This is a genomic window from Shewanella sp. MSW, assembly GCF_007636515.1.
GTDB classification, from domain to species: domain Bacteria; phylum Pseudomonadota; class Gammaproteobacteria; order Enterobacterales; family Shewanellaceae; genus Shewanella; species Shewanella indica.
The window spans coordinates 57,672-115,342 of record NZ_LVDR01000014.1 but is presented as its reverse complement, the minus strand read 5'-3'; the positions used below and the strand labels follow the sequence as shown (position 1 = coordinate 115,342).

The 57,671-nt window shown below is 46.4% G+C and carries 52 protein-coding genes and 3 pseudogenes (2 of these 55 cut by a window edge); 52 read left to right on the top strand and 3 right to left on the bottom strand.

Features of this window, described 5'->3' with window-relative positions; translation table 11 throughout:
* The 30 genes from AYI96_RS15220 to AYI96_RS15075 all read left to right on the top strand — a co-directional run.
* A protein-coding gene (locus tag AYI96_RS15220) for a sensor histidine kinase (protein ID WP_144361911.1) crosses the window boundary here: on the top strand, positions 1-677 show its 3' portion. It extends 388 nt beyond the left edge of the window; only the last 677 of its 1,065 coding nucleotides appear in the window; the start codon falls outside the window, past its left edge; it ends in the stop codon at positions 675-677.
* Positions 674-2,005, top strand: a complete 1,332-nt coding sequence (locus AYI96_RS15215) for a sigma-54-dependent transcriptional regulator (RefSeq protein WP_144361910.1) — start codon at positions 674-676, stop codon at positions 2,003-2,005. The genes AYI96_RS15220 and AYI96_RS15215 overlap by 4 nt, the downstream gene beginning before the upstream one ends.
* Positions 2,006-2,183: 178 nt before the next feature.
* Positions 2,184-2,516 (top strand): flagellar hook-basal body complex protein FliE, encoded by a 333-nt coding sequence (fliE, locus tag AYI96_RS15210; RefSeq protein ID WP_144361909.1) that lies wholly within the window; start codon positions 2,184-2,186, stop codon positions 2,514-2,516.
* Between the two features lie 41 nt (positions 2,517-2,557).
* Positions 2,558-4,267: a flagellar basal-body MS-ring/collar protein FliF gene (fliF, locus tag AYI96_RS15205; protein ID WP_101056065.1), complete on the top strand. Its 1,710-nt coding sequence runs from the start codon at positions 2,558-2,560 to the stop codon at positions 4,265-4,267.
* Positions 4,260-5,303, top strand: coding sequence for a flagellar motor switch protein FliG (gene fliG / locus AYI96_RS15200; RefSeq protein WP_025011061.1), 1,044 nt, complete (start codon positions 4,260-4,262; stop codon positions 5,301-5,303). Before fliF ends, fliG begins: the two co-directional genes overlap by 8 nt.
* A 12-nt stretch (positions 5,304-5,315) precedes the next feature.
* Positions 5,316-6,293 carry a flagellar assembly protein FliH gene (fliH, locus tag AYI96_RS15195; protein ID WP_144361908.1) on the top strand — a complete coding sequence of 326 codons (978 nt, stop codon included), beginning with the start codon at positions 5,316-5,318 and terminating at the stop codon, positions 6,291-6,293.
* Positions 6,262-7,602, top strand: coding sequence for a flagellar protein export ATPase FliI (gene fliI / locus AYI96_RS15190; RefSeq protein WP_028779131.1), 1,341 nt, complete (start codon positions 6,262-6,264; stop codon positions 7,600-7,602). Before fliH ends, fliI begins: the two co-directional genes overlap by 32 nt.
* 124 nt (positions 7,603-7,726) lie before the next feature.
* Positions 7,727-8,176, top strand: a complete 450-nt coding sequence (fliJ, locus tag AYI96_RS15185) for a flagellar export protein FliJ (RefSeq protein WP_039035641.1) — start codon at positions 7,727-7,729, stop codon at positions 8,174-8,176.
* A gap of 148 nt (positions 8,177-8,324) precedes the next feature.
* Positions 8,325-9,857, top strand: a complete 1,533-nt coding sequence (locus AYI96_RS15180; RefSeq protein ID WP_101096083.1) for a flagellar hook-length control protein FliK — start codon at positions 8,325-8,327, stop codon at positions 9,855-9,857.
* 66 nt (positions 9,858-9,923) lie between these two features.
* Positions 9,924-10,448, top strand: a complete 525-nt coding sequence (fliL, locus tag AYI96_RS15175; RefSeq protein WP_039035642.1) for a flagellar basal body-associated protein FliL — start codon at positions 9,924-9,926, stop codon at positions 10,446-10,448.
* Between the two features lie 26 nt (positions 10,449-10,474).
* Positions 10,475-11,503 carry a flagellar motor switch protein FliM gene (gene fliM / locus AYI96_RS15170; RefSeq protein ID WP_039035643.1) on the top strand — a complete coding sequence of 343 codons (1,029 nt, stop codon included), beginning with the start codon at positions 10,475-10,477 and terminating at the stop codon, positions 11,501-11,503.
* 11 nt (positions 11,504-11,514) lie between these two features.
* The gene (gene fliN, locus AYI96_RS15165; RefSeq protein WP_039035644.1) at positions 11,515-11,895 is read left to right on the top strand and encodes a flagellar motor switch protein FliN; all 381 of its coding nucleotides are present in this window, start codon (positions 11,515-11,517) and stop codon (positions 11,893-11,895) included.
* A gap of 10 nt (positions 11,896-11,905) precedes the next feature.
* Positions 11,906-12,262, top strand: coding sequence for a flagellar biosynthetic protein FliO (gene fliO / locus AYI96_RS15160; RefSeq protein WP_101056072.1), 357 nt, complete (start codon positions 11,906-11,908; stop codon positions 12,260-12,262).
* Entirely contained in the window at positions 12,259-13,005 is a 747-nt protein-coding gene (gene fliP, locus AYI96_RS15155; protein ID WP_039035646.1) for a flagellar type III secretion system pore protein FliP, read from the top strand. Before fliO ends, fliP begins: the two co-directional genes overlap by 4 nt.
* 9 nt (positions 13,006-13,014) lie before the next feature.
* Positions 13,015-13,284, top strand: coding sequence for a flagellar biosynthesis protein FliQ (gene fliQ, locus AYI96_RS15150; protein ID WP_039035647.1), 270 nt, complete (start codon positions 13,015-13,017; stop codon positions 13,282-13,284).
* Between the two features lie 3 nt (positions 13,285-13,287).
* The gene (fliR, locus tag AYI96_RS15145; RefSeq protein WP_101096084.1) at positions 13,288-14,085 is read left to right on the top strand and encodes a flagellar biosynthetic protein FliR; all 798 of its coding nucleotides are present in this window, start codon (positions 13,288-13,290) and stop codon (positions 14,083-14,085) included.
* Positions 14,085-15,221, top strand: a complete 1,137-nt coding sequence (gene flhB, locus AYI96_RS15140; RefSeq protein WP_039035649.1) for a flagellar biosynthesis protein FlhB — start codon at positions 14,085-14,087, stop codon at positions 15,219-15,221. Before fliR ends, flhB begins: the two co-directional genes overlap by 1 nt.
* Before the next feature lie 62 nt (positions 15,222-15,283).
* The gene (gene flhA, locus AYI96_RS15135; RefSeq protein ID WP_039035650.1) at positions 15,284-17,389 is read left to right on the top strand and encodes a flagellar biosynthesis protein FlhA; all 2,106 of its coding nucleotides are present in this window, start codon (positions 15,284-15,286) and stop codon (positions 17,387-17,389) included.
* Between the two features lie 6 nt (positions 17,390-17,395).
* Complete coding sequence (gene flhF, locus AYI96_RS15130) at positions 17,396-18,772, top strand: flagellar biosynthesis protein FlhF (protein ID WP_144361907.1); 1,377 nt, start codon at positions 17,396-17,398, stop codon at positions 18,770-18,772.
* A gap of 4 nt (positions 18,773-18,776) precedes the next feature.
* Positions 18,777-19,658, top strand: a complete 882-nt coding sequence (locus AYI96_RS15125) for a MinD/ParA family protein (RefSeq protein WP_039035673.1) — start codon at positions 18,777-18,779, stop codon at positions 19,656-19,658.
* The gene (locus AYI96_RS15120) at positions 19,651-20,370 is read left to right on the top strand and encodes an RNA polymerase sigma factor FliA (protein ID WP_039035652.1); all 720 of its coding nucleotides are present in this window, start codon (positions 19,651-19,653) and stop codon (positions 20,368-20,370) included. The genes AYI96_RS15125 and AYI96_RS15120 overlap by 8 nt, the downstream gene beginning before the upstream one ends.
* A gap of 47 nt (positions 20,371-20,417) precedes the next feature.
* Positions 20,418-20,801 carry a chemotaxis response regulator CheY gene (gene cheY, locus AYI96_RS15115; protein WP_025011074.1) on the top strand — a complete coding sequence of 128 codons (384 nt, stop codon included), beginning with the start codon at positions 20,418-20,420 and terminating at the stop codon, positions 20,799-20,801.
* A 13-nt stretch (positions 20,802-20,814) separates the two neighbouring features.
* Positions 20,815-21,552 (top strand): protein phosphatase CheZ, encoded by a 738-nt coding sequence (locus AYI96_RS15110; RefSeq protein ID WP_039035653.1) that lies wholly within the window; start codon positions 20,815-20,817, stop codon positions 21,550-21,552.
* A gap of 15 nt (positions 21,553-21,567) precedes the next feature.
* Positions 21,568-23,859, top strand: coding sequence for a chemotaxis protein CheA (locus AYI96_RS15105; protein WP_144361906.1), 2,292 nt, complete (start codon positions 21,568-21,570; stop codon positions 23,857-23,859).
* A 20-nt stretch (positions 23,860-23,879) separates the two neighbouring features.
* Positions 23,880-25,028, top strand: a complete 1,149-nt coding sequence (locus AYI96_RS15100; protein WP_144361905.1) for a chemotaxis response regulator protein-glutamate methylesterase — start codon at positions 23,880-23,882, stop codon at positions 25,026-25,028.
* Positions 25,021-25,506, top strand: coding sequence for a membrane anchored protein in chemotaxis locus (locus tag AYI96_RS15095; RefSeq protein ID WP_144361904.1), 486 nt, complete (start codon positions 25,021-25,023; stop codon positions 25,504-25,506). The genes AYI96_RS15100 and AYI96_RS15095 overlap by 8 nt, the downstream gene beginning before the upstream one ends.
* A 76-nt stretch (positions 25,507-25,582) precedes the next feature.
* Positions 25,583-26,374 carry a ParA family protein gene (locus tag AYI96_RS15090; protein ID WP_039035657.1) on the top strand — a complete coding sequence of 264 codons (792 nt, stop codon included), beginning with the start codon at positions 25,583-25,585 and terminating at the stop codon, positions 26,372-26,374.
* Positions 26,358-27,293, top strand: coding sequence for a chemotaxis protein CheW (locus AYI96_RS15085; RefSeq protein ID WP_144361903.1), 936 nt, complete (start codon positions 26,358-26,360; stop codon positions 27,291-27,293). Before AYI96_RS15090 ends, AYI96_RS15085 begins: the two co-directional genes overlap by 17 nt.
* Before the next feature lie 7 nt (positions 27,294-27,300).
* Positions 27,301-27,795: a chemotaxis protein CheW gene (locus tag AYI96_RS15080; protein ID WP_101056083.1), complete on the top strand. Its 495-nt coding sequence runs from the start codon at positions 27,301-27,303 to the stop codon at positions 27,793-27,795.
* Between the two features lie 33 nt (positions 27,796-27,828).
* Positions 27,829-28,239, top strand: coding sequence for a DUF2802 domain-containing protein (locus tag AYI96_RS15075; protein ID WP_101056102.1), 411 nt, complete (start codon positions 27,829-27,831; stop codon positions 28,237-28,239).
* A gap of 113 nt (positions 28,240-28,352) precedes the next feature.
* Here AYI96_RS15075 and AYI96_RS15070 read toward each other — a convergent pair whose 3' ends face one another.
* Positions 28,353-28,676 carry an EscU/YscU/HrcU family type III secretion system export apparatus switch protein gene (locus tag AYI96_RS15070; protein WP_144361902.1) on the bottom strand — a complete coding sequence of 108 codons (324 nt, stop codon included), beginning with the start codon at positions 28,674-28,676 and terminating at the stop codon, positions 28,353-28,355.
* Positions 28,677-28,685: 9 nt separating this feature from the next.
* A complete protein-coding gene (locus AYI96_RS15065) occupies positions 28,686-30,398 on the bottom strand; it encodes a hypothetical protein (protein WP_144361901.1) in 1,713 nt (570 codons plus the stop codon).
* A gap of 303 nt (positions 30,399-30,701) precedes the next feature.
* Here AYI96_RS15065 and AYI96_RS15060 point away from each other — a divergent pair, with 303 nt between their 5' ends.
* Entirely contained in the window at positions 30,702-31,472 is a 771-nt protein-coding gene (locus tag AYI96_RS15060) for a VacJ family lipoprotein (protein ID WP_101056086.1), read from the top strand.
* Between the two features lie 77 nt (positions 31,473-31,549).
* On the top strand, positions 31,550-32,656 hold the full coding sequence (locus AYI96_RS15055) for a response regulator (protein WP_101056087.1): 1,107 nt from the start codon (positions 31,550-31,552) through the stop codon (positions 32,654-32,656).
* A 99-nt stretch (positions 32,657-32,755) separates the two neighbouring features.
* On the opposite strand, the gene AYI96_RS15050 is transcribed toward AYI96_RS15055, so the two are convergent.
* Positions 32,756-34,267, bottom strand: a complete 1,512-nt coding sequence (locus AYI96_RS15050) for a peptide MFS transporter (protein WP_101056088.1) — start codon at positions 34,265-34,267, stop codon at positions 32,756-32,758.
* 432 nt (positions 34,268-34,699) lie between these two features.
* Between AYI96_RS15050 and rfaH the strand changes: the two genes are divergently transcribed.
* From rfaH to AYI96_RS14955, 20 genes and pseudogenes are all read left to right on the top strand, one after another.
* Positions 34,700-35,197, top strand: a complete 498-nt coding sequence (rfaH, locus tag AYI96_RS15045) for a transcription/translation regulatory transformer protein RfaH (protein WP_144361900.1) — start codon at positions 34,700-34,702, stop codon at positions 35,195-35,197.
* 815 nt (positions 35,198-36,012) lie between these two features.
* Entirely contained in the window at positions 36,013-38,751 is a 2,739-nt protein-coding gene (locus tag AYI96_RS15040; protein ID WP_144361899.1) for an SLBB domain-containing protein, read from the top strand.
* Between the two features lie 83 nt (positions 38,752-38,834).
* Positions 38,835-39,812: a Wzz/FepE/Etk N-terminal domain-containing protein gene (locus tag AYI96_RS15035; protein WP_144361898.1), complete on the top strand. Its 978-nt coding sequence runs from the start codon at positions 38,835-38,837 to the stop codon at positions 39,810-39,812.
* Between the two features lie 215 nt (positions 39,813-40,027).
* Positions 40,028-41,152 (top strand): non-hydrolyzing UDP-N-acetylglucosamine 2-epimerase, encoded by a 1,125-nt coding sequence (wecB, locus tag AYI96_RS15030; protein ID WP_144361897.1) that lies wholly within the window; start codon positions 40,028-40,030, stop codon positions 41,150-41,152.
* 16 nt (positions 41,153-41,168) lie between these two features.
* Positions 41,169-42,437 (top strand): UDP-N-acetyl-D-mannosamine dehydrogenase, encoded by a 1,269-nt coding sequence (wecC, locus tag AYI96_RS15025; RefSeq protein ID WP_144361896.1) that lies wholly within the window; start codon positions 41,169-41,171, stop codon positions 42,435-42,437.
* A gap of 105 nt (positions 42,438-42,542) precedes the next feature.
* Entirely contained in the window at positions 42,543-43,805 is a 1,263-nt protein-coding gene (locus AYI96_RS15020) for a glycosyltransferase (RefSeq protein ID WP_144361895.1), read from the top strand.
* Between the two features lie 255 nt (positions 43,806-44,060).
* Entirely contained in the window at positions 44,061-45,098 is a 1,038-nt protein-coding gene (locus AYI96_RS15015; protein ID WP_144361894.1) for a polysaccharide biosynthesis protein, read from the top strand.
* A 2-nt stretch (positions 45,099-45,100) separates the two neighbouring features.
* Positions 45,101-45,982 (top strand): dTDP-4-dehydrorhamnose reductase family protein, encoded by an 882-nt coding sequence (locus tag AYI96_RS15010; RefSeq protein ID WP_144361893.1) that lies wholly within the window; start codon positions 45,101-45,103, stop codon positions 45,980-45,982.
* Complete coding sequence (gene wecB, locus AYI96_RS15005; RefSeq protein WP_144361892.1) at positions 45,970-47,097, top strand: non-hydrolyzing UDP-N-acetylglucosamine 2-epimerase; 1,128 nt, start codon at positions 45,970-45,972, stop codon at positions 47,095-47,097. The genes AYI96_RS15010 and wecB (AYI96_RS15005) overlap by 13 nt, the downstream gene beginning before the upstream one ends.
* Before the next feature lie 209 nt (positions 47,098-47,306).
* Positions 47,307-47,519, top strand: a pseudogene (locus AYI96_RS20595) (transposase); the annotation flags it as partial.
* 76 nt (positions 47,520-47,595) lie between these two features.
* Positions 47,596-48,331, top strand: a pseudogene (locus AYI96_RS15000) (IS5 family transposase).
* 61 nt (positions 48,332-48,392) lie between these two features.
* Positions 48,393-49,035: pseudogene (locus AYI96_RS14995) on the top strand (transposase); the annotation flags it as partial.
* 77 nt (positions 49,036-49,112) lie between these two features.
* Positions 49,113-50,354 (top strand): lipopolysaccharide biosynthesis protein, encoded by a 1,242-nt coding sequence (locus AYI96_RS14990; protein WP_144361891.1) that lies wholly within the window; start codon positions 49,113-49,115, stop codon positions 50,352-50,354.
* A gap of 52 nt (positions 50,355-50,406) precedes the next feature.
* Positions 50,407-51,573, top strand: coding sequence for an O-antigen ligase family protein (locus AYI96_RS14985; RefSeq protein ID WP_144361890.1), 1,167 nt, complete (start codon positions 50,407-50,409; stop codon positions 51,571-51,573).
* The gene (locus tag AYI96_RS14980; RefSeq protein ID WP_144361889.1) at positions 51,560-52,594 is read left to right on the top strand and encodes a glycosyltransferase family 4 protein; all 1,035 of its coding nucleotides are present in this window, start codon (positions 51,560-51,562) and stop codon (positions 52,592-52,594) included. The genes AYI96_RS14985 and AYI96_RS14980 overlap by 14 nt, the downstream gene beginning before the upstream one ends.
* A gap of 44 nt (positions 52,595-52,638) precedes the next feature.
* Positions 52,639-53,082 (top strand): serine O-acetyltransferase, encoded by a 444-nt coding sequence (locus tag AYI96_RS14975; RefSeq protein WP_144361888.1) that lies wholly within the window; start codon positions 52,639-52,641, stop codon positions 53,080-53,082.
* Positions 53,083-53,087: 5 nt separating this feature from the next.
* Positions 53,088-54,113, top strand: a complete 1,026-nt coding sequence (locus tag AYI96_RS14970) for a glycosyltransferase family 4 protein (RefSeq protein WP_144361887.1) — start codon at positions 53,088-53,090, stop codon at positions 54,111-54,113.
* Positions 54,103-55,422: a hypothetical protein gene (locus AYI96_RS14965; protein ID WP_144361886.1), complete on the top strand. Its 1,320-nt coding sequence runs from the start codon at positions 54,103-54,105 to the stop codon at positions 55,420-55,422. The genes AYI96_RS14970 and AYI96_RS14965 overlap by 11 nt, the downstream gene beginning before the upstream one ends.
* A 98-nt stretch (positions 55,423-55,520) precedes the next feature.
* Positions 55,521-57,158, top strand: a complete 1,638-nt coding sequence (locus AYI96_RS14960) for a heparinase II/III family protein (RefSeq protein WP_144361885.1) — start codon at positions 55,521-55,523, stop codon at positions 57,156-57,158.
* A 35-nt stretch (positions 57,159-57,193) separates the two neighbouring features.
* On the top strand, positions 57,194-57,671 hold the 5' portion of the coding sequence (locus AYI96_RS14955; protein WP_144361884.1) for a glycosyltransferase family 4 protein. 683 nt of this gene lie beyond the right edge of the window; the window shows 478 of its 1,161 coding nt (coding positions 1-478); its start codon is at positions 57,194-57,196; its stop codon lies off the right edge, out of view.

The following is a 57,671-nucleotide window of genomic DNA, read 5'->3' as shown; positions in this document are numbered from 1 at the left end:
ACCTTGAACGCCTGTCTGCTCTGGGAAAAATGGTTGCCACGCTGGCGCACCAAATACGCACTCCGCTTTCTGCCGCTTTACTTTATGCCGCTAATTTGGGCAGCCCAAGGCTGGATACCGGCTCCAGAGAGCGTTTTCAGGGCAAACTGCTCGACAGACTTTCCGAGTTGGAACAGCAGGTCAATGATATGTTGTTGATTGCCAAAGGTAAGCAAGAGGAAGCCTGCGACAGAGTGCCTTTCTCGACAGTGCTGGAAAAAGTGATGGCCAACTGCGAGCCAATTGCCGCCAAGCAAAACGCCGAATTGAGTCTGCAACTTGAAGGTGACCGTGAGATGCAGGTCAATCTTCATGGATTGAGCTCTGCCATCAATAATCTGGTGATCAATAGCCTGGAAGCCGGTGCCACAAACGTCATTCTGCGCCTGAGCTGTGACCAGGCACTGCGCCTTGATGTGATAGATAACGGCAAGGGGCTTGATAGCAAGATGCAAAAACAGGTGTTGGAGCCTTTCTTTACCACCAAGCGTCAGGGCACAGGACTTGGGCTGGCGGTGGTGCAGTCAGTCGTGCGCAGCCACGGCGGCAAATTGGATCTCAGCTGTGAGTTGGACACCGGTTGTACCGTTACGCTGAGCTTCCCACTGATGACAGCTTCTCAAGGGGGGGCGGTATGAGCGAAGCAAAAATTCTTTTGGTGGAAGATGACGCCGCACTCCGGGAAGCGCTGCTCGATACCTTGCTGCTGGCCTGTTACGAGTGTGTTGACGTCGCCAGCGCCGAAGAAGCGATAACGGCTTTGAAAGGTAATCGTTTTGACATGGTGATAAGCGATGTACAGATGGAGGGTATCGGCGGTATGGGGCTGCTGGATTATCTGCGTCAGCAACATCCGCAGTTGCCAGTCCTGTTGATGACGGCCTATGCCACTATTGATAATGCCGTCAGTGCTATCAAGTTGGGAGCGGTAGATTATCTCGCCAAGCCGTTTGCTCCTCAGGTGCTGCTTAATCAGGTGAGTCGTTATTTACGCCCCAAGGTGGTTAGTGGCAGCCCCGTAGTGGCTGATGAAAAGAGCTTGGCCTTGCTGGCATTGGCGCAGCGGGTAGCCGCTTCTGACGCCTCTGTGATGATAAGTGGCCCCAGCGGCTCGGGCAAAGAGGTGTTGGCTCGCTACATTCATCAGCACAGCCAAAGACCTGACGGGCCTTTTGTGGCGATTAACTGCGCTGCCATCCCGGAAAATATGCTGGAAGCCACCTTGTTTGGCTACGAGAAAGGCGCCTTTACCGGGGCTTATCAGGCTTGCCCCGGCAAGTTTGAACAAGCTCATGGTGGCACACTGCTGCTCGATGAGATTTCCGAGATGGAGCTGTCTTTGCAGGCCAAGCTGCTGCGGGTGCTGCAGGAGCGTGAGGTTGAACGCCTGGGGGGCCGCAAGACCATTAAGCTCGATGTCCGGGTACTGGCAACTTCCAACCGGGATCTGAAAGATATGGTGGCCAAGGGCGAGTTTCGCGAAGATCTTTATTACAGGATCAATGTGTTCCCGCTTGCCTGGCCGGCATTGAATCAAAGACCGGCGGATATCATTCCGCTGGCCAAGCATCTGTTGGCACGCCATGCCGAAAATGCGGCAATTAACCCGGTTCCAGCTCTTAGCGATGCTGCCGTGCGGCGTTTGTTGGCCCACCGCTGGCCGGGGAATGTCCGTGAGCTGGATAACGTGATCCAGCGTGCACTGATCTTGAATCAAGGGCAGATAGAAGCCGGCGATATCATTATCGATTTGCAGGATGTTGCGCTGCGAGATACCACAGCCCAGGAAACGCCTGAGGCGCTCGGTGATGAGCTCAAGGCTCAGGAGCATGTGATTATTCTCGAGACTCTGGCCCAGTGTCAGGGCAGTCGCAAGCTGGTAGCCGAGAAATTGGGGATCAGTGCCCGCACTCTCAGATACAAGATGGCGCGTATGCGTGAGATGGGCATAGAGGTGCCCGCCTGAGTCATCTCCCAAAGCGGCCGTCAGGCCGCTTTCCAATCCTTTTGTCTTTCCTCTGGCTCTGCTTGAATTCAGGGCCTTTAGCTCTCTCAATTTTGATTATTCCACTTTTGGCAAACTAATTGCATAGAGTCCGGTAACCCAGGTTTTTCGTCAATTCGCTGACGACAGGAGTGAGAAGATGCAAATAGGTGCCAATTCTTTATTGCAGGAAATGCAATCACTTAAAGGTGAAATTGCCCCAACGGGATTTCAGTCTTCGCCTGTACGTCAGGTGGGCAATACCTCAGGAACTGATTTCGGCCAATTACTGGCCCAGGCCGTAGGCAATGTCAGTGAGTTGCAAAGCACATCATCCAATCTGGCCACCCGGCTGGAGATGGGCGACACCACTGTGTCTCTGTCTGACACTGTTATTGCCCGCGAGAAAGCCAGCGTTGCCTTCGAGGCCACAGTGCAGGTGCGCAACAAGCTGGTTGAAGCCTACAAAGAGATTATGAGCATGCCTGTTTAAGGCCTGCTTGCATCACAGATCCCGGATAACAGGAACGCACAGTGAGCACAGAATTAGTAGCAGGATCCAATGTTTCCGCCGCTGGAACTACGCTGGATGGGGCCCAACAGGAAAATAAGTCGGGTGTATTGGGCTCCCTCGGGGGAGTGGATATGCTGCGGCAGATCACCATGATCCTGGCATTGGCTATCTGTCTGGCACTGGCGGTATTTGTGATGATTTGGGCTCAGGAGCCTGAATATCGGCCACTGGGCAAGATGGATACCCAGGAGATGGTACAGGTTCTCGATGTACTGGATAAGAACCGGGTGCCGTACAAGATTGAAGTCGATGTGATTACTGTGCCTGAAGACAAGTACCAGGACGTGAAGATGATGCTGAGCCGCGCCGGTATAGATTCCAGCGCCGATGCCAAGGATTATCTGAGCCAGGATTCCGGCTTTGGTGTCAGTCAGCGGATGGAACAAGCCCGGCTGAAGCAGAGTCAGGAGATGAATCTGGCGCGGGCGATTGAAGAGCTCAATAGTGTCAGCCGTGCCAAGGTGATCCTGGCGCTGCCAAAGGAAAATGTATTCGCCCGCAATCGCGCCAAACCCAGTGCCACAGTGGTGGTCAGTACTCGCAGGGGCGGTTTGGGCCAGGAAGAGGTTGATGCAATAGTAGATATTGTTGCCTCTGCAGTTCATGACATGGATCCCAGCCGGGTGACTGTGACAGACTCCAACGGCCGCTTGCTGAACTCAGGCAGTCAGGATGGGGTATCTGCCCGCGCCAGACGCGAGCTTGAGCTGGTGCAGCAAAAAGAAAACGAATACCGCAACAAGATAGATTCGATTCTGATGCCGATCCTCGGCCCGGAAAATTTCACTTCCCAGGTGGATGTCAGCATGGACTTCACCGCCGTCGAGCAAACAGCCAAGCGTTTCAACCCGGATCTGCCATCACTTCGCAGTGAAATGACAGTGGAAAACAACAGCGTTGGTGGCAGCAGTGGCGGCATCCCCGGAGCCCTTTCCAATCAGCCGCCGATGGAGTCCAATATTCCTGAAAACGCTGCCGATGCCGCAGAAAGCAGCAGTGTTACTTCAGGCAACAGCCATAGGGAAGCGACCCGTAATTTTGAGCTGGATACCACCATCAGCCATACCCGTCAGCAGATAGGTGTGGTACGCCGGGTCAGTGTCTCAGTGGCGGTCGACTACAAGGCAGGTGCTGCCGGTGAAAATGGTCAGGTCGCCAGAGTGCCTCGCACAGGTGAAGAGATGGCCAATATCCGTCGCTTGCTGGAAGGCGCCGTTGGCTTCAACAGCCAAAGGGGCGACATGATAGAAGTGGTGACTGTGCCCTTTATGGATCAACTGGTTGAAGATTTGCCTGAGCCACCTCTGTGGGAGCAGCCCTGGTTCTGGCGGGCGATGAAACTCGGCATAGGTGCCTTGGTGATTTTGGTGCTTATCCTGTTCGTGGTGCGTCCCATGCTCAAACGCCTCATCTATCCCGATGGCCAGAATATGCCGGATGAACCTGCGCTGGGGCATGAGCTGGCAGATATTGAAGATCAGTACGCTGCCGACACCCTGGGCATGCTCAACCGCCCTGAAAGTGAATACAGCTATGCCGATGACGGTTCGATACTGATACCGGATCTGCACAAAGATGATGATATGATTAAGGCCATACGTGCTCTGGTGGCCAATGAACCTGAACTGTCCACCCAAGTGGTGAAGAACTGGTTGCAAGAAGATGCCTGAAAAAAAAGCGGATAAACCAGCCGAGAGCGGCTTCGACGTCAAGAATCTCAACGGGATTGAGAAGACCGCCATTTTGTTGCTGAGTCTCAGTGAAGCCGATGCGGCCTCTATTCTCAAACACTTGGAACCCAAACAGGTTCAAAAGGTGGGTATGGCCATGGCGGCCATGCAGGAGTTCGGCCAGGAGAAGGTGGTTGCGGTTCACAAGCTGTTTCTGGATGATATCCAGAAATACTCCTCCATAGGCTTTAACAGCGAAGAGTTTGTGCGCAAGGCACTGACTACCGCGCTGGGTGAAGACAAGGCCGGTAACCTTATCGAGCAGATTGTCATGGGCAGTGGCGCCAAAGGCCTCGACTCGCTCAAGTGGATGGACGCCAGACAGGTGGCGACTATCATCCAGAACGAACACCCGCAGATCCAAACCATTGTTTTGTCCTATCTTGAACCGGATCAGGCGGCGGAAATCTTTGCCCAGTTCCCGGAAAACACCCGTCTCGATTTGATGATGCGTATCGCCAACCTTGAAGAGGTGCAACCTGCAGCACTGCAGGAGCTTAACGACATCATGGAGAAACAGTTTGCCGGTCAGGGTGGCGCCCAGGCCGCCAAGATGGGTGGCTTGAAGGCTGCTGCCAACATTATGAACTACCTGGATACCGGGGTGGAGAGCCAACTGATGGAAACCCTGCGCGAGTCCGACGAAGAGATGGCGCAGCAGATCCAGGACTTGATGTTCGTGTTCGAAAACCTCATCGATGTCGACGACCGTGGTATTCAGACGCTGCTGCGGGAAGTGCAGCAGGATGTACTGATGAAGGCGCTCAAGGGCGCCGATGAGCCATTGAAGGAAAAGATCCTCGGCAATATGTCCAAACGTGCTGCCGAATTGCTGCGTGACGATCTCGAGGCCATGGGGCCAATTCGTATCAGCGAAGTGGAAGTGGCCCAGAAAGAGATATTGTCCATCGCCCGTCGCTTGTCCGATGCCGGAGAGATTATGCTCGGTGGCGGCGGCAGTGAAGAATTCCTCTGACAGGCGAGTTGAATGACAGACAAAAAGGTGTCCCACAATATTTTGCCGCCGGATGAAGCAGACGAGTTTGTTCATTGGCAGTTGCCCGATGTGGGTGACGCCATGCCGCTTAAGCCGAGTAACCTGTTTGGTCACAAACCTGGACGCATAGAGCCCAAGGCTGTTGCCGAAGAAGTTATTTCGCCACCGACTTTGGCTGAAATCGAATCTATCCGCGAGCAAGCCGAGCAGGAAGGTTTTGCCGAAGGTAAGGAGCAAGGGCTGGCCAAAGGCCTGGAGGAAGGGCGTCTTCAGGGCTTGGAACAGGGCCACAGTGAAGGTTTTTCCCAGGGGCTTGAGCAAGGCCGGGAAGAAGGCCTACAGCAGGCCGCCGCCATGATAGAACGTTTCGATGCTTTGCTCGCTCAGTTCGAGGCGCCGCTGGCGCTGCTGGATACCCGGATAGAAGAATCGCTACTGACCTTGGTCGGCACTTTGGCGCGCAATCTTATTGCCCATGAATTGAAAACCCATCCGGAACATATACTGGCGGCGCTCAGGCAAGGGATAGATGCCCTGCCACTCAAGGAGCAGAAAGTGAATCTGCGCCTGCATCCCGAAGATATGGCTTTGGTCAGCGAGCTCTACGGTGAAGAACAACTGGCACGTAACCGCTGGACACTGGAAGCCGATCCCGGCCTCAACCGGGGCGATTGTGTGGTGGACAGCCAACGCTCGCAAGTGGATATGCGTCTGGAAACCCGTTTGGACGGGGTGTTTGCCAATCTTGAAGCCGAACAATCCATGTTGGCGAAAAGGGCTGCTCAGCAGCAGGCCGCAATAGACGATAGGATAAGCCCGCCTATACCGGACAGCGAGCAGGGGCAAACGCTTGCAGATGAACAAACAGCCGTTGTGAGCGACAAGGCCGAGACCGCAAGTCAAGAGGGCGAACAGCCCAGCGAAGGAGACGCTCATGATGCAGCAGCGCCGAAGCCAACTGCTGAGTGAACTCAAACACTTGGCCGAAAAGCAAGCGCCGTTTCAAGCGGTTGCCAGCGGCCAGTTGGTGCGGGTGGTTGGCCTGACGCTGGAAGCCAGTGGTTGCCGGGCGCCGGTCGGCAGTCTCTGTGCCATAGATACCATGGCGGGTAAGCTTATTGCCGAGGTGATAGGTTTTGACGATGAGCTATTGTATCTGATGCCGGTGGAAGAACTCAGGGGCGTGCTGCCCGGAGCCAAAGTGATGCCGCTTGGTGAGCAAACCGGGCTCAGCGTTGGTTTGAGTCTTCTTGGTCGGGTGCTGGACGGTAACGGCCAGCCGCTCGATGGTATGGGCGCCCTGCACACAGACGAACAAGCCTCGCGCCACAGCCCGGCAATCAACCCCTTGGCCAGACGGGCGATTACCGAACCGCTCGATGTAGGCGTCAGAGCCATCAATGCCATGCTTACCGTGGGCAAGGGCCAACGTATGGGGCTCTTTGCCGGCTCCGGTGTGGGTAAGAGTGTGCTTCTTGGCATGATGACCCGCGGCACCACGGCCGACATTATTGTGGTTGGCCTGGTGGGGGAACGTGGCCGGGAAGTAAAAGAGTTTATCGAAGAGATCCTGGGCGCAGAGGGACGGGCCCGCTCTGTGGTCATAGCTGCTCCGGCAGATACCTCTCCCTTGATGCGCCTTCGCGCCTGCGAAACCTCGACTCGGATAGCCGAGTATTTTCGCGATCTCGGCTATGATGTTCTGCTGTTGATGGATAGCCTGACCCGTTATGCCCAGGCGCAGCGGGAAATCGCTCTGGCGGTCGGTGAGCCGCCGGCAACCAAAGGCTATCCGCCTTCGGTATTTGCCAAGTTGCCCCGTTTGGTGGAGCGCGCCGGTAATGGCGGTGAAGGGCAGGGCTCGATCACTGCCTTCTATACTGTGCTTACCGAAGGGGATGATCAGCAAGATCCCATTGCCGATGCCTCGCGGGCCATTTTGGACGGTCACATAGTGCTGTCGCGGGCCTTGGCCGACTCAGGACATTATCCGGCGATAGACATTGAAGCTTCCATCAGCCGGGTGGCACCTATGGTGATAAGTGAGGCGCACCTCGAAGCGATGCGGCGCGTCAAGCAGGTGTATTCGCTCTACCAGCAAAACCGGGATCTGATCTCCATCGGTGCCTATTCCCAAGGCTCGGATCCGCGTATCGACAACGCCATACGCCTGCAACCCGCCATGAACGCCTTTTTGCGGCAGGGGATGCGCGATGCTATTAGTTTCAGTGATTGCCAGCAGATGTTGGGGCAGCTTGCAGCCCAATGTAAGGTGTAATATCACTCTGTGCATGGGTTTTGGGGCTCGACAAAAAAGTGCTGAGAATAGGGTAGCCAGAGCCTGATTGAGAGAGTCGGGTTAAGGCCCGCAAGGCAGGCAATTTTAAGGAATAGTAATACAGATGGCGAAACCCGATCCTTTGCACACAGTGTTGAAACTGGCGGTCGAAGCCGAAGAGCAGGCGGCACTGCAGCTTAAAGCCGCGCAAATGGAATGCCAGAGGCGCAAGTCTCAGCTGCAGGCGCTGCAGGAATACCGTCTCGACTATATGAAGCAACTCGATGCCCAGCAGGGGCAGAGCATTGGCGCCTCCTATTACCAGCAGTTTCATCGATTTGTTCGTCAGGTAGATGATGCCATAGGGCAACAACTTGCCGTGGTCGCCGAGGCCGATAAGCAGCGGGGCTATCGGCAGCAACATTGGCTGGAGAAGCAGCAAAAGCGTAAGGCGGTGGAGATGTTGCTGGAGAAAAAAGCCCTGCAGGCCGAAGCCAAAGCCGCCAAACAGGAGCAGAAACTCATCGATGAGTTTGCTTCCCAGCAGTTTTTTCGTCGCAAGCTGAACCACTGAGCTTCCACAGACTTTCATTCCCGGACAATTCCTTAAGAATCCATTCTATATTTTTTGTTGGCGTGAATTTTGCTTTATTTGAGACAGAGACATTAATTCTGACTCGGCCTATCTTTATCTATTGAGGGCCTAGGTGCTGGAGGAAGGCATGCAGCAGTTATCCAATATCCTGATCGGCAATGCGGGCGGCAAGGGAGTTTCCGCCACAGATGCACTACAATCTACTGATAACGAAGCTTTTTTCGCCGCTTACCAACAGGCGCAGACTAAATTTTCATTCGACTCACAAAGCGTTAAGCCGACATTTCCCGGCGGCAGTCTTGATAGTGAAAACCTCCATGCTGAACAGGCCGTTGATGTCTCGCTCATTTTGGGGCAGATAGCCATGGGCAAGAACTTGCCGTCTGAAGACGGCACTATGGTCACCGCTATGGCCACCGAAGTCGATGAGCAAAGTCTGCTAACACAGATTGCCGCTCTCACCGGGCTCAAGGAAGATGAGATCAAGGCCATGTCTCCCGAAGAGCAGATGAAGCTCTTGGAAAACCTTAAACAGAGTGGTGTCGAGCTTGGCATGGTAGTGACAGATAGTCTGGAAGGCGCAGAACTGATTACCGCTGACGAAGGCGACGAGAGTGAACAAGACAGTGCCAAACTGGCCGATACTGATCAGGAAGCGGCAAGCAAAGGCGATAGCAAAGCAGAGGATGAAACTATAGATGCTCCTTTGCTGGCTCTTGATAAGACGGTTATGGCAGATAAGGCCAAGTCTCAGCAAGGCGAGCAACAAATGGGCTGGGCGGATGCTGATAAGTCAGCGCGTAAGGCGGCGACTCAGGATGGTATGGCAGCTGTGGTTCGTGAAGCTGTGCTCAATGCCACAGAGGAAAAGAGTGACAAGATCTTGGCGCAAAGCGTAATTGCCGATAATGCCAAGACAGATACTGCCGGCAAGTTGGGTGCTGCGGTGACCGCGGCGGCAACGGCTGTTGGCGCTGACGGCAAGAGTGACAAAGCTGTCGCCAAGGATGTTCTCGCCAGCTTAGTCAAGGCTGAGGTGAAAGGTACTCAGACTGCTGCCGAGGTGCGAAGCCCTGTGAGTGACGCCATACATCAGGCGCTCAAGGGTGATGCGGCATCAACCCAGACAGATATCAGCCCATTCCAGCAACAGCTGCATCAACAAGGATTACAGCCTCCCCAGCGGGGAGAGATGGCCCAATATCAACTGTCGTTGAGGCAGGGGATGGAGCAATCACTGCAAACCGCCGATATGGTGCAACGCTTTGCCCCCGTGATGCGGCAACAGTTGATCACCATGGTCAGTAATGGTGTGCAACAGGCTGAAATTCGTCTCGACCCACCTGAGCTTGGAGCCATGATGGTCAGGGTTCAGGTGCATGGCGATCAGACCCAAGTGCAGTTCCATGTCACCCAACCGCAAACCCGGGATATGCTGGAACAGGCTATGCCCAGATTGAGAGAAATGTTGCAGGAGCAGGGAATGAACCTGGCCGATAGCCATATTTCCCAAGGTGGTCGTGAGCAAGGCGAGCAGCAAGGTGGCAATGGCGGTGGTTTTGCCCAGGAGAGCACCAACGGTGAAATTTCCGTCGAAGAAACGGTACAAAGCACAAATCACACAACAAGTTATGGCTCGGGTATAGATTATTACGCCTGAGCAGGTAACCTATAGGGATGGCATTTTTCCGCGGGCAGTGCGGTTGATTAAGGGATAGGAAAGAGGATGGCAGAGCAAGAAGAGCTTGAGCTGCAAGAGGCGCAGGCGCCTAAAAGTAGAAAGAAACTCTTTATCTTCGGTGGCATAGGTCTGGTGGTGTTGCTGCTGATTGGCGCTGGCTTGTGGTTTTTCCTGGGTGGCTCAGATGATTCTGCGAACGATGCAGCCAAGGGGGAGCAGGGTACCGAAGTCACTCAGGTCAACGACAGCAGGGAAGCCTTCTATGTCGCTATGCCCAGACCATTTCTGTTCAACCTGCCGGGGGCCAACCGTTCCAGGCTGGTGGAGATTAAGGTGCAGCTTATGGTGCGGGGCAGTGATGACGATGTCACTATCAGGAAGCATGTTCCATTGATTGAAGATGCACTGCTGACTACCTTCAGCGGTGCCGATGTCGAAAAGCTCAGCAGCCAGGCGGGTAAGGATGAGCTCAGGCAGTTGGCGCTGCTCAATGTGCAAAACACGCTGCAACCGGTAACAGGCCGAAAAGTGGTTGAGAAAGTGCTGTTTACCGGCTTTGTGATGCAGTAACAGGGACAAGAGGCGAAGGCAATATCGTGAGTGATTTATTAAGCCAAGACGAAATTGATGCGCTGCTGCATGGCGTGGACGACGTCGAAGAAGATGATTCGCAGGAGTCGACTCTTGAAGCTCAGTCCTATGACTTTTCTTCACAGGATCGTATCGTCCGTGGCCGGATGCCGACCCTGGAAATTGTCAACGAGCGCTTTGCCCGTCACCTGCGGATCAGCATGTTCAACATGATGCGCCGGGCCGCCGAAGTCTCCATTAACGGCGTACAGATGCTCAAGTTTGGTGAATATGTGCACACTCTGTTTGTGCCAACCAGCTTGAATATGGTGCGCTTTAGTCCGCTCAAGGGCACGGCACTGATCACCATGGAAGCCAGATTGGTGTTCATTCTGGTGGACAACTTCTTCGGTGGTGATGGCCGTTTCCACGCCAAGATTGAAGGACGGGAGTTCACCCCGACAGAGCGGCGCATAGTGCAACTGCTGTTGAAGATTATTTTTGAAGATTACAAAGATGCCTGGGCGCCTGTGATGGATGTCGAATTCGACTATCTGGACTCAGAGGTTAACCCGGCGATGGCCAATATCGTTAGCCCGACCGAAGTGGTGGTGGTGAACTCTTTTCATATTGAGGTAGACGGTGGTGGTGGCGATTTCCACATCACCATGCCTTATTCTATGATCGAGCCAATCCGGGAGTTGCTGGATGCCGGGGTTCAAAGCGATAAGCAAGATACCGATATGCGCTGGTCTCAAGCGCTGAAAGACGAGATCATGGATGTCGAAGTGGGGCTGGATGCGCGCTTGCTTGAAAAAGAGATGACCTTAAGAGAAGTGATGGAATTTAAGGCCGGTGATGTGATCCCGGTTGAGTTGCCTGAGCATATAGTGATGAAGATTGAAGACTTGCCTACTTACAGATGTAAGTTGGGGAGAGTCAAGGAAAACCTGGCGCTAAAGATCTGCGACAAGATCCCGCGTCCGGAAACGGTCAAGACCGAACTGCAGCTGGTAACCCGCAAAGGGAAATCCAAGGATATCTCGGAAATATAAGGTGAGAGAGAATGAGTACTGAAGAGATGGACGATTGGGCGGCCGCCATGGCTGAGCAGGCTGAAGAGGAGGCCAAAGCGGTTGATTTGGATGAGCTGAAGAATGATGCCAAACCCTTGTCGGAAGAGGAAGCCGCCAAACTGGATACCATTTTGGATATTCCCGTGACTATCTCCATGGAGGTGGGACGCAGTTTTATCAGTATCCGCAATCTGTTGCAGCTTAACCAAGGCTCGGTAGTGGAACTGGATAGAGTCGCCGGTGAACCTCTGGATGTGATGGTCAACGGCACCTTGATTGCTCACGGTGAAGTGGTCGTGGTTAACGACAAGTTCGGTATCCGTTTGACGGATGTGATAAGCCAGACAGAACGCATTAAGAAACTTAAATAAGCCGGTGGCCATGACTCAAACAACGACCCAGGCGGCAACCGCCTTGACTCACGACGGCGGCAATAGCCTGGCGACTATGGCCAGCATGATGGGTGGGCTTATCCTGGTACTGGCGCTGATTTTTGTGCTGGCTTATCTGGTTAAACGCCTTAATCTGGTGCCGGGCAGCCAATCGGCTATCAAGACCCTGGCGGTTACCCCGCTGGGGCAAAAAGAAAGGTTGGTGTTGGTGGAGTTGGACGGTCAACAGTACCTGCTGGGAGTTACCGCGGCGCAAGTTTCCCTGGTGGATAAGCTGGAGCGGCCGGTGACTATAGACAACGAGAGCTTCGCCGCCAAGCTCAGACAAGCCAGGGTGAAACCATGATGAAATATTGGCCACTCCTGCTACTTCCCCTGATATTATTGCCAGGCTTTGCCCAAGCTCAGGATGCGCTGTTTCCTGCGGTAACCGTGACGACCGGGGCAGATGGTTCGACCCAGTATTCGGTGACCATGCAGATCTTACTGCTGATGACCGCCATGAGCTTTCTGCCGGCTATGGTGATCATGCTGACCTCTTTCACCCGAATCATAGTCGTCTTGTCTATCTTGCGGCAGGCGATAGGGCTGCAGCAGACTCCCTCCAATCAGGTTCTTATTGGTATGAGCCTGTTTATGACCTTCTTTATCATGGCGCCAGTGTTTGACCGTATCTATGATGATGCGGTGCAACCTTACATGAATGACAGTATGACCTTGCAGCAGGCATTCGATGCCGGACAATCGCCGCTTAAAAAGTTTATGTTGTCGCAGACCCGCACCACAGATCTCAACTCCTTTATTGAGATCTCAGGTTATCAGAATATCAACAATCCTGAAGATGCTCCCATGACTGTGGTGATCCCGGCCTTTATCACCAGTGAACTCAAGACCGCATTCCAGATAGGCTTTATGCTGTTCGTGCCATTTCTGGTACTGGATTTGGTGGTGGCCAGTATCCTGATGGCCATGGGTATGATGATGTTGTCCCCCATGATTGTTTCCTTGCCGTTTAAAATTATGCTGTTTGTACTGGTCGATGGCTGGACCCTGGTGATGGGTACGCTCGCCGGCAGCTTCGGTTTATAGGAGGCATAAATGACTCCCGAGGCACTGATCGACATTTTTCGCGAAGCCCTGGCGGTGATTGTGTTGATGGTTTCGGCCATAGTGGTGCCCGGGTTAGTTATAGGTTTGATTGTGGCCGTGTTTCAGGCGGCAACCTCTATTAACGAACAGACACTGAGTTTTCTGCCCAGACTCTTGATGACTCTGTTCGCACTTATGTTTCTCGGCCATTGGCTGGTACGTACCATGATGGAGTTTTTTATCGAGATGGTTCACAGGATCCCGCAAGTGGTGGGTTGAACCATGGAGATATTGTTCGACAGCATTCAACAAACCCTGGCCGCCTACCTTTGGCCCCTGTTTCGGGTGGCCAGCATGTTGATGGTGATGGCGGTTTTCGGTGCCAATACCACGCCTGCCAGAGTCCGTTTGTTGCTTTCGCTGGCCCTGACTGTGGCGATAGCCCCCGTCCTGCCGCCCATGCCCGGGGTGGAGCTTTTCTCTCTGGCGGCGGTATTTATTACTGCTCAGCAAATTCTTATCGGCACTGCCATGGGGTTTGTCACCTTGCTCATTATGCAAACCTTTGTACTGACCGGGCAGATAATAGGTATGCAAACCAGTTTAGGCTTTGCTTCCATGGTGGATCCCAGCTCAGGGCAGCAGACACCTGTGATAGGTAACTTCTTTTTGCTGCTCACCACCATGATCTTCCTGGCGGTCGATGGTCACCTGGTGATGATACGTATGTTGGTGGCAAGCTTTGAAACCTTGCCGGTATCCAATGAAGGGATAAAAATCGCCAACTATCGTACCCTGGCCGAGTGGGGCAGCTATATGTTTGGTGCCGCCTTGACCATGTCTATCTCGGCCATTGTGGCTTTACTTACCGTTAACCTTTCTTTCGGGGTAATGACCCGGGCGGCGCCACAATTGAACATCTTTGCCATAGGTTTTCCCGTCACCATGATAGGCGGGCTGATTATTCTGTGGCTGACGCTGGGGCCTGTGATGGCTCACTTCGACGAGGTTTGGCATGCGGCGCAGCTGTTGCTGTGTGACATGCTGGAGCTGACCTGTAATCTGGATGGAGTGCCCTGATGGCAGAAAACGAAGATGGGCAGGAAAAAACCGAGGAGGCAACCTCCAGGCGCTTGCAACAGGCCAGAGAGAAAGGGCAGGTTGCAAGGTCAAAAGAGTTAGGCACTTCAGCGGTATTATTGGCTGCAGCTCTTGGTTTTGCCATGTTGGGGCCAAGTCTGGCTGCCAGTCTGGCCTCGGTCATGAGCCGTCTCTTCTCCATGGAGCGGGATCAGATATTCGATACCAATAGTCTGTTCAATGTCTGGGGTATAGTTGCCGCCGAGCTGGGTTGGCCTATGGCCGGTTTTATTCTGTTTCTCGGTTTCGTGGCCTTTGTCGGTAATATTGTTCTCGGTGGTATTAGTTTCTCGGCCCAGGCATTTATGCCCAAGGGCAGCAAGATGAATCCTTTGAACGGCTTCAAACGTATGTTTGGGGTACAGGCGCTGGTGGAGTTGGCCAAGGGGATTGCCAAGTTTTCTGTGGTGGCGCTATCGGCCTATCTGCTGCTGAGTTTTTATTTCGACGATATCCTGAGGTTGTCGCAGGATCACCTGCCGGGCAATATACGCCATGCACTGGAGCTCTTGGTATGGATTTTTATTCTACTCTGCGCTTCGACCTTAGTGATAGTGGTGATCGATGTGCCGTTTCAAATTTGGAATCACGCCAAACAGTTGCGGATGACCAAACAGGAAGTCAAGGACGAGTACAAAGACACTGAAGGCAAGCCTGAAGTCAAAGGCCGTATTCGCCAGTTGCAAAGGGAGATGGCCCAGCGGCGGATGATGACTGAAGTGCCCAATGCCGATGTGATAGTGGTTAACCCCGAGCACTTTGCGGTGGCGATAAAATATGATGTCGATAAGTCACCGGCGCCCTTTGTGCTTGCCAAAGGTGTCGACGATGTGGCCTTTAAAATCCGTGAAATTGCCAGGGAGCACCAAGTCGCCATAGTGTCGGCGCCGCCATTGGCGCGGGCGATTTACCATACCACCAAGCTTAATCAACAGATCCCTGAAGGTCTTTTCACCGCTGTGGCCCAAGTGCTCGCTTATGTGTTCCAGCTCAGGCAATACCAAAAAGGCAAGGGCACACGGCCCAAACCTATTCCTCTCAATCAACCCATTCCGGATGAATACAAGCAGTATTGAGGTGAACTTGGCGCGAAACTTGCTGAACTCAGCCCAAGTGTCAAACTTCAGGCTAATAGTGAATGGATGTTAAAGCGACGCTCGGGCAACTGAGGCAAGTAAAACCGGCAAACTTCAAGGGCGTAGGCACGCCGCTTCTGGTGCTGGCGACATTGGCCATGATAGTTTTGCCTATGCCGGCCTTTTTGCTGGATATCCTGTTTTCCTTCAATATCGCTTTGGCGCTGGTGGTGCTCTTGGTGGCTGTTTATACCCAAAGGCCGCTGGATTTTGCCGCTTTCCCGACTGTTTTGCTGGTTGCCACTCTGCTCAGACTGGCGCTGAACGTCGCCTCTACCCGGGTGGTGTTGCTTGAGGGTCACAATGGTGGTGATGCCGCCGGTAAAGTGATTGAAGCCTTCGGCTCCGTGGTGATCGGCGGTAACTATGCCGTGGGTCTGGTGGTGTTCCTCATTCTGATTATCATCAACTTTGCCGTGGTGACCAAAGGTGCAGGGCGTATCTCTGAGGTAAGTGCTCGCTTTACCTTGGACGCCATGCCGGGTAAACAGATGGCGATTGATGCTGACCTCAATGCCGGGATCCTTAACCAGGAACAGGCCAGGGTGCGCCGCGAAGAGGTGACCCGCGAGGCTGACTTTTACGGCTCTATGGATGGTGCCTCCAAGTTTGTTAAAGGGGACGCGATTGCCGGTATTTTGATCTTGGTGATCAACATCCTGGGTGGTTTCATCATAGGTATAGTCCAGCACGGGTTGAGTTTTTCCCAAGCGGTAGAGATTTACACCCTGCTGACCATAGGTGACGGCTTGGTGGCGCAGATCCCAGGGCTGCTGTTGTCGATTGCTGCGGCACTGATGGTGACCCGCCAGAATGAGTCCGGCGATATGGGGCAGCAGGTCGTACAGCAGATGTTCGACAATCCCAAATCTTTGATGATCGCTTCGGCCGTGCTCTTTGTGATGGGAATAGTACCCGGCATGCCTCATCTGGCATTTTTAACCTTTGCAGTACTGACCTCTGTGGGCGCTTTCTTTATCTATAAGCGCAATGAAAAGAACAAACAACAGGCGCTGGAGCTGGCCAAGAAAGGGCCGACCGAGAAAAGCCTTAGCGAACCCAAAGAGCTTAGCTGGGATGATGTGCGTCATGTTGACACCATAGGTTTGGAGGTAGGTTATCGCCTTATTCCTTTGGTGGATAAAGGTCAGGGCGGCGAGCTTCTTGGCCGTATCAAAGGGGTTCGCAAGAAGCTGTCCCAGGAGCTGGGATTCCTGGTGCCGGCGGTGCATATCCGCGACAATTTGGACCTTTCCCCCAATGCCTATCGTATCTCCTTGATGGGGGTGGCAAGTGGTGAAGCCGAAGTGCGTCACGATTGCGAATTGGCAATCAACCCGGGCCAGGTATTCGGTAAGCTTGATGGCATAGAAACCAAAGATCCCGCCTTTGGCCTGGATGCGGTTTGGATTGCACCCGAGCTCAGAGAGCACGCCCAAACACTGGGGTACACGGTTGTGGATGCCGCCACGGTAGTCGCTACCCATCTCAGCCAACTTTTGACCAACAACGCTTCCAAACTGCTGGGCTACGAAGAAGTGCAACAGTTGCTGGATATGCTGGCCAAGCATTCGCCCAAATTGGTCGATGGTTTTATTCCCGATGTGATGACCTTGGGTAATGTGGTTAAAGTGATGCAAAACTTGCTTAATGAAGGGGTGTCGATTCGGGATCTGCGTACCATAGTGCAAACTTTGCTTGAGTATGGGCCCAAGAGTAATGATACCGAGGTGTTGACCGCCGCAGTGCGTATTGCCCTCAAGCGTATGATAGTGCAGGAGATAGCCGGTCCTGAGCCGGAAATCCCCGTCATAACTTTGGCGCCAGAATTGGAACAGATGTTGCATCAGTCAATGCAGGCGACAGGGGGCGAAGGTCCGAATATCGAGCCGGGACTGGCAGAGCGTATGCAACAGTCACTGGCAGGCGCAGCCCAGAAGCAGGAAATGGTCGGTCAGCCCGCCATATTGCTGACATCCGGCATGCTGCGTTCAACCCTGTCTCGTTTTGTTAAGCACACTATTCCCAATCTGCGGGTGATCTCTTATCAGGAGATCCCAGACGAGAAACAGATACGTATAGTGGCAGCCGTTGGCCAACAGGGGTAACCGAGAGTGAAGATTAAACGTTTTTTTGCCAAAGATATGCGCGCAGCCCTGGCTCAGGTGAAAGAGACTCTGGGCGCAGATGCCGTGATCATGTCCAATAAAAAGGTTACCGGCGGCATTGAAATAGTGGCAGCGGTTGATTATGACGACCCCAAGCCAGCAGCGGCAACAACTGCATCGCCTTTTATGGAATTGGGGGAGGATAAAGTCTCCCTCGGCGCTGGGCATGTACAGGCTAACAGAAAAGCCAAACCAGAGCCTGTGGCCGACTCATTGCAGGCTTTACTTGAGCGGCAACAGAGCCGTTTGAATGAACAGCTCGGGCAGCAAAGTAACGTCAAGGAACTGGAGATGCCGGCTTGGGCCCAAGGGCTCACTGAAGAGCATAAACCAGCCTCACAGCTGCGGGAAAAAACACCTGAGCGGGCAAGTAAGGGCAATAGCGCCAAGCAACAACAAGAGATGGAGGCCATGCGTGAAGAGCTGGCTTCTCTGCGCGGCTTGTTGACTCATCAGCTGTCCAGTTTGATGGCGGATCAGCGTAGCCGCACCGATCCTGTCGGTGCCATGCTGGAACGTAAATTACTGGAAGCCGAATTCTCCCCTGAAGTTGCCGAGCGTCTGGCATCGCTGAGTCAGCACTATCAAAGTGCTGAGCTTGGGCATGCCTTGCCGCAAAGTCTGGCAAACCTGCTTGATAATCAGGGTGATGATTTAATGCGTCAGGGCGGTATTGTCGCGCTGGTCGGCCCTACAGGAGTCGGTAAAACCACGACATTGGCTAAATTGGCGGCCCGTTTTATTGCCCATCATGGCCCGGATTCCGTATTGTTGGTTACCATGGACCATTATCGCATCGGAGCCTTTGAGCAATTGGCAACTTATGGCAAAATAATGGGATGTCCGGTGAAGCAGGCTCATGACCTCAATGAGTTGGAGCAGATACTGTATCAGTTCCGCAGCCGGAAGCTGGTTTTGATAGATACCGCTGGTATGGGGCAAAGGGATATGCGCTTGTACCAACAACTGGATAACCTTGCCGCCAATACCCGTTTGCCTATTCGTAGCTATCTGGTGCTCTCGGCGACCGGCCAACGTCGGGTGCTTGAAGAGGCGGTAAGTCATTTCCAGCGAATTGATCTCGCAGGGGCGGTTTTAACTAAACTTGATGAGTCCGTTTCTTTGGGTGCCGCGTTGAGCGTGTTGATCCAAAGTGGATTATCATTAAGTTATATTACTGATGGTCAAAGGGTTCCTGAGGATATGCAGGTCGCTGATACCCTGACCTTGGCCAAGCAGGCATTGGCCATATTGAACAAGACTGAAGCAAGTCATTTTAATAATAAAGCCAGGTCAGAAGAGATGACCTATGCATTTGAGTAAAGCTATGACCCGGGACCAAGCGAGCGGTTTACGAATGATGAATCAACCAAATAACGAAAAAGTAAAAGTAATTGCCGTGACCGGAGGCAAGGGGGGCGTGGGTAAAACCAGTGTCTCCATCAACACCGCGGTTGCTCTGGCAGAAAAAGGCAAACGTGTCCTGGTTTTGGATGCTGACTTAGGGTTGGCTAATGTGGATGTGATGCTCGGCTTACGCGCCGAACGCAATTTGTCCCATGTGCTATCGGGAGAGTCGGAGCTTGATGATATTATCGTTCGAGGCCCAAAAGGAATAGGTATTATTCCCGCCACCTCGGGGACTCAGGCCATGGTCGAACTGACTGCGGCTCAGCACGCCGGGCTTATCCGCGCCTTCAGTGAAATGAAAACCCAGTTTGATATCTTGGTAGTCGATACGGCTGCCGGGATATCGGATATGGTACTCAGCTTCTCCCGTGCATCACAGGATGTACTTGTGGTTGTCTGTGATGAACCTACCTCTATTACCGATGCTTATGCGCTGATTAAGATCCTCAGTCGTGAGCATGGTGTGTTCCGCTTCAAAATTGTCGCAAATATGGTACGGAGTTTGCGGGAAGGGATGGAGTTATTTGCTAAGCTCAGTAAAGTAACTGACAGATTTTTGGATGTGGCACTTGAACTTGTGGCAACCATTCCGTTTGATGAGAACCTGCGCAAGTCGGTGCGGAAACAGAAATTGATAGTGGAAGCCTATCCCAAGTCTCCGGCCAGTATTGCTTATCATGGACTGGCAAACAAGATTATGAGCTGGCCTATACCTCAGCAACCTGGGGGGCATCTCGAGTTTTTTGTTGAGCGCTTGGTTCAAAGGACAGATTACCGAGAGGATGGTACGAGTGAATAAAGCGGCTGCATACGCAGGTTTAAACGATAAGACACAGATCGTTGAGCATTATGCACCGCTGGTAAAACGAATAGCCCATCATCTGCTTGCCCGTCTGCCTGCATCGGTTCAACTCGATGACCTGCTGCAGGCCGGCATGATGGGATTGCTGGAAGCTTCATCCAAGTTTGATGGCAGCAAAGGCGCCAAGTTTGAGACCTTTGCCGGGATCCGCATTCGTGGCGCCATGATAGATGAGATACGCCGTGGCGACTGGGTTCCACGCTCGGTTCATCGCAATAACCGGCGAGTCGCTCAGGTGATGGATGAGCTCGAACAGGAGTTGGGGCGGGATGCCCGTGATAGTGAAATTGCCGAGCGATTGGAGATGTCGTTGGATGAATACCATCATATTCTCAATGATGTTTCCACCGGTAAAATCATAGGAATAGAAGATTTGGGGGTAGCGCCCGATGTGTTGATGTCGGAAGATATGCCGGCAGATGACACTTTTGAGGGCCTGGCTCAAAGCCAATTCCAATCAGCCTTAACCGATGCCATTAAGCGCTTGCCAGAGCGCGATGCCTTGGTTTTGTCGCTGTATTATGACGAAGCACTGAATTTAAAAGAGATTGGTGTCATTCTTGAGGTAAGTGAGTCCCGGGTGAGCCAGATCCATAGTCAGGCCATGCTGAGGCTGAAAGCCAAACTCAAGCACTGGACACAAGCGTAATTAATGATTGAGCAACTTATAAGTATGTCAGCTCACCGGAGGAAACCTTGGACAAGAATATGAAGATTCTCATCGTTGACGACTTTTCAACGATGAGACGGATCATTAAGAACTTGTTGCGAGACCTGGGGTTCAATAACACCCAGGAAGCAGACGATGGTTCAACAGCTCTGCCTATGCTGCAAAAGGGCGACTTTGACTTCGTCGTGACCGACTGGAACATGCCTGGGATGCAGGGAATCGACCTGCTCAAGGCGATTCGTGCCGACGAGCATCTCAAACATATCCCTGTGTTAATGGTAACTGCCGAAGCCAAACGTGAACAGATTATTGCGGCGGCTCAGGCCGGCGTGAATGGTTATGTTGTTAAGCCTTTTACCGCGGCTACGTTGAAAGAGAAATTGGATAAGATTTTCGAACGGCTCGGTTGAGTGGGGTGATGCAATGAAAGCAGAGACATCCGGGCTGGTGACTTTGGAGCAGGCACAGGAATTGGTTGCCCTGCTCAGTCAGGGAGAGCAGGATAAGGCCGACGAATTGCTGCGGGAACTGGCGGCTCCCCTGCAAAGGGATCTGTTCGAAGAAGTCGGTAAGCTGACCCGCCAGTTGCACAACGCCTTAGTGGATTTTCAGGTAGATAGCCGCCTTATTGAGCTTGCCAACACTGATATCCCAGACGCCAAAGAACGCCTTACCTATGTCATTGATATGACAGAGCAAGCAGCCAACAAAACTATGGACGCAGTCGAAGAATGCTTGCCTTTGTCGGATGCTCTGAGTACCAATCTGCAAAATGTCAAACCCGCCTGGGATAAGCTGATGCGCCGTGATTTGGCCTTGCATGAGTTCAAGGGCCTGTGTCATGACGTACAACACTTTATGCAACAGAGTGAAGCCGATGCTTGTCGGCTGCGGGAATTACTGAATCAGATACTGATGGCTCAGGATTTTCAGGATTTGACCGGACAGATGATCCGTCGGGTCATAGAGCTGGTGCGGGAAGTGGAAAACAGCTTGGTTTCGTTGCTGACAGTGTTCGGTGAGCAGCCGCTGGATGATCTCTGCGGCGCTGAGGATAAGAGCATAGAGGCAGAAGGTCCCATACTGAACGCAGAGCAACGCGAAGACGTGGTGAATGGTCAGGATGAAGTCGATGATCTGCTCTCAAGTCTGGGTTTCTAATTAGGAGTCAATTTAATGGCCTTTGATGTTGATGAAGAGATACTCCAGGATTTTTTGATTGAAGCTGGCGAGATCCTTGAGCTGTTGCAAGAGCAGTTGGTATCTCTGGAAAACAATCCGGAAGATACAGATTTGCTCAACGCCATCTTCAGGGGATTTCACACGGTCAAAGGCGGTGCAGGATTCCTCGGGTTAGGGCCCATGGTGGATGTCTGTCACGAGGCAGAAAACACCTTCGATTTATTGCGTACCGGTAAGCGCAGTGTCAACTCCGAGTTGATGGATATCATACTGCAAGCGTTGGACACGATTAACACCATGTTCAACCAAACCCAATCCGGCCAGGAGCAGGAAGCTGCAGATGAAGTGTTATTGGCAAAACTCAAGCTGCTTAGCTCAGGTGCACCTTTACCTTCAGAACAGGCTCAGGCTGAAACGCCTGCCGCAGTAGAAACCGGCGATGAGAGTGTTGATGAGTTGTTTGATGGCATGCTTGATAGTGCCGCGGTGGAGCTGTTTGAGGAGCCAACTTCACAGACTCCCGAGACATCGACTCAAGGCAGCGCAGCCAGTATAGATGAAATTGATGAAGCCGAGTTTGAAGCCTTGCTGGATGCCTTGCATGGTTCAGGCAAGGGCCCTTCTGCCGGCAGTGCACCGGCTTTGGGTAGTGACGCCCTCAAGTCCAGCGACAGCGCTCCTGTAAGTTCCTCTTCAGATGACATCACAGACGATGAATTTGAGCGACTGCTCGATGAATTGCATGGTAAGGGGCAGTTTGCTGCGGCGCCTGCAGCCAACAGTGCTGTTGTTGAGGAAGCCGCATCTGCCAGTGTCGATGCCGATGAAATCTCCGATGATGAGTTTGAAAAGCTCCTCGATGAGTTACATGGCAAAGGCGCCGGTCCAGGGGCTAAAGCCAGTGGTTCAGCGCCTGCTGTATCCCAACCCTCTGCATCTCAAGCTACCGCGTCCCAAGCGCCGGCAACGAATGCAGCGGCGGTACAAAAGGCCGCTGCTGCAACTAGCAAAGTCGAGGCGCCTAAAGCCGCCGCCAAGCCTCAGGCCAAGTCTCCTGCAGTTGCTAAAGACGCTACACCTGCCAAGGCTGCGGCCAGCGTACCGCAGGGGGAAACCACAGTTCGGGTTGATACGGCTCGCCTGGATGAGATCATGAATATGGTCGGTGAGCTGGTATTGGTGCGTAACCGTTTGGTCAGCCTCGGGATATCCCGTGAAGACGAGGAGATGTCCAAGGCGCTGGCTAACCTGGATCTGGTGACTTCCGATTTGCAGGGGGCCGTGATGAAGACCCGGATGCAGCCGATTAAGAAAGTATTCGGTCGTTTTCCCAGGGTGGTTCGTGACTTGGCCCGCAGCCTCAATAAAGAGATAGATCTGCGGATGATAGGTGAAGACACGGATCTGGATAAAAACCTGGTCGAAGCCCTTGCCGATCCTCTGGTGCACCTGGTGCGTAACTCTGTGGATCATGGTATTGAAATGCCTGATGTACGTGAGGCCAATGGTAAGCCAAGAACCGGGGTGATTACCCTGGCAGCCAGCCAGGAAGGTGACCATATTCTGCTTAAAATTGAGGATGACGGCGCCGGAATGGACGCCGGGAAACTCAAAGAGATTGCCATTAGTCGTGGCGTGCTGGATGAAGACAGCGCGGCCCGTATGTCCGATCAGGAAGCCTATAACCTGATTTTCGCCCCCGGCTTCTCGACCAAGGTAGAGATTTCCGATATTTCCGGCCGTGGGGTGGGGATGGATGTGGTTAAGACCCGTATCACCCAGCTTAATGGCTCTGTGCATATCGATTCAGCCAAAGGTAAAGGCACCCGTCTGGAGATTAAGGTACCTTTGACCTTGGCGATTATGCCCACTCTGATGGTGGAAGTTGCCAAGCAGGTGTTTGCCTTGCCGCTCTCCAGTGTGAATGAAATTTTCCATCTGGATCTGACCAAGACCAATATAGTGGATGGACAACTGACGGTAATAGTCAGGGAAAAGGCGGTGCCATTGTTCTATCTCGAACGTTGGCTCAGCCGTAAACCGATGAGCTTCCAACATGGTGACAAAAAGCATGGCCATGTGGTTATAGTGCAGCTTGGCACTATGCAGATAGGCTTTGTGGTGGACGCCCTGATAGGTCAGGAAGAGGTGGTGATTAAACCGCTGGGCTCCATGTTGCACGGTACGCCGGGGATGGCGGGGGCCACTATAACATCGGACGGCGGTATTGCGCTGATCCTCGATGTACCAGGATTATTGAAGCACTACGCCAAGTCCAAGCGTTGAAGTGCTGTATAAGGATTTAAATGACCATTAAAGTTTTGGTTGTCGATGATTCGAGCTTCTTTCGACGACGAGTCAGCGAAATAGTCAATCAGGATCCTGAGCTTGAAGTGATAGGAATGGCCAATAACGGTGCCGAAGCCGTTAAGCTGGCCGCTGAGCTCAAGCCTCAGGTGATCACCATGGATATTGAAATGCCGATAATGGACGGAATAACCGCCGTGCGGCAGATAATGGCCACTCATCCGACACCTATCCTGATGTTCTCTTCTTTAACCCATGATGGCGCCAAGGCAACCCTGGATGCGCTGGACGCAGGGGCTTTGGATTTTCTTCCCAAGCGTTTTGAAGATATTGCCACCAACAAGGATGAAGCGATTCGTTTGCTGCAGCAAAGGGTCAAGGCGTTGGGACGCAGGCGGATATTTCGCCCCATAGTTCGGCCAAACGTAACGCCTACGCCGCCTGGTTCGTCAAACCGGCCCGCAGCGTCAAGCAGTTTGCCGCGCCAGAGCGCCACAGCAGCAAGTATTTCAGCCAATCGTCAATTGCAGAGACGCAGTGCGGGGGCGGCGCCTGCAAGAGCCAGTGGCAAGCAATATAAATTGCTGGTTATAGGCACTTCCACCGGTGGGCCGGTGGCATTACAGCGAATATTGACCCAGTTTCCGGCGGACTATCCGCATCCCATTTTATTGGTACAGCATATGCCGGCAGCTTTTACACCGGCCTTTGCCAGCAGGCTTAATGGTTTGTGTAAGATAGAAGTCAAAGAAGCTGTCAACGGCGACATGCTCAGACCCGGTTGCGCCTATCTCGCGCCCGGCGGCATGCAAATGATGCTGGAGCGTTCAGGGGCTACAGGCCGGATTAAAATTCTCGCCGGCAATGAAGATATGAATTACAAGCCCTGCGTCGATATCACTTTTGCGTCAGCTTCCAAGGCTTTTGGCGGTGATGTTTTGGCGGTTATCCTGACGGGCATGGGCGCCGATGGCCGTGAAGGGGCTCGTATGCTTAAAGGTGTTGGTGCTACCATCTGGGCCCAGGATGAAGCTTCCTGTGTTGTTTATGGTATGCCGCAGGCTGTGACAACTGCCGGCATTTCCAGCCAATCCATTTCGCTGGATAATATGGCTGAAGCGATATTGCGAGAGTCGGCTCGTGGCTGATAACGAAACGCGCATACTGGGATACCGGTTGGCGCTGTTTTTATGTTTGGTTGCCCTGTTGGTTGTGGCTGCACTTTACTGGGATTTGCGACAAAAGAACCGGCACCTGAGCGAGGAAGTCACCCAGCTTGAGTCGTCCCAAGTGCTCTTGATGGTGCCGGACGAACAGGCGGCGATTATTGCCGATTGGATGAGCCGTCATCCACAGCAGACAGCATCCTTATTGGATGTGATTAGACCTAAGGTGACATCGGCGGCAGAGACTGCTGCGGATGTATCGCCTCAAGTGCAAGCTCCCCGGGCTGCAGCGACCGCAGAGAACCCTGAAAAAATAACGGTTCAAGGTACTGCTGTAACGCCAGCGCCCCAAGCTGATACTGAAGATGCCAGGGTGACGGAGTTGGAAGATGGCGTAAAAGTAATACGTTTACCTCACGGTGGGATCCGGGTCACTACCCGTGAAGAGGGTAATGAGTAGCCGAATAAGACAAGAACGACAATAATAGTGGCTCGTTTCGCGAGTTGGCCGACAAGGCGAGAATAAGGGGCAGAAAGTGAAGGTCTGGACCATTGCAAACCAAAAAGGCGGGGTGGGCAAAACCACAACTGTAGCCAGTTTGGCGGGCACGCTGGCCAAGCGTGGTCAGCGGGTTCTGATGATAGACACAGATCCCCATGCTTCGCTGGGTTACTATTTGGGCATAGATTCGGAAGAGGTGCCAGGCTCATTGTATGACCTGTTTCTGGCTCATAAGCAGCTTGATACCTCTTTGGTAAAACAGCATGCGGTTCCCACTTCGGTTGAGGGGGTCGATCTTTTGGCGGCAACTATGGCGTTGGCCACTTTGGATCGCGCCCTTGGTCACCAGGAAGGGATGGGACTGGTGCTGCGTAATATTCTCAACTCGGTTGAGGAAGACTATGATGTCGCCTTGGTCGACTGTCCTCCTGTGCTGGGGGTATTGATGGTCAATGCTCTGGCAGCCAGCCAACATATAGTGATCCCGGTTCAGACCGAGTTTTTGGCGATTAAAGGCCTGGATAGAATGATCAAAACCATGGAGTTGATGGGACGCTCGAAGAAGACCCGCTACAGTTACTCCATAGTGCCAACCATGTATGACAGACGCACCAAGGCTTCGCCTGCAGCTTTGCAACATCTCGGCGAGGTATACGGCGACACCCTATGGCCGGATGTGATCCCTGTGGATACCAAGTTCCGAGATGCCAGTTTGGCCCATCTGCCGGCGTCCCACTATGCCCCCAATACGCGGGGGGTGAAGGCCTACGAGCGTTTGCTCGATTATCTGCTGGCGGGGGAGTTTAACCATGTCAAAATCGGTTGATGAGACTGTTTTTGATTATTTCAACCTGTTGCTGACTGAGTCTGACCCGGCAGCCCAAACAACACCCACTGGGTCAAGGGATAATACTGCTGCGCCAATAGAGACTGAGCCCAAGATGGTGGTCATTTCCCGGCCCGAGACGAGTGCCGAGCAATATCCGGCAGCGCAGAAGACGCCGACACTCGACCGCAATGCGCTGGAGCAGTTGTTGGCGCCGGTGTTTAAAGAGGCGGTTGCTGAGACGAAAGCGGCTGAAGTGGCTACAGAAACGCCGTTGAAAACGGTTAACAAGCTTGAACCGCAGGTTGAAGCTATTGCCGGACAGTTGAATGTTCAAACTGATGCTGCCGTGAGCGAACAGGCTCAGAGCCAAGAGCTAGCAGAGCCTGAGCGACAGGAAGCGGTGCAATTGGAAACGCAAGTCGGTGCACCGGCAGTACCTATAGAACCGCTCAAGGACCAACTGGAAGACGAGTTTCAAGTATTGTTCTTTAAAGTGGCGGGACTGACATTGGCCGTGCCGCTGATAAGTCTGGGCGGTATCGTCAGAATAGAGCGTATCAACCATATTTTTGGACGCCCAAGCTGGTTTATGGGGGTTCAGGGCTACCGGGATTCACAACTGAATATCGTTGATACCTGTGCCTGGGTTATGCCGGAAAAATACGACGATAAACTGGCGCAATCCGTAAATTATCAATATCTTGTAGTATTGGAAAACAGTAATTGGGGTTTGGCTTGTGAGTCTTTGGTCAATGCGGTCAAGATTGACAAGTCGCAGGTCAACTGGCGAGGCAGTCAAGGTAAACGCCCCTGGTTGGCCGGAGTAGTGAAAGAACAAATGTGTGGCATTTTACATGTGCAGGCATTGATTGAAATGCTCAATGCCGGGTTAGGTTGTCAGGATCCGATAGACTGAGGTAAATATGACTGATTCAAGAAATGTAGCAGCGGTATCTGCAAGCAAGGACGATGCCGTTCTCCAGTGGGTAACCTTCAGGCTGGATAACGAAACCTATGGCATCAATGTGATGCAGGTTCAGGAAGTATTGCGTTATACCGAAATTGCCCCGGTCCCGGGGGCTCCTCACTATGTATTGGGGATCATCAATCTGCGCGGTAATGTGGTGACGGTTATTGATACCCGCTCGCGTTTTGGCTTACCTTCCTCCGAAGTAGACGATTCTACCCGAATCGTAATTATCGAAGCGGAAAAGCAGGTGATAGGTATCTTGGTTGACAGTGTAGCCGAGGTGGTTTATCTGCGCCGCTCTGAAATCGATAACGCGCCGAATGTGGGTACCGAAGAGAGTGCCAAGTTTATTCAGGGGGTTAGCAATCGTGGTGATGAGCTATTGATCTTGGTCGACTTGGACAAGTTGCTTTCAGATGATGAGTGGGCCGAGTTGGCACAAATCTGATAAGCCTTGGTGGAAAAGGAGTTTTAACCCATGATGGGCGATGGTTTCTTGATCGCTGCGCTGGTATATGTCATTGCCTGTCTCGGACTGGTACTTTACCTGCAAAAACAAAGCAATAAGCTCAGGAACAAGGTTGAGGCGTTAACTGTCCTGGTCAAGGAAAGCGACAGGCAAAGAGAGGCCTTCAAGCGGGAGCTGCAGGAGCTGCGTAGCGGTACCATAGGCGTTGGCCGTCGGGTGTTGGAGCTGGAAAAACGTCTGGCGCAGCAAAATGCTCGTCTCGATGAGTCAATGCAGCAGGACCCTCAGGCCAAGCTTTACAGCCGGGCTATGAAAATGGTGCAACTGGGAGCCGGAGTCGATGAGCTTATCCGCGAGTGTGAGCTACCCAAAGCGGAAGCAGAACTTTTAATTCGCTTGCATGGCAAGACAGCCCGGGCCTGATATTCAATCAAATAAAAAGAGCGCATTTAAAATGCGCTCTTTTTATTTCTATCGTCAGGAAAACGAACGAAGCCCCTTCAAGGTAATTCTTTGCTTGTGTTAGCTCTCTTTCTTTAGGCCTTGTCGACAATTCTTTGATGCAGGTTATTCCACTGCTCGGGAAACTTGCCATCCAGCATATAGACAAAAGCGATCAGCTCAGCGATCAGTTGATAGAGTTCCTTGGGGATCTCTTGTCCCAACTCCAGCATTTGCAGAAAATCACTTAAGTAAGGATCTTGATGGATATGAATACCCGCCTCTTTTGCCAAAGCGATAATCTCTTCAGCCAGCAGATCTTGCCCTTTGGCGGTGATTTTGGGCGCAGTTTTGCCATCATAACTCAGGGCTACAGCCTGACGAGGTTTGTTTGGCTTGTCGTTTGAATCTTCGGACATGGTCTTTCCTCAGGCCTTCAGTTGTACCAGGTAATGATCGCCGGGTAACAGGGACGCGGGTACAGGGGCAACGTGGGCGTTCAATTCATTGGGAGTGAGTCCTAACTGAAGCAACTTTTGCGACAGTGGTTGCAGGAAATTACTGACTCTATTGATCAGGGTTTGGGTGCTGCCGATAAACTGCAGGTCGACCTTGGTATCCTTCACTTGCGCTTTAATGAGCAAGGAGCCCATTCCCAGGTTAAACTTGAGCTGCAACTGCCAGGCCCTGTCTTTGTCTGTGTCCTGATCCGACTCTTGATGCTCGAACTTGCCTTCCAGTTGCTCATTTCTTTGGTTGAGATAGTAGGGCAGCATAAAATACCAGCATTGACCGCCGTTATCTGTATTGGCCTGTTGATAGAGTGCTACCGCTTGAGACATCTGCTGCAGCGCATCCAGTGTACCTTGCTTTTCCAGCGAGGCCAGTTGGTAATTTTGCAGACCGGATTGACTTTGCAACCCTTCTAAATATTGCCTCAAACGCTGAGGTACACTGAGGTTTTGATTGCCGGCCCTGATGCCAAGCAACAGCTGAAACAAGGTGGTAATGGCACCGGCTTGTGTCAGCGTTTGCGACGGTGCTTGTTGGTGGGTTAGTTGTAATCCAGTGAGGCCCAGTAGTTCAGCTCTCAGCAAAGAGGGCTCGGTCAGTTCACTCAGGGGGACAGGCGATAACGCCGGTAGCTGCTTGAGTAGCTCTGTCGCCTGGTTGTATTTGACTTCAAGAGCCATCGCCTCGGCCCTCGGCATGGCTCCGGCTTTGTTAAAGGCGCGCTGAAGAAAGTTGAGTTCGGGCGTTTTCGGCGCCTCTGATGTTACTTTATCGGATCTTGTCCTAGTCGTTGGTTTTTCCGTTGGGGCGGTTGGTTTTTCTGCTGTAGTCGTCCTTGCCAACTGTTGTAAAGCCTGAAGTGAAGCTTTGTCTGTCCTTGGTAAAACAGCCGCTCTTGACTCAACCAAGCTTATTTTATCAAGTGTTTGCTGTGTCAAAGGTAATGCAGCTGTCGATACCTTACTGCCAGGCGCCGTTATTGAATTGGTTTTGGAGTCAATACTCGCTCGGGTCTCTGAGTTTATTTGCGGCGCTTGAGCTCTGGGTTGTTGCTCCAGAAGTTTGATTAACCTGGCATAGGTTTGGGCGAGTTCCGGCTTGGTTATCAGACGCTCATTTGCCACATCGGTCGTTGTTGTTGACAAAGCAGGGGCCGGCGATAGCTTCACATCCAGTCTTGCGTTAATAGGGCTTAATTCCAGCTGCAGCCCTTGATTGTTGCTGATGACCTTGGCGACATATTCTCCTGCCGGTAGTTGTAACTGCGCCGGAAAGGCTATGCTGGTACCGTTGGCAAAGCGCATATCAGCCTGAGAAACAGTTAACATGGGTAGCGGGTAGCCTTGTGGTCTGGCTGCCAACTGTTGCAGTACGGTTTGGCTGATGCCATTTTTGGCTGCCAGCTGCATCAGTGCATCCGGCAGCTTTATCTGTACTTCATTCGCCAGCCACAGCAATTGCACCGGCCTGCCTTGAATAATCTCCCCTAAGGGACGGGTCAGCTCCAGCAGGGCAGTATTGGACTGATATATAAGTGCTTTAGCTTGTGTGTTGGCCTGAGGTTCGACGAACTGCAATTGGTACTGAGTATTTTGCAACTCTAATCTGAGCTCGCTACCTAAATCCACTACAGTTACCGGTAACAGCGGAATAGACACGTTTGTTTGAGAGGAAGGCCCTGGCCCTGAAGGCGGGATTGTACCTTTGATTGGATCCATTGTTGCAAACCCCACTCCTCTAGTTGATTTCTTGATGGGCAATCGTAAATTTAAATTTGATCTATTTCCTCAGCGAAGTATCCTTATCCGTCCGAATCGGCATTGGTAGAAGGTTGATTGTCGCACTGGATAATCTTGTTATCGGCGCATAGTAATCAAAGCTTTAACAGTTTTTCGGTTTGACTACAGTGGTACTTATACAAAGAGAGTAATATGAAGTTTAAATGGATTCTGATGCTTGCGGCTGCCCTGGGGGTTCATTCGGCAGTGGCTGCAGAAAGCGGTGAAGGAAAGAATACACAGGACGTACGCATCAGCTACAGTGACCCGCGGGATCCTATCGAAGGGTTCAACCGAGCCATGTGGGACTTCAACTACCTTTATCTGGATAGGTATCTCTATCGTCCAGTTGCTCATGGTTATAACGATTATCTGCCCATTCCGGTTAAATCAGGCATTAATAACTTTGTTCTTAACCTGGAAGAGCCCCACAGTCTGGTAAACAACACGCTGCAAGGCAAGTGGGGCTGGGCCTTGAATGCCGGAGGCCGTTTTACCGTTAACTCAACCGTGGGGTTGCTCGGCCTGATTGACGTCGCCGATATGATGGGAATGCCCCGTAAACAGGACGACTTCAACGAAGTGCTGGGTTACTACGGTGTACCTAACGGGCCTTACTTTATGGCACCATTCTTCGGCCCTTATATCACCCGTGAACTCGCTTCAGATTGGGTGGATGGTCTATACTTTCCTTTGTCAGAATTAACTATGTGGCAGTCAGTGATCAAGTGGGGGCTGAAGAATCTCCACGCACGCTCAGTTGCCATAGATCAAGAAAGATTAGTAGACAACGCGCTCGATCCATACACTTTCGTTAAAGACGCTTACATACAGCACATGGACTATAAGGTGTACGACGGCAATGTGCCTTCGAATGAGGACGAAGACGAGTTGCTAGATGAATATATGCAGGAACTGGAGTAACCCACCCTCTGCTTCTCTACCCGCAGGAGGTTAAAGGTTACTCGTTACCGGCGATTGATACCTGCGGGGATTTAACCATGGCGCTGAACAGTCTCAATGTACTGCTGGTTGAGGATGACCCTGTTTTTCGCAATATTGTTGCCGCCTTTTTGAGTGGACGGGGCGCCAATGTTGTTGAAGCCGAGGACGGTGAGCAAGGGCTGCAGAGTTTCAAAAGCCAGAAATATGATGTGGTGGTAGCCGATCTTTCCATGCCTCGAATGGGGGGCTTGGAAATGCTCAAGGCGATGTCGCGCATCAACCCCGCTATTCCTTCCATTGTGATCTCCGGAAATCAGGTAATGGCCGATGTAGTAGAGGCTCTAAGGATCGGCGCCTGTGATTACTTGGTTAAGCCAGTATCAGATCTTTACAGTATTGAGCACGCCATTAATCAATGCCTGACATCTGTGGATCAGGAGCACGCTGCTGTTAATCGGGACGTGGAAGAACTCTCTTTTATGGAGCTGAATGAAAACTTGGCTTTGCTTGAGCAAAATGCAGAAGCAGCCAGATGCGTGCAGCAACAGCTATTCCCCGCGAGTCATATTGAATATCCCAAGGCCAGATTGGATTACAGTCTGTTCAAGCACGAACAGGTAAGTCCTTACTTTATCGATTCTGCCATGGTTGGTAACCATCATTTAATTATGTATATGGCGCACTTTCATCCGGAGGATAATCGCGCTGCTTTTGCCAGTGTGTTGATGCGGAGTTTTGTTAATCAGAAGCTTAAACTTAATCGCACCGGTGTCAGTTCTGTGGTGATAGAACCCTTCAATATGTTGAGTTATCTGAATGATCGTTTGGTCAAATCAGGCTTGGACCTTTATTGCGATATGATTTACGTGGCAATAGAACTTGATAGTTACCGGGCAGCCATTGCTCAGGCGGGCAGGGGACTGAGGTGTTACATACGTAACCAAGATGGCATTACGCCACTGGCGCTGGCGGATTCGCTGCAGTTGGGACTACTTGAGTGGGGTAAGCCAACAACTCAATTTCGAAGCTTAATGCCCGCAGAGCAGCTTTGTGTTGTTTCCAGTGAGGCAGAACATAGACAGCTGCTGCAACAAAACAGATTCCTGGGGCTGAATTTTAACCCCAAGATCCCCCAGGGGGGCTTTGTGCAACTGTCGTTGTAACGCTTCATAATGACCAAGCCAAGGTGGCAAGTCATTAAATTGCAAAAGATAAAAAAGGCTGCATACTGCAGCCTTTTTTATTCGGTAACCGAATGATTATTAGCGTTTTATCGCTTCATGCTCACCTGTTACGGCAATTTCTTGCTCCAAAGCTTCTTCTTCGGAGTGATCGTGAATTTTGCTTTCTGCGCCGTGCATCCAATCGACCAGTTTATCGGCCATAAAGTAGAGGAGCACGCCTGAAATGGCTGCCGTGATGGCAATGCCGGAGAAGATAGACATGGCATTGGCCAGCTGTTCTTCTTTCTCGCCGCCGTGACCGATAAAGGAACCTACATAGCCTGCGGTTAAGTTAGCAATAAAAATAAAGCAGAACCAAAAGCCCATCAGCAGTGACATGATACGCAGAGGGGCCAACTTAGTGACCATAGACAAACCGATAGGGGAAAGGCAAAGCTCACCCATGGTATGGAAGAAGTAGGCACCAACCAACCACCACATACTGGACTTGGCAGAGGCGTCGCCACCCATCTCCAGTACTGCACCTATCATAAACAGGAAGCCAATAGCCAAAAGTATCAGGCCGAGAGCAAATTTAACCGGTGAGTTGGGCTCTTTATTTCCAAGACGGATCCAGATAGAAGCGATCACGGGGGCAAAAACCACGATAAAAATGGCGTTCAGTGACTGGAAGTAAGTTGTCGGCACTTCCCAATTACCAATAAAGCGGTCGGTGAACTCATTGGTGAACAGATTCATCAAGCCACCGGCCTGCTCAAAACCCGCCCAGAAGATGATGGTAAACAGACCCATCACCATGATCACTTTAATGCGATCACGTTCAACTTTAGTCAGGGGTTCTTTTCTTACTTCACCGCGCTCGGCAGCACGTTGTTTTTCAATTTTTGCTGCTGGAACTGTACCTATATCACCCAAGAGTTTTTGGGCAAAAAGGAACTGAATAAGCAGAGAGATCAGCATACCGACACCGGCACAGAAGAAACCGGCTTGCCAGTTGTTAACTGTCACTTCAACGCCATCGATAATTTCTTTATGGCCAAAGTTAGTATAGGCCCAGGCGACAACAAAGCCGGACAGGGCGGCACCCAAGTTAATACCCATGTAGAAGATGGTAAAGGCGCCGTCGCGGCGGTGATCGCCTTCTTCATATAGGTCACCTACCATGGTTGAAATGTTAGGCTTAAATAGGCCGTTACCCACAATCAGGGTACCAAGACCGGCATAAAAGACTATGGTCTCCATGCCGGGCACCCAACTATGGGGGGCTGCCAAAGTGAATTGGCCTATCGCCATCAAGGCACCACCGATATAAATCGCTTTCCGCTGGCCAAGAACATTGTCGGCCAACCATCCACCTAAAAGTGGTGTCAGATAGACCAAGCCGGTAAACCAAGCGTAGAGTTTCAAAGCGTCTGCTTGAGTCCAGCCTAACCCCCCTGCGCCTTGGGTTCTTACTTGGTCAACAAGATAAAGTACCAGAATGGCACGCATCGCATAGTAACTGAATCGTTCCCAAAGCTCTGTTGTGAACAGCAGGAACAATCCCTTGGGATGTCCGAGCACAGTCCCCTGAGGTTTTGCTAAGCTCATGAAGTCTTCCACCTTAAAATTGTTAATTGGCCGTGTGACAAAAGTCGACACAGAAAGCGATTGTATTTATCCCAGCTGTTTTGCCGTTAACATCACACTGTTTTGTAAAGTGTTATGGGCATGTCTTTTAATGCGCTGTGATTGAGGCTTTGGTTTTCTGTATTGTAATTTGTTCATCAAAAGCAACAAAGCTCACCTTATATACTCTGGATCCAGTTACAAAGTCAATTTCAGGGCCGGGAAGCGGCGGCTTTATGAGCAATACATGCCTTTGTGTGGTCAGACCTGTTCGGTTTGTAACCGTAATTTCAATTAGACCAAAGTGGGGGGAGGGGGAAACCTGAAATTCACTTTCAATTGTAAACTTATGTCTGATATGATTGCCCGCTGTGATAGGACGTCACCCGACAGAAACCAAGTAGTGAGAACACCATGAAGGCCTGGTACCTTTTGTACTGTAAACCTCGCAGTGAAGTGAGGGCTCAACAGAATCTGATGCTCCAAGAGCTTGAGACCTATTTGCCGATGGTGCGGCTTGAAAAGAAAGAGAAAAACAAAACTGTCGTTCAAAAGCAACCTCTGTTTCCCAACTACCTATTCATCAAGTTTGATCCTGAACTGACCAGTGTGCGTCAGATCCGCTCTACTCGCGGTGTTGCCAATTTGGTTAACTGCCGTGAGAAACTGCTGCCAATTGATGAGCAACTGATCAATCAGCTCAAACAACGTGAATTAGCTACGCCCTTGATCACAGAAAAGCCCCTGCAACCCGGTGATAAAATACAGTTTACCGAAGGGCCATTTACTGATTTTGATGGCATATTTGCTGAAAAATGCGGCGATACTCGCTGTAAAGTATTGTTTACTTTCCTTGGTCAGCACAAGAGCATAATAGTAGATCAAAAGGCAATTAAAGCAGCGTGTGCGTAATTGCCTGCTGCCCGTGTAGGACATTTCCCATTGTTACAAAGCTCAACATTTGCGAACTATGAATAAATTTGCATTTTTTGCCAAAAAATCAATATCTTATATTTTTCATTTTTGCAAAAATAGTCTGACTGTAACTTGGTAGTTGAATTATTGCTCAGCTTAACAAGGGTTGGGTGTTTTTTGAACTGTATCACTTGGGGGGTTGGGATATAATCCCACGGCAAAGTAAGACCTGGTACAGGAAATGAATGTTACCTTAAAGACTTTGGGTAGCATTTTTTTAACGCTTTAAAAAATATAGTTTTTGCATCGCAAAGGGCAAGTTGGAGGCCGCAATCCATGGGCGGTAGCGTGTCTGAAAGACAAGAATATGAATAGTTTCATATTCTTAGTGGAAGCCGAAGCCCTCTGGGCGCCACGCGGAACGGTAGCGTGTCTGAAGGACAAGAATATGAATAGTTTCATATTCTTAGTGGACGCCGAAGCTCTCTGAGCGCCACGCGGAACGGTAGCGTGTCTGAAGGACAAAAGTGGACGCTGAAGCTCTCTGAGCGCCACGCGGAACGCTAACCCTGTGATGGTGCGAAAACCTGTATAACTCAATGGGTTTGATGTTTATGGCTAAACGCTATTATCAGGTTCAGAGAAGTTAAACCGGAAACTGTTCAGTTTCCGCCATTTAAAAAATCAGCAAGTAAGAGGCGTTGGTCTCAAATGGAATCCGGGTTGAAGCGCTTATGGCGTTAAACGCGGTTGTTGCATTGCTGAAAGGTTCATTTGATTTTTAGTGCTATTCACCATTACGGAGACAACTGGTGTTACAGAAAACCAAAAAACTCATCATAGCGGGTATCGGCGCTTTGGCTTTGCTTGGCTCGCAAGCTCAAGCTGTTACGCCATCACCTCAAATGATCGAACAATTCAAAAATTTGCCTCGCGCTGAACAGGAAAGGTTAGCCAAGCAGTATGGAATAGATCCTTCCATATTGAGTGGAGGCAGTAACATCAGTCAGAAACCGGTCAATCCGCAAGTTGTTTATCCAAGAGAAAAAAAGGATAACAGCGCTAATGGGGGCGAAAAGCCAACTTTAGACTTTACGGTTGAAGCAACAGACAAGAGTGCTCTCAAGCGTTTTGGTTACTCCTTGTTTGCCGGTGAACCCAGCACTTTTGCTCCGGTTTCCGATGTGCCTGTCCCCAGTGAGTATCTGATGGGGCCAGGGGATACCCTGATGGTGCAACTCTTCGGTAAAACCAATAGAGAGTTCTCACTTACCGTTAATCGCGATGGCACTGTACAGTTCCCTGAACTTGGCCCTATCAGTATTGCCGGTTTAAGTTTTGCCGAAGCCAAAGATACCCTTAAAAAACGCATCAAACACCAGATGATAGGCATAGAGTCCAATATCACTATGGGTGAACTGCGCTCTATTCGTATCTTTGTGGCCGGTGATGCCTACAAACCCGGTTCTTACACTGTATCCAGTCTGTCAACCATGACTCAAGCGCTGTTTGTCTCCGGCGGCGTGAATGAAATAGGTTCGCTGCGTAAGGTACAGCTGAAGCGTGGCGGCAAATTGGTCGGTACTCTGGATCTTTATGACTTATTGATGCGCGGTGATGCCTCCGGCGATCTGAGATTGCAATCCGGGGATGTGGTGTTCATTCCTCCTGTGGGTGGGCTGGTCAGTGTGGCCGGCGAAGTACGTCGCCCCGCTATCTATGAGCTAAAAGGCGGTGAAACCTTTGGGGATGTGGTGAATATGGCCGCCGGTGTTAAGCCGGGTTCTTATCCAAAGGCCAGTGTGGTCGAACGTTACAATGACCAAGGCCTTAAATCTTTGCTCACAGTTGACCTCACTTCAGCCAAAGGTCAAAAAACAGTGGCCAAAGCGGGCGATGTGGTTAGGGTTAAGGGAACCTCAGGGCAATATGATAATGCCGTGACTCTGGTTGGCGCTGTTGTCCGGCCTGGAAAGTACCAATGGCATCAAGGTTTGAGGGTGAATGATATTCTCAAATCCATTTGGTCTGATTTACAAATATCCGCCGATTTGGATTATGCAATTTTGCTTCGTGAGGTGGATGACTATGGCAACATAGAGGTTTACCAATTTGCACCCGGAAAGGCGATTGTTAATCAGGACACCGATGAAAACCTGGTACTGCAACCAAGAGATAAGCTGGTTGTTTTCAACTTCAGTGACGATAGCCTTAACCGATATGAGCTGAATAAGCTGGTCAAGCAAAGAGTGGCCAAGGTGACCTCGCTTTCGGGTAACTCACTGATAGGAAATGATCTGTTCAAGGCAGGTTTCAACCTGCTGCAAAGTAAAACTTTGCATAAGCGCAATGCTGTTGGTGGGGTAGTGGTTGATGACAGCGATGCAACAAGTGATGAACAGGCCGTTGTAATCTCAGAAGTCAGTAAGATGTTATTGAACCTGTTTGATGACACTGACTTAATCAAATATAGCTACATGATGAATCGTAGCGAACTCTTGTACCCGGTAATCAGTAAACTCAACGCCCAGGCGCGCGCCGGTGACAGTGTTAAAATTGTTGCCGTTGGTGGCCAGGTTCGTCACGAAGGTATGTACCCGCTGACGGTTAACGCTTCTGTCAGCTCTTTAATTGAAGCCGCCGGGGGTTTGAAAGAAGGCGCCTACACAGCCAGAGCAGAGTTAACCCGCACTGTTACCAATGCCGGTGGTTCATCCATAGAGCATAAAACCGTGGACTTAACCAGTGCGCTTCAGGGGAACAAAACCGCTGATTTACCACTGGAAGGGCGCGATATCCTTACTGTGATGACTACCCCTGATTGGCAGGAGCATCAAACCGTTGAAATACGCGGCGAAGTTAAGTTCCCGGGTATTTACAATATCCGCCGCGGTGAAACGCTGCAGGATGTGATCCAACGGGCCGGTGGCTTTACCGAGTTTGCTTATCTCCCTTCTGCGGTATTCGTACGGGAATCGGTGCGTAAGCAGGAGCAGATGGAAATTAAGAAGCTGGCCGACCAACTGCGGCGGGATATCGCCACCAGAGGGGTCTCCAAGGACGGCAACTTAGTTAACTATGCCGATGCTCAGTTGATGCTGAAAGATTTGGAAAGCATTCAGGCTGTCGGCCGTTTGGTAGTGGATTTACCGGCTATCTCAGTGGGGATATCCCAAGCAAATATCCAGATGGAAGATCAAGATATTCTCTATGTGCCATCAACCAAACAGACCATAGCAGTTATGGGCGAAGTACAACATGCATCGACCCATAGGTATAAAGAAGGTATTACTCTTGACCAATATCTTGATATGTCCGGTGGTACCCGTAAGCGTGCTGATGAAGACAGAACTTACGTAATAAAGGCCGATGGTTCGGTAATGATGCCTAAGCGCTCCATGTGGTTCAGCAGTGAAGATAATCTGCAACCTGGGGACACCATCATAGTCCCATTGGATACAGAGTATAAGGATAACCTGACACTCTGGAGCCAGGTAACCCAAATCATTTACAACACCGCGGTGGCAGTAGCAAGCATTTCCGGGTTGTAATCTCAAATAAATGGCTTTGTTCCAGAGAGGCGTTAAGCCGCTCTGGAGCAAAATCAAAACCACTTATTACTAGATAAAAAAATATGACATCAAATATTACCCCTCAGCAGCATCCTGACGCGCAGTTTGCGGCGAATGCGCTAAGAGATGATGAAATTGATCTTCGTGAGCTTTTCAGTGTAATTTGGCAAGGTAAATGGTTGATTGCGGGTATCACCCTGGTGTTTGCCGTTGTCTCTGTGGCTATCGCGCTAATGCTACCGAATATCTATAAATCGGAAGCATTATTGGCCCCGGCGTCGGAAGAGCAGGGCGCAGGCGGACTTGCCGGACTTGCCTCCCAGTTTGGTGGCCTTGCCAGTATGGCGGGGATTAACTTAGGCGGCAAAGGTGGCACTGATAAGACACAACTGGCGATTGAAGTACTCAAATCAAGGCAATTTATCGGTAACTTTATTGAAAAACACCAAATATTGCCTGAGCTAATGGCGGTTGATAAGTGGCATATGGCCGACAATAGTTTGTCATTTGACCCGGATATTTATGAGCAAGGCAGCAAGACTTGGGTACGTGAGGTTAAGCCGCCATTTCAGCCAAAGCCTTCTTTACAGGAAGCACATAAAGTATTTTCTAAAATACTTGTTGTCAACAAAGATAAAGAAAGTGGCATGGTGAAAATATCGATAGAACATCAATCTCCTTTTATCGCCAAGCAATGGGTTGATTGGTTAGTTGCAGACATCAACCTAACCATGAAAGAGCGGGATGTCGCAGAGGCTAACAGAAGTACTGAGTTTTTAAATAAACAGATTGAGCTCACTAATGTTGCAGACATTCGAGCCATTCTCTACAAGTTGGTAGAAGAACAGGCTAAAACCATAATGTTCGCCGAAGTGCGTGATGAATATGTGTTTAAAACGATCGACCCAGCCTTTGTCCCCGAAGAAAAGGCCAAGCCCAAGCGGGCATTAATTTGCGTACTAGGAACTATGTTAGGTGGTATGTTGGCCGTTATGATAGTTCTAATTAGGTATTTTTTTAGAAAAGACTCTGAAATATAGCTAAAAAATGTGAAGGGTATATTGGGATTACTGCTGTTGAACAAAAAACAAAAAACAAAAAAAACGGTAAAACCTAGTATCCTCAAGAGATGACGAAGATTCGATGGTCATAAAATGGATAAAAAGTATCTCAGCTAGGTTTAAAAGGCTGAGGTTGTAAAATTGTAATCTAGTAACTTAATTCTAGGTAGAAGGTAATAAAAAGGTCCGATGTAATGACAAAAAAGAAAGTGCTTACTGTTTTTGGTACCCGGCCAGAAGCAATCAAAATGGCCCCTCTAGTTTATGCTTTAGCCTCCGATGACCGTTTTGAAGCAAAGTGTTGCGTTACAGCCCAACACAGGGAAATGCTCGATCAAGTACTTGAATTATTCGAAATAATACCGGATTACGATCTTGATCTAATGAAAGCTGGTCAGACATTGAATGATATCACGGCCGGCATTATTCAAAAGCTAAAACTTGTCCTTCAAGAGTTTAAGCCAGACGTCGTACTTGTGCATGGTGATACAGCAACGACTTTCGCTGCGAGTCTTGCCGCTTACTATGAACAAATTGCCGTTGGGCATATAGAGGCAGGCCTTCGCACCGGTAATATTTATTCTCCTTGGCCAGAAGAAGCAAACCGCCGTTTAACGGGAGTACTGACTAAATATCATTTTGCACCGACAGAAACTTCTAAGCAGAATCTTCTCAAAGAAAACTTTGAACCAAGTAATATCACAGTAACAGGCAATACTGTGATTGATGCATTATTAATGGTAAAAGAAAAAATTGATTCAGATAAAGAGCTTAAATCTACGATAGCTGAACAATTCCCATTTTTAGATGAAGACAAAAAACTAATCTTGGTAACAGGACACCGCCGTGAGAGCTTTGGTGGGGGATTTGAGCGTATTTGTGAAGCGTTAGCAACTGTAGCGAAAATGCATCCTGATGTACAAATCCTATATCCAATGCATTTGAACCCCAATGTAAGAGAGCCTGTAAATCGCATCTTGGGTAACGTAGACAATACTTTATTGATTGAACCTCAGCAATATCTTCCTTTCATTTATCTTATGGATAGGGCACATATCATTCTTACGGATTCTGGCGGTATTCAAGAAGAAGCCCCATCTCTAGGTAAGCCTGTTTTAGTCATGCGGGATACTACAGAGCGCCCAGAAGCTGTTGAGGCTGGGACAGTTAAGCTGGTTGGTACTGACGTTAACCAAATAGTGACTAACCTAGACGAGCTACTGTCTGATGCTGATGCATATCAAAAGATGAGTTATGCACATAACCCTTATGGTGACGGTAAAGCCTGCCAAAGAATTTTAGAAGAATTAGTTAAATAAGTATTTAGGAAAAGAAATGTCATTTGAAACGATTTCAGTCATTGGACTTGGATATATAGGTCTACCTACTGCTGCAATGTTTGCCTCTCGCAGAAAGAAAGTTATTGGTGTTGATGTTAACCAACATGCCGTAGATACAATCAATCAGGGTAAAATTCATATCGTAGAACCTGATTTAGATATGATTGTACATTCAGCTGTTACAGATGGATACCTGAAAGCGGTTACTAAAGCCGAACCTGCAGATGCATTCCTTATTGCTGTTCCTACGCCTTTTAAACCATGTAAAGAAGCTGAAATTCCTGAGCCCGACTTAAGTTATATTCAATCTGCTTGTAATGGAATCGCACCAGTATTGAAAAAAGGCGATTTAGTCATTTTAGAATCTACGTCTCCCGTTGGCGCGACGGAGCAAGTTGCAGAATGGTTGGCTACTGCTCGTCCTGATTTAACTTTCCCACAAAATGCAGGCAGTGAAGCCGACGTAAACGTAGCTCATTGCCCCGAACGTGTTTTACCAGGTCATGTGGTTCGTGAGCTTGTTGAGAATGACCGGGTTATTGGTGGAATGTCTTCTCGCTGTGCTGAACGCTCCGTTGAGCTTTATAAAACATTCGTTCAAGGCGAATGTGTTATCACTAATGCTCGTACAGCAGAAATGGCTAAGCTTACTGAAAATAGCTGCCGTGATGTGCAGATTGCTTTTGCAAATGAGTTATCGGTTATTTGCGATAAACTTGATATTGATGTTTGGGAACTTATTGCGTTAGCTAATCGTCATCCGCGTATCAATATTTTGCAGCCAGGCCCAGGCGTCGGTGGGCATTGTATAGCTGTTGATCCTTGGTTCATAGTATCTAAGACTCCGGATGAGGCTCAATTAATTCATACGGCTCGTAAAGTGAATGATGCGAAGCCAGAATGGGTGATTAATAAGGTCAAGTTGGCCATCGCAGACTTTTTACAAGCGAACCCATCTAAAACAGCTAAAGATGTGACTATAGCTTGTTATGGACTAGCGTTTAAACCTGATATCGATGACTTACGGGAAAGCCCTTCAATGTTAATAACAAAAAACATAGCCCAAATGCATGTAGGTAAAACGTTGACTGTTGAACCTAATATTGATACGGCCCCCAAATCATTAATAAACATTGATCTAGTTAAATTAGAATATGCAGTTACGCATGGTGATATTCACGTAATGTTAGTTGATCATGCTCAATTCAAAAGTATTGTGATAAATAGTCAGTATATTGTTGATACAAAGGGCATTGTTGGCTGATTTAATTTATTTTTTTCTGTAACAGTAAAATACATTACAGTTCTTGATTTGAAGCAATTGCTCCTAGAACTAATACTATTTTTCTAAAATAGAAAAGATTGTGAAATGGCTAAAAAGACAGTTATTATATGTATCCCAAATGCGTTTAAGTTTGGCTGGTTGGGTTCAACAACTCGATTGTTTAGTATAACTAACGCATTTTTAAATTTAGGTTATGAAGTTGTCGTCATATCTCAAGCATATGAATCTGAAACAATTCAAAAGGAAATTGAAACAGTATATCCAGCGAGAATCTTTAGAACAGATGCTACAGTCAATTATCCTAAATTAATAGGTAAAAGTTTATTTATAAGGAAAATGGTTAGAAAGTTATGGCGATTAAGAGGGCAAAGCTTTTCACTTCGTAAAATTTCACTAGGTTGGTCTTCTAATATTAGTTTGGATAATGTTATAAATAATGATTTTTTTCATGAACATGATGTTAAATTGATTTGGGGGATATCCGGAGGGATGCTTGACGGACCTAATTTAGCATCGAGACTAGCAAATAAGAAGAAAGTGCCGTGGGTTTTTGAACTTCATGACCCTCCGTTTGGTGCAGACTTATTAGATGAGGACCCTTATATAAAAGTCAAGTATGGGGATTTACTTAGAAAAGCAAACATTATTATACCGACTTCAGATACATATAGCCGTGTAATTTCAAATAAGTATAGTATAGCTTGTAGCAAAATATTCCCGATATTTTTAACTTACGATGACCAATCTGTAACTCAAGAATATTGTAATTGTCACTCAGAAAATTTTTGGTGTATAGGTTATGCCGGCTCATTAAATGGTAAAAGAACATTAAGAACATTTATTGAGGGGCTTGCATGTGCGATAGAACGAGAGCCTGCTATAGCTAAAAAAGTTAAATTAAAGCTTGCTGGAACTGGAGAAGGCTTTGACGAGATCATTAATTTGGCCGTAAAATATAATCTTTCGAATATCATCGAGTTCAAAGGATTAATATCGGGGGGCGAGGCTGATGAATTGTTAACACAATGTAATGCATTGCTAATTGTTCAACCTTCAAATAGTAACTTAGAAATACCAGGGAAACTATTTAAGATGTTATCTCTGAAAAAACCAATTATCGCTTTAATGGATGAGAACAGCGAAACTTCAAATATTATAGATAAATCAAATCTTGGCTATATAACTTCTATTGATAATGTAGAAAAAATAAAAGACATAGTTATCGAACTTTATAACAAGCACCGCAATCATGAAGAAGTTGCAGCTAATGTTGACTACATTGAGTCATTTTCACAGTCAAACTTAGTAAGAAAAGTTGCTCTCGTATGCTCCAAAATTGTAGATTAGTATATTGTATACTTGAGGTGTATTAGCTATGACTAACGGCTATTGATAAAAGGTCAACATTTTGTGCTTATAAAAAACTATTGTCACTGTTGTTGATAGCGGCAATAATTTGTCATTTATAATTGAAGTGGTGTTTGGATTTTTAATGGCTTTCAATAAGGGTGGCTATTTTTTATCCTGTTTTAAAGAGTGTCGCAAAATTTAGCTGTAAGAAGTTTCAGTTAATATAAATTAGATGTCAATATTGAGAAATTTATGTTTAAAAATAAAACTTTATTAATAACAGGTGGTACCGGTTCATTTGGTAATGCTGTATTACGCAGATTTTTGAGCACCGATATAAAAGAAATTCGTATTTTTTCTCGTGATGAAAAAAAACAGGATGACATGCGAAAGCATTTTCAGTCGGACAAGTTAAAGTTTTATATTGGCGATGTGCGAGATAGTCAGAGTGTTATTAATGCAATGCGCGGAGTAGATTATGTTTACCATGCAGCGGCATTAAAACAGGTGCCATCGTGTGAGTTTTACCCGTTAGAAGCAGTTAAAACTAATGTGTTGGGAACAGAAAACGTACTAGAAGCTGCGATCGCAAATAATGTTGAGCGTGTAGTTTGTTTGAGTACAGATAAGGCTGTGTATCCTATCAACGCTATGGGCATTTCAAAAGCGATGATGGAAAAAGTGATCGTAGCTAAAAGCCGTAATCTAGAGCATACCAACACCACAATTTGTTGTACACGCTACGGTAACGTAATGGCATCACGTGGATCGGTTATTCCATTGTTTATTCGTCAGGTAGTTAATAATGAACCGATCACTATTACAGATCCTAGCATGACGCGTTTCATGATGACCTTAGATGATGCGGTTGACTTAGTTTTACATGCTTTTGAAAATGGCCAAAATGGTGATATTTTTGTACAAAAAGCGCCGGCGGCAACCATTGAAGTGTTAGTCAACGCGTTACTTGAAATGCTTAAAAAACCAGAGCATGTTGTAAATGTGATTGGTACTCGCCATGGTGAAAAACTATTTGAAGCCTTATGTAGCCGCGAAGAAATGTTTGTTGCACAAGAGCAAGGTGAATACTTTAGGGTACCTGCAGATAACAGAGATCTAAACTACTCAAAGTTTTTTGATGAAGGCGACTCAGACTTATCTAAAGTAGAAGATTATAACTCACATAATACTGAGCGTTTAGACATTGAAGGTATGAAGCAACTACTACGAAAGCTTGATTTTATGCGTGAGATTGAATCTGGAAATATTATTGTTCCAGAAGGTGTGTAAGTATGAAAGTGTTAATTCTCGGTGCTACAGGAATGCTGGGTTATAGTCTATTTGTTAACTTAAATGAACAGGCTCACTTATCTGTATTTGGTACTGTGCGAAGTATTTCCGGCAAAGAGTTATTTTTTAGTAATGTCCAGGAGCAATTAATTACTAACGTTGACGCCTACGACATTTGCTCTCTTCAGCACGCTATTGAAGTCGTAACGCCTGATGTAGTCATTAACTGTGTGGGTTTAATTAAACAACATGGTATTTCAAAGCAACATATCGATGCAGTAAAAATTAACGCATTACTTCCTCATGAGCTCGCTAATATTTGTGATGAAAACAATGCTAAGCTAATTCACTTCTCAACAGACTGTGTGTTTACCGGGGCTGAAGGTTTATACAACGAAGACTCATTACCCGATGCCCGTGACTTATACGGTAAGTCCAAGTGTTTGGGGGAGGTGGACTATGGAAAACACTTAACCCTAAGAACCTCAATTATAGGGCACGAGCTTAGTTCATCGGTAAGTTTAGTTGACTGGTTTTTATCACAAGAAGAAAACGTTAAAGGTTTTTCTAAAGCGGTATTTTCTGGCTTGCCTACCAGTTATATAGCAAAGCTTTTGGTGGAATATATTTTACCAAACCCAGAGGTTGCTGGGTTATTGCACTTATCGGTAGACCCCATTGATAAATACTCATTATTAAAGTTGATTGCAGAGCAATACCAAAAGCAAATCACTATTCATGAGTCGCGAGATATTGTAATAAATCGTTCGCTTAACTCCAATAAATTTAGGACGTTAACCAATTTTACCCCACCTAAGTGGCGTGAACTTGTAGAGTATATGCATACAGATTATGTAAAGAGGTACAAAGCATGGATAAGTTAAAAGTGGTTACCGTTGTAGGTACTCGCCCTGAGATTATTAGACTGTCATGCACCATTGCAAAATTAGATGAGTTTTGTGAACACGTATTAGTACATACTGGTCAAAACTATGATTACGAACTTAATCAAATATTCTTTGAAGATTTAGGTATTCGCCCACCAGATATATTTTTAGAATGTGCAGGCGCTACGGCAGCCGAAACCATGGCGCAAGTAATTAGTAAAGCTGATGCTATGTTTACCGAAGTACAGCCAGACGCTATTTTAATATTAGGTGATACTAATAGTGCAATGGCCGCAATTCCTGCAAAACGTAAAAAAATCCCGATTTTTCATATGGAAGCAGGCAATCGCTGTTTCGACATGCGAGTACCGGAAGAGATTAATCGTAAAATAGTAGATCATACTGCTGATGTTAATATGCCTTATACCGATATAGCGCGTGAATACTTGTTAGCAGAAGGCTTAAAGCCAGATCTAATAATTAAAACTGGCAGTCCCATGGACGAAGTGCTTAATAGATACGAAAGTAAAATTGCTAAATCTGAAATTTTAACGACGCTAGGTTTAACACCGGGCGACTATTTTGTGGTTAGTGTGCATCGAGAAGAAAACGTAGACTCTGAAAAAAATATCTATAGTTACGTGCAAGTGCTAAATGCCATTGCCGATAAATATCAGCATCCTATCATTGTATCGACACATCCTCGCACAAGAAAGAAAATCGACTTACTTAACTTAGAATTCCACCCCTTAGTTAAATTGTTGAAGCCGCTTGGATTTAGTGATTACGTGAAGCTGCAAGTGGACGCAAAAGTGGTATTAAGCGATAGCGGTACTATTACCGAAGAGTCGTCAATTTTAAACTTTCCAGCGGTTAATATTAGAGACGCACAAGAACGCCCTGAAGGCTTTGAAGAGGGCTCGGTAATGTTTACCGGTATGAATGTAGAACGCATACTACAAGCTATTGAAATACTTGAGAAACAACCACGCGGTGAACATAGGCTAATTAAGAAGGTGCAAAATTACATTGCTCCTAATGTGTCAGACAAAGTGCTGCGAACCATTATTAGCTATACCGACTATGTAAACAGAGTTGTGTGGAGAAAATAATAGCTCCATGTTAAAAGGGATGCCGTTGTAGTCTAAATTGTGAGTTCAGCAAAGTTCTTCTAGACAGGTCTTGTGAATCCACTACAGCCCGCAGTGACAATTTAAATACGCCTTTGAGCATTAAGGGGGGGGGTTGTTTCCTAAATTGATTTAACTAAATCTGTAGTTAATGATCAGACCGACATCATTCGCAGACTTATAAATCAACCTTGCCAAAGCTTCGCTATAAAACAACCGTACATAAAGCATTGATTAACCGAGGCTCACTTACCTTTTGGATTGATGAGGAAGCAAGCTCCGCATGGAAAGCAACAACTGAACTAGGCTAAAAAGGACTGTCGCCTCGGTTTAGTGATTTTGCGCTCACCACTGCACTCGCGTTAAAGCGAATTTTTTCTGTGCCATTACTGCCCTGTAAGGGGCGTTGTTGCCTAAATAAGCGGAACCTTTTTCGCTTTCCATGATCTGATCTTGCATAACAGGTTTTCGGTCAGTTTCATGGGTAAGTCAGAACGCAATATCACCAATTGGAAGCAATACAATCAGGCATTAGTCAACCGTGGTTCGGTTACCTTCTGGCTGGACGAGGCAGCGGTTAACGCTTGGCATTGCACAAAGCATCACGGCGGTCGTGGCCGTGGCTTTCAATTCAGCGACACCGCCATCGAAACAGTCTTGATGCCACAGGCCTCAAAGTGTATGGCGAAGGTGAATGGAAAATGCGTAAGCAGGCAAAGAAAAACGTCGGGTTTGGCGCAAACTTCATTTGGCTATCGATGCCGCTACATACGAAATCATAGGTGCTCAAGTAAGCCTTGAAACTGTAGCAGATGATGAAGTACTTCCAGCGTTACTGGCTCCCCTAAGACGCAAGCTTAGACAAGTCTCCGCTGACGGGCCTTACGATACCAAAGCTTGTCATAAATTATTGCGACGAAAGCAGGCGAAGCCAACGATTCCACCCCGCTCAAATGCCGGATACTGGGAACCAGGGCATCCTCGAAATGAAGCTGTGGATGCACTCAAGGCAGGAGAGTTGAAGCAATGGAAATTGATGAATCACTACCATCAGCGTTCCTTATCTGAGACCGCCATGTATCGCTACAAACAACTCATTAGCGCCAAATTAAGTTTGCGTGACTATAACGGGCAGGTGGGTGAGGCATTGGCTGGCGTTAAGGCATTAAACAAAGTCATAAGACTGGGTATGCCTGTTCGCCAGAAAATCTCGTAAAGCAGCTGAAAGCCTAGGGGCAGTTGCGTTCAAGCGAATGATTTGATCAACGCTCCTGTAAGGCTTTATCGATTTCGTGTTGAAACTGGCAAACGTGCCATTACTTTGCCCCATTCCCACCAGTATCAGCAAGCGCGCTAAGACGGTTAGTAAAACTTAAGACTCGGAGGCAACATTCAACACTTAGCTATTGATGACACAGGGTTGAAGGTCTAGGCAAAGAAGAATGGTACGGATGGTAAACGCCGAGTTTGGCGAAAACTGAATATTGCCGTTGGCACACTCATACTCACGAAACTATTGCCGCTGAGCTTAGTTTAGCCAATGTGACTGATGCCGAAGTGTTTTAAAATTTGATCGAACAAACCCACCGGATAATCCATACGATTTCAAGAGATGGCGCCTATGATACGAGAGAGTGCAATGCCGTTTTCCGTGATGGTGCTGCCTATTTGGAATGAGGACAACCACGCAATTGTGCGGTGAGTTTTCAAAAGTTTTACGGCTGAAATTAAAAGTGGAAGAAACGTTAAGGTGACCATCACGGTTCTATTTTTTGAAACCGCGATGCATCGGATAAAACAGTTACACGGCGGCATTTTGAGCATGAGAATTTACAATGCTCAAGTTGGGGAAGTTTACGCCATGATCAAAGCGTTAAATAAACTTACTATGCAGGTATGCCTGAAACCATAGTATTTTGACGAATACTTAAACTTTTGAGGAGGCTTTGTTTGTTGGTTCGATTTAGGAAACAAAGACCCACAGATATGTAATATTCATGATTAGACAAAACAAAATAGTTAATAATATTTTCTGGAATATAGGAACGCAAGTACTTAATAATTTATTCCCATTGGTCATTACTCCTTATATGATATACACATTAGGAGCTAAATTATATGGTAGTATGATTGTGGCTTTGTCATTTTGGGGGCTTGCAAATCTTTTTATTCAATTTGGGTTTCAGGTTACAGCGTCAAAAAAACTGGCGAACAATAAGACTGATTATGTATTTGTACAAAAATACATTTCGATAATATATCAAGCTAAATTTTTACTTTCTCTTCTAAGTATACCCACGTTACTTTTATTTATGAATTTTTCAGGCTTGAATTCAAATATTTCCATGATGCTATATACGATTCCGTTTATTATCGGATCATTGCTTCAGCCCAACTGGATATATATAGGTATAGGTGAGTTTAAAAAGCAAGCAAAATTAACACTTTTTAGTAAAGTTATTTCTATTTCTTTGCTTATTGTTGTTTCTATTCTTGGTAGCGATATGCTTTTAATTTTGATGTATAGTTCAACTACTTTTATTACATCGCTTGTTTTACTATTCGGCATGAGAATGTATAAGCCTGCATATAGTGTAAAAAGTAAATTTAGAGATGTACTAGTTGAAATAAAGGATGGTAGTGAGATCTTTATTGCTTCCTTTTCAACAGGTGCCTTTATACAGCTAATTCCGATTGTTCTAGATTTCTACTTCGGGCCTGTATATGTAACAGTTTTAAATGTATGTGATGCAATAAGAAGGGTTTTATATCAAACTACGCAGTCAATATTTCAAGTCATATATCAAAATACAAATGCGCTTATAAATAGTTTGGATAAAAGCAAACCAAACCCGGCATTAAAAAAATCTGTTTTTTTTGTGTTTGTAATTTACTCTTTACTTGGAGTGTTAACTATAATCGCTCAACATTATTTAGAATCTTATTTTTCAAAAATCCCTTATTTTGATATCGATTTAGTATATTTGGTTTTGCTATCTGGTTTTACTAATATGCTTATGAATGCTTTAGGGGTGCAAGTTTTAATACCGTTAGGTTACAAAAGGTATTTAAGGAATAGTTTTATTTCATCATTCATAATTTCACTCCCATTTATGTTGATATTAATTAAGAATTTATCAGTAAATGGAGCGCTACTTTCAATGCTTTGTTTTGATGTTTTAGTTATTTTTATTCTAATATATAAGCATAAATTAGAGGGAGTTAGAAGTATAATTTAACTTTAAATTCATATTTCTTCTCGTGACAAATTAAATAAATTTTGGGACTTTTATGTTTTCTAATTATTTTAAAAATGATTTGTTTAACCCTCTTTTTATAGGTTTTTTTCTCTATTTTTCATCATTATCGTTAAGGCTCGTTTTTCCGGTGCCTTTTTTGGCTGTTGGTTCTCTTTTTGCTCTAATTATTTTTCTGTTTTTTAGTGTTAAAAGCTTAAGTAAAACTAAGTTGCTTATAGTTTTGTGTCTTTATGTTTTTGTTGTCGGAAGCTTTTTCTATTCAGATTTGTCTCCATATGGTATATCTAAATCTTTTTGGATGCTAAGTAGCTTCTTGTTATTGTTGTTAGTTTCAGTTCAGAAAACGAATAACTTGTTTTTAATAAAGTGTGCAATAGAAACAGTAAGTCTTATTTTTCTACCTATATTTTTATTTCATTTCATTTTATATATATTTTCCGACTTTAATGTTTTTAATAGATTTGATTTAAACGATGCTAATCCAATTATAATAGCACAAATATTTCTAGTTTTCTCAATAAGTCTTATAACCTCTCGAAAACGTAATTTATTTAGATTGGCTGCAGGTTTTAGCTACTTTATAATGGCGGTCATGACTGGTTCCAAAGGGCCAATTCTTGGTACCTTGGTCGGGATTGGATTATTGGTTGTTTTGACTTTTATTAACCCGAAGAAATTTATCTATCTGATTATGATGGTTATTGTCCTTACGTTACTATATATTGTTTTAGTAGCTAATATGCCAGATTCAGTTATTTCTGATTATATCTTTAATCGATATTTAGGTGAGTCGAGTGGTAATTCAGTTAATTCTAGATTGACATTATATTTTTCTACTTTCGACGCAATTGGCCGTCTAGATTTTTATCAGCTAATATTTGGTGCGGGAATCGGTTCTTTTAGCTTTTATTACACTGGGTTTGACGATGCTATATACCCCCATAATATATTTTTAGAATCTATACTCGAGTTGGGGTTCATATATACAACTATCTTTTTTGGGGCGTTAATTTATTTATTAATTAAAATTTATTTTAAGTTATATAGGTTTAAAAATAATAAGGATTTAGTCTTTATTTGGCTCTTTGGTTGTTTAGCTGTATCTACATCTATGTTCACCGGAGATCTAGGTACTAATTGGTTGGTTTATATGTTCATGGGAATGGCATTGAGTGGGGTTGGCTTTGTTAAAAAGTGATGTAGAGGTATTAGTGATCGTTCCTGTCGGATTATCTCGCGGCGTTGTTAATTCTCAGGTTTTAAATATAACCAAATTGTTTCCAAAAGATGTAAAAGTCAGGTTCTTCTCTATTCATGGTTCTGATCTGGTTGATTACTTTGATTACAAAGATTCTGCAGGTATAAAAGAATATATTAGTCATCATAACGTTAAAATGATTTACACTAGGTCTCAGTTTGATTTTTTAAAGATAAAATTTTACTCTAATAAATGTCCAAAAGTTTTTTATGACTTCAGAGGCGCTGTTTTTGCAGAATCTTTTTTAAGGAATTCATCAATAGTCAGAGCATTAGCCTTATTTTTATTAGATTTCTTTGTTTTTATGCGTGCAGATTTTATAGGAACAGTTTCAAATAACTTTTCAGAATGGTTAAAAAAGGTTTTTCTAAGTAATAAAGCTATTTCTGTTGTTCCATGTTGTATTAATGAAGTTGATTTTAATGTTTCTAATGAAATAGTTGGTAGTAAATTTGTGTATGTTGGTGGCTCATCAAAGTATCAGAATATTCCGAAAATGATTGAGTATTTAAATATATTGTCTTTAAGTCGTGATGTATCTCTAACGATTATATCGAATGATATGGATAAAATTAGGGTCGCTGTTGGACATTTAGTGAAGTTTAAAGTTGAATATTTATCACTGTCCCATGAAGAGGTGTTATCTGTTTTATCTGATTTTGATTTCGGCTTTATTCTTAGGGATAACCTTTTATTAAATAGAGTAGCTTCACCTATTAAATTGTTAGAGTATACCTCATGCGGTGTAATTCCGATAATGACTCCATATGTTGGGGATTACTCAAAGATAATACAAGAAAACAATTTGGGAGTGATCGTACATAATGACCTGAATTGGGGAATGATCGATGATATTGCTAAACAGCCTAATATTAGGTTTGAACTTAAGAAGTTTTCAGCGCAATACACATGGGGAAATTATAAAGATGTTATGTTTAATATCTTTAATACAATAAGATAGAAGGTTTCTATAATATCAATTTCTAAAGAAAATTTGAGGTTAAAATGTTCAACCCAGTTTGTTTTCAACGGTTTTCTCATTCTGTTTATAAGTTAAATATACCACTTGTTCCATCTTTAATTACATACTTTATTCGTTTTTTTTATTCTTGCTATTTTCCCTATAAGATCAAAGCAGGTAGTAACTTAGTTCTTGGGTATGGAGGTCTTTCGGTTGTCATTCATGAACGAACTGTAATTGGAGATAACTGCCATATAGACCAATCTGTAACCATAGGTGGAACTAGCAAAAAACACGGAGTACCAAGTTTAGGGAATGATGTTTATGTGGGTGCTGGGGCTAAAATTCTTGGACCTATCAAAATAGGTAATAATGTCGTTATTGGTGCAAACTCAGTTGTGTTAATGGATATTCCTGATAACTCACTAGTTGTAGGAATACCTGCTAGAATAGTTAAGTCAAATATTTTAAAATCAGAATACGTATAAAAATTATGAAATTATTACTTATTGGTCCGAGAGCTTCACTGGGTGAGGTTGGTGGTATAGTAGTGTTATTTGAAAACCTTTTGGTCAATTTGGATTCACGGGGAATAGCTTACGTAATTGCTGACTCCAATAGTTCAAATTATCCGAGCAAACTAATTATGTTTGTCAATGTTATAAAAAAAATATCTAAATTTAGAACATACGAACACATTAGTTTGCATGGAACGGCTAAAGACTATTTGTATTTTGGTCCAATAATTTTACTTTTAAAAATATTTTTTAAAAAAAAATATAGTCTTCGTAAGTTTGCGGGTAATTTTGATGAATTTTACGCCTCTTTGAATTTTATTAATCGTTATCTTATTCGTTTGCTTTTGAGATGTAGTAGCGTAAATTTTTTTGAAACATTAAGTTTAGTCGATGCATTCAAAAAGTTTAATGTCGAAACATATTGGTTTCCAAACGTCAGGCCTCTTCAAGAAGTTAGATCAATTCCTTACATAAATGGTGAAAAGTTTAAAGTCTTATATTTTTCACAGATTAGTAATGAAAAAGGTATTCTTGACTTAATTGAAGCAGTAAAACCCTTAGATAATGTACTATTAACAATTGCAGGACCTATTTCTGATAAAAATTTAAAGAATTTCGAAAGTCTATGCTCTAATAATGTGGAATACGTTGGTATGATTGGTAATAGTGAAGTATATAATTTCATTTCTAATCATCATTGTTTTGTTCTTCCGACTTTTTATCCTGGAGAAGGATATCCCGGAGCTATATTAGAAGCTTTTATGGTTGGACTGCCTGTGATTTCAACAAATTGGAGGCAGATTCCTGAGCTAGTTGGACAACACGGTATATTAGTTGAACCAAGATCGATAACACAATTGAGAAGTGCAATCGTTAGGGTTATGAGTAATCATTGTCATTTTAAACAATTATCTATTGAAAGGGCCTCAGCTTTTGAAGACAGCAAAAATACTAATATGTTTTTAAGTAAAATTAATATTACGAGTAATTATGAAGATTGATCTATCTAAAATAAAGGCAGTATATAACAGTCTACCAAAAGAGTTAAAGTATCCTTTGTTTCTAATTCCATTCTCAATTTTTTGTGGCAAGGTTTATAGAGAACAATACCGAGAATTAGAAAAACAATTAGAACTGTCTCATCTTGATGTGGAGGCAATCAGAAATGCAAGATTAATTGAGTATTTAAATAGCTCTATTCAACATACAAAATTTTATTCCGATGTTGCTAAAAAGTTAAAAATAACTAAAGTCGTCGATGTTGAACAGTTATTCGAATTTCCTATTTTAAGCAAAGAGGAAATTCAGGCAGACTTAGAGCTATTTTTAGACATACGGTATAAAAATAGAAGTTATCCAGTTACAACAGGTGGAACAACTGGTAGTCAAACTAAGCTTTTTTTAAGTAACAATTGTTATGCTTCTGAGTGGGCTTTTGTAAATCACTACTTATCAAAGAATGGTGTTAATGTAAATTCAAAAAGACTTTGTTTAAGGGGAGTTGGAGGAATTCAATCTAGTGAGTTACTTGGAAGTAATCCATTGTACAAAGAGTTACTTTTATCTCCGTTCCGTATGAATGAAGAGAGTATTTTAAAAAACATTAACTCCATACAGAAATTCAATCCCGAATGGATCCATGGCTACCCGTCTTCGGTTAGAGAGTTTGCCACTATCTTAGATAATCTGAATATTGAATTAAAAAGAATTAAGCATATTTTATTGGTATCAGAAAAGGCATATCCAGATCAAATCGAGGTAATTCAAAATGCGTTTAATGCGAATATACTTAGCTTTTACGGTATGACAGAAAGGGTAATATTTGCACCGTTGGAAGGTAATAAATACATACCTAACCAGTTGTATGGAGTTACCGAAGAACTAAATGGAGAGCTAGTTGGAACTGGCTTTATCAATTCAGCGACTAGACTAATACGATATAAAACTGGCGATATGGCAGAGGTTACCAAGAAAGGAAATTTTGTTGTTGAAATTAATGAGTTGACAGGACGCTGGGGTAAAGAATATTTAGTTGGGCACTCTGGAGTTAAGATTACGATGACAGCATTAAATACTCATTGTGATGCACTAAATAGGGTGAAAAAGTATCAATTCTACCAAAAAATCATTGGTTTTTGCGAACTTTTATTAGTAGTCGATTCAAGTTTTACATCTGAAGATAAGGATACGATTGGAGCGTTATTCCAAAACAAAGTTGGTGGTGAGCTCAGCATTTCTTGTAAAATAGTCAGTAAAATACCCCTAAGTAAACGTGGTAAACACCAATTTATAATATCAGAAGTAATGTAGTACTGCTTATTTGTAAGTTCTAATTTTGCTTTATGCTTTTAACTTACTTAATAATAAAGTTTAAAATTTGTATTTCACAGTGCATTAAAGCAGCTTTTATGAAAAATATATTTAATTTCTATTACACTCTTAAGCATCTTAAGCCCATTCAGCTATTTAATCGTTTTATAAGGTTAGTTTTTAAAGTTAAACCTCAAAAGTGCCCCAAGATTTTGATAGCGTCACCCAAAGCAAAGTGGGTATCCGTTGAACTATCGAAAAGCTCATATGTTGAAGGAGATATCTTTTCGTTTTTAAATCATCAAGGTGAAATTGGAAACTGGAACGATAATCAACAACAAAAATTGTGGTTATATAACCTGCATTATTTTGATGATTTAAATGCTGAAAACTCAAATAGTAGACAATATTTTCATTCTTTGCTTATTGAGCGATGGATCGCTAATAACCCACAATTAGTTGGCAATGGTTGGGAGCCTTATCCGTTGTCTCTAAGAATAGTAAACTGGATTAAATGGTTTTTATCTGGTAATCCTTGCAAGTCTACTTGGCAAGAAAGTTTATGGGAACAAGCTGCTGTACTAGAGCAAAGTTTAGAATACCACTTACTTGGTAATCACCTGTTAGCTAATGCTAAAGCATTGGTTTTTGCTGGTATCTATTTCGATGATGATGCTGCAAACCGTTGGTTAAATAAAGGTTTACGTATTTTAGATAGAGAGTTAAAGGAACAAATACTGGATGACGGTGGAAACTTCGAACTTTCACCTATGTATCACAATATCATTTTGACTGACATTTTGGATTTGATCAATCTTACTCGTACATATTCACACCCAATGTTGAAAGTACGGGAAACTGCATGGAAACAAACTATATATCGTATGTTGACTTGGATGCAGAAGATGACGCATCCAAACGGTGATCTAGCATTCTTTAATGATTCAGCAATTAACATAGCTCCTTCGGCTGAAAGAATTTGGAACTATGCAGATATGTTAGGGATATCTTATAAAAAGAAAAAGGAAGAAAATGTAACCTATTTAAAGAACACCGGTTATATCCACTTGGCCAACGGAAAGCAAACCTCAATTTTAGATGTGGCAAGAGTTGGCCCTGATTATATTCCCGGGCATGCACACGCAGATACGCTTTCTTTCGAATGGAATTATGAAAACCAACGAGTTCTCGTTAATAGCGGGACATCGGTATATGGGGTAAGCATTGAACGTTTACGCCAGCGTAAAACCGAATCACATAATACTGTAGTGGTAGATGAAGAAGATTCATCTGAAGTTTGGAGCGGTTTTAGGGTTGCTAGACGAGCTTATCCAAGTAAACCAATTATCAGTGAGGGTAATGATTCAATCTGTGTGGAGTGTTCGCATGATGGCTATATGCGCCTACGAGGTAAAGTTACACATAGTCGACAATGGGTTATGAATAATAGTGGCTTCTATGTTACGGATAAATTACTCGGAAAATTTAATTCTGCTCAGGCCCACTATCATTTTCATCCAGGTATGAAGCTCGAACACTCTAATGATAAGAGTGGACAGGTAAATTTGTACTCTCCTGATGGAGCTCAATTTAGGATAGAAGCTATTGGGGCTGATATTGAAATATGTGATAGCACGTGGCATCCCGAATTTGGGGTTTCTATTTCTAACAAAAAAATTGTTTTAAACTTTAAACAACCTGAAATCAAATTCGGTATTAATATAGTTAATAAATAGGCTTTACTGCTAAGTGTATAAAGCTAGGATCGTTTATGAGAATTTTAGTTCTTTCTTTTTATTATGCTCCGGATTTATGCGCTGGATCATTTCGTACTACATCATTGGTTAATCAGCTTAAGGAGATAAAAGGTGTACAATTGGAGGTTGTAACTACAATGCCTAATCGTTATGCTTCATTTGATGCTGCTGCTTTAGCTAAAGAATTCGATGGGAATGTTAAAATTCGGCGTATTCAGTTGCCACGTCATAAAAGTGGAATGCTGGATCAAATTAAATCATTTTTCGCCTATTATAAATCAGTTAAAAAGCTAGTTAGAAACGAAAGTTATGATATAGTGTTTGCAACTAGTTCTCGTTTGTTTACTGCTTTCTTGGGAGCCAGAATCGCTAAATCAAAAAAAATACCCCTATATTTAGATGTTAGAGATATTTTCGTTGATACAATTAAGTATTTGTTACCTTTGACGCTGGTAAAAGTAACTAAACCTTTTTTTAAACTTGTTGAAGATT

Coding starts and splice junctions, on each gene's coding strand:
- AYI96_RS15215 (WP_144361910.1), top strand. CDS start 674: ATGAGCGAAGCAAAAATTCTTTTGGTGGAAGATGACGCCGCACTCCGG.
- fliE (WP_144361909.1), top strand. CDS start 2,184: ATGCAAATAGGTGCCAATTCTTTATTGCAGGAAATGCAATCACTTAAA.
- fliG (WP_025011061.1), top strand. CDS start 4,260: ATGCCTGAAAAAAAAGCGGATAAACCAGCCGAGAGCGGCTTCGACGTC.
- fliH (WP_144361908.1), top strand. CDS start 5,316: ATGACAGACAAAAAGGTGTCCCACAATATTTTGCCGCCGGATGAAGCA.
- fliI (WP_028779131.1), top strand. CDS start 6,262: ATGCAGCAGCGCCGAAGCCAACTGCTGAGTGAACTCAAACACTTGGCC.
- fliJ (WP_039035641.1), top strand. CDS start 7,727: ATGGCGAAACCCGATCCTTTGCACACAGTGTTGAAACTGGCGGTCGAA.
- AYI96_RS15180 (WP_101096083.1), top strand. CDS start 8,325: ATGCAGCAGTTATCCAATATCCTGATCGGCAATGCGGGCGGCAAGGGA.
- fliL (WP_039035642.1), top strand. CDS start 9,924: ATGGCAGAGCAAGAAGAGCTTGAGCTGCAAGAGGCGCAGGCGCCTAAA.
- fliN (WP_039035644.1), top strand. CDS start 11,515: ATGAGTACTGAAGAGATGGACGATTGGGCGGCCGCCATGGCTGAGCAG.
- fliO (WP_101056072.1), top strand. CDS start 11,906: ATGACTCAAACAACGACCCAGGCGGCAACCGCCTTGACTCACGACGGC.
- fliP (WP_039035646.1), top strand. CDS start 12,259: ATGATGAAATATTGGCCACTCCTGCTACTTCCCCTGATATTATTGCCA.
- fliQ (WP_039035647.1), top strand. CDS start 13,015: ATGACTCCCGAGGCACTGATCGACATTTTTCGCGAAGCCCTGGCGGTG.
- fliR (WP_101096084.1), top strand. CDS start 13,288: ATGGAGATATTGTTCGACAGCATTCAACAAACCCTGGCCGCCTACCTT.
- flhB (WP_039035649.1), top strand. CDS start 14,085: ATGGCAGAAAACGAAGATGGGCAGGAAAAAACCGAGGAGGCAACCTCC.
- flhA (WP_039035650.1), top strand. CDS start 15,284: ATGGATGTTAAAGCGACGCTCGGGCAACTGAGGCAAGTAAAACCGGCA.
- AYI96_RS15125 (WP_039035673.1), top strand. CDS start 18,777: ATGACCCGGGACCAAGCGAGCGGTTTACGAATGATGAATCAACCAAAT.
- AYI96_RS15110 (WP_039035653.1), top strand. CDS start 20,815: ATGAAAGCAGAGACATCCGGGCTGGTGACTTTGGAGCAGGCACAGGAA.
- AYI96_RS15105 (WP_144361906.1), top strand. CDS start 21,568: ATGGCCTTTGATGTTGATGAAGAGATACTCCAGGATTTTTTGATTGAA.
- AYI96_RS15100 (WP_144361905.1), top strand. CDS start 23,880: ATGACCATTAAAGTTTTGGTTGTCGATGATTCGAGCTTCTTTCGACGA.
- AYI96_RS15085 (WP_144361903.1), top strand. CDS start 26,358: ATGTCAAAATCGGTTGATGAGACTGTTTTTGATTATTTCAACCTGTTG.
- AYI96_RS15080 (WP_101056083.1), top strand. CDS start 27,301: ATGACTGATTCAAGAAATGTAGCAGCGGTATCTGCAAGCAAGGACGAT.
- AYI96_RS15075 (WP_101056102.1), top strand. CDS start 27,829: ATGGGCGATGGTTTCTTGATCGCTGCGCTGGTATATGTCATTGCCTGT.
- AYI96_RS15070 (WP_144361902.1), bottom strand. CDS start 28,676: ATGTCCGAAGATTCAAACGACAAGCCAAACAAACCTCGTCAGGCTGTA.
- AYI96_RS15060 (WP_101056086.1), top strand. CDS start 30,702: ATGAAGTTTAAATGGATTCTGATGCTTGCGGCTGCCCTGGGGGTTCAT.
- AYI96_RS15055 (WP_101056087.1), top strand. CDS start 31,550: ATGGCGCTGAACAGTCTCAATGTACTGCTGGTTGAGGATGACCCTGTT.
- AYI96_RS15050 (WP_101056088.1), bottom strand. CDS start 34,267: ATGAGCTTAGCAAAACCTCAGGGGACTGTGCTCGGACATCCCAAGGGA.
- rfaH (WP_144361900.1), top strand. CDS start 34,700: ATGAAGGCCTGGTACCTTTTGTACTGTAAACCTCGCAGTGAAGTGAGG.
- AYI96_RS15035 (WP_144361898.1), top strand. CDS start 38,835: ATGACATCAAATATTACCCCTCAGCAGCATCCTGACGCGCAGTTTGCG.
- wecB (WP_144361897.1), top strand. CDS start 40,028: ATGACAAAAAAGAAAGTGCTTACTGTTTTTGGTACCCGGCCAGAAGCA.
- wecC (WP_144361896.1), top strand. CDS start 41,169: ATGTCATTTGAAACGATTTCAGTCATTGGACTTGGATATATAGGTCTA.
- AYI96_RS15020 (WP_144361895.1), top strand. CDS start 42,543: ATGGCTAAAAAGACAGTTATTATATGTATCCCAAATGCGTTTAAGTTT.
- AYI96_RS15015 (WP_144361894.1), top strand. CDS start 44,061: ATGTTTAAAAATAAAACTTTATTAATAACAGGTGGTACCGGTTCATTT.
- AYI96_RS15010 (WP_144361893.1), top strand. CDS start 45,101: ATGAAAGTGTTAATTCTCGGTGCTACAGGAATGCTGGGTTATAGTCTA.
- wecB (WP_144361892.1), top strand. CDS start 45,970: ATGGATAAGTTAAAAGTGGTTACCGTTGTAGGTACTCGCCCTGAGATT.
- AYI96_RS14990 (WP_144361891.1), top strand. CDS start 49,113: ATGATTAGACAAAACAAAATAGTTAATAATATTTTCTGGAATATAGGA.
- AYI96_RS14985 (WP_144361890.1), top strand. CDS start 50,407: ATGTTTTCTAATTATTTTAAAAATGATTTGTTTAACCCTCTTTTTATA.
- AYI96_RS14975 (WP_144361888.1), top strand. CDS start 52,639: ATGTTCAACCCAGTTTGTTTTCAACGGTTTTCTCATTCTGTTTATAAG.
- AYI96_RS14970 (WP_144361887.1), top strand. CDS start 53,088: ATGAAATTATTACTTATTGGTCCGAGAGCTTCACTGGGTGAGGTTGGT.
- AYI96_RS14965 (WP_144361886.1), top strand. CDS start 54,103: ATGAAGATTGATCTATCTAAAATAAAGGCAGTATATAACAGTCTACCA.
- AYI96_RS14960 (WP_144361885.1), top strand. CDS start 55,521: ATGAAAAATATATTTAATTTCTATTACACTCTTAAGCATCTTAAGCCC.